The following is a 55,173-nucleotide window of genomic DNA, read 5'->3' as shown; positions in this document are numbered from 1 at the left end:
CGCCGGCCTCGGCGACCTGGGACAGCACTTCGGCACCGGGCGCCCCGAATGGTCCGGCGCGTCGGGCGTGACCCTGCTGACCGAGGCCGCGCGCGTCGTCCGTGCGGCGGGCTTCCGCATCGGCAACATCGCCGTGCAGGTCGTCGGGCCCCGCCCGAAGATCGGCAAGCGCAGGGAGGAGGCCCAGAAGCTCCTGACGGAGGCGGCGGGCGCCCCCGTCTCCGTCTCCGGCGCCACGACGGACGGCCTGGGCTTCCCGGGCCGGGACGAGGGCCTCATGGCAGTGGCGACGGCGCTCGTCGTGCACGAGGGGTGACCGGGCGCGGGGCCGTGCCGCCATGCGGCTCCGCCGCAGGGGCGCGACCGGCCCCCACCGGCCCGTACGTGACGAACGACATCGATCCAGCGAGGCGCACCGCGCACCTTCCCGCGCCTACTACCCTGGTGCCGTGACTATTCGCCTGTACGACACCAGCGCCCGGCAGATCCGTGACTTCACCCCGCTCCGGCCGGGTTGCGTCTCGATCTACCTGTGTGGTGCCACCGTGCAGGCGGCACCCCACATCGGGCACATCCGCTCGGGCCTGAACTTCGACATCATGCGCCGCTGGTTCGAGTACCGCGGCCTGGAGGTGACGTTCATCCGGAACGTCACCGACATCGACGACAAGATCATCGCCAAGTCCGCCGAGCAGAACCGCCCCTGGTGGTCCATCGGCTACGAGAACGAGCGCGCCTTCACCGACGGCTACCACGCCCTCGGCTGCCTGCCCCCGACCTACGAGCCGCGCGCCACCGGCCACATCACCGAGATGGTCGAGATGATGCGCGGCCTCATCGAGCGCGGGCACGCCTACGAGGCGGACGGCAACGTGTACTTCGCCGTCACCTCGTTCCCCGAGTACCTGAAGCTGTCCAACCAGGAGCTCGACAACCTGCTCCAGCCCTCCGGCGAGGGCGAGACCGGCAAGCGGGACCCGCGCGACTTCGCGATGTGGAAGGCGGCCAGGCCCGGTGAGCCGAGCTGGGAGACGCCGTGGGGCCGCGGGCGGCCGGGCTGGCACCTGGAGTGCTCGGCGATGGCGCACAAGTACCTCGGCAGCGCCTTCGACATCCACGGCGGCGGCCTCGACCTGATCTTCCCGCACCACGAGAACGAGATCGCCCAGGCCAAGGCCTACGGCGACGAGTTCGCCCGGTACTGGGTGCACAACGCCTGGGTCACCATGAGCGGCGAGAAGATGTCGAAGTCGCTCGGCAACAGCGTGCTGGTCAGCGAGATGGTCAAGCGCTGGCGGCCCATCGTGCTGCGCTACTACCTCGGCACCCCGCACTACCGGTCGATGATCGAGTACAGCGAGGAGGCCCTGCGCGAGGCCGAGGTCGCGTTCGCGCGGATCGAGGGCTTCGTGCAGCGTGCCGTGGAACTCGCCGGGGGGCCGGTCGAGCCCGCCGCCGAGGTGCCGCCCTCGTTCGCCGAGGCGATGGACGACGACCTGGGCGTCCCGCAGGCGCTCGCCGTCGTGCACACCACCGTCCGGCAGGGCAACAGCGCGCTGGCCGCCGACGACAAGGAGGCGGCCGTCGCCCGGCTCGCCGAGATCCGCGCCATGCTCGGCGTGCTCGGCCTCGACCCGCTGGACCCGCACTGGGCCGGCGGGAAAGACCGCGGCGAGGACCTCCACGGCGTGGTCGACACGCTGGTCCGTATGGTCCTCGACCAGCGGGAGGCCGCCCGCGCGCGCAAGGACTGGCCGACCGCGGACGCCATCCGCGATCAGCTGGGCCAGTCCGGGCTGGTCATCGAGGACAGCCCGCAGGGACCGCGCTGGACCCTCGGCCGGGGCTGAGGAGCCCGGCCCCGGACAGGCGCCGACCTCGGCGTCCGATGATCGACTGTGCCGCCCGGGCCTCCGGGCGGCACACTTCACAGACACACGGGCACACGTCACAGACGTACGCACAGCAGCAGCACCGCCCACGACTTTCACGGAGACGGATACCTCATGGCCGCGAACAACCGCCGCATGTCCGGCAAGAAGGGCGCGCAGGTCGGCAGTGGCGGCCAGCGACGCCGGGGCCTGGAAGGCAAGGGGCCGACGCCGCCCGCCGAGATGCGCAAGGGGCACGCCAAGCAGCGTGCCGCCCAGGCGAAGGCGCGCCGCGCCCAGGGCCGCACCCCGCAGCGGCGCGGCGGGGGCCGCTCGACCTCCGAGCTCGTCGTCGGCCGCAACCCGGTCGTCGAGGCGCTGCGCGAGGGCGTGCCCGCGTCCACGCTGTACGTCCAGCAGTTCATCGACAACGACGAGCGGGTGCGCGAGGCGCTCCAGCTCGCGGCCGAGCGCGGCGGCATCAACCTCATGGAGGCGCCGCGTCCCGAGCTCGACCGGATGACCAACGGCCTGAACCACCAGGGCCTGGTCCTGCAGGTCCCGCCGTACGAGTACGCGCACCCCGAGGACCTGGTCGCGGGCGCCCACGACGAGGGACAGGACCCGCTGATCGTGGCCCTCGACGGGGTCACGGACCCGCGCAACCTCGGCGCGGTCGTCCGGTCCGTCTCGGCGTTCGGCGGTCACGGCGTCGTCGTGCCCGAGCGGCGTGCCGCCGGGATGACCGCCGGTGCCTGGAAGACGTCCGCGGGCACGGCGGCCCGTACGCCCGTCGCCCGCGCCACCAATCTGACGCGCGCGCTGGAGGCGTACAAGAAGGCCGGCATCACGGTCGTCGGCCTGGCCGCGGACGGGGAGGCCGAGCTCGGCGACCTGGAGGCACTGAGCGGGCCGGTCGTCATCGTCGTCGGCAGCGAGGGCAAGGGGCTGTCCCGGCTGGTCGGCGAGACCTGTGACGTGCGGGTGCGGATCCCGATGCCGGGTGGCGCGGAGTCGCTCAACGCCGGTGTGGCGGCGGGCATCGTGCTGTACGAGGCGGCGCGGCTGCGGAGCTGATCGCCGGGCGGTGTGGCGGGCGGGGGCGAGCCTCGGGCTTGTACGCGCGTTCGGTCGCGTCACCCACATGGAGTATTTCGGGTGGTCTGTACGAGGCCCGTACGAGGTCCGTACGATCTTGACGCGGTCCGGACACATCCGGCCGGTCAAGGCAGTGTCCTAACGCCATGTCACTCGGTTAGATGAGTGTGGACACCAGAACACCCCGCACACCCACGGGGGACCGCTCGTCGGGACTCGACGACGCTCCCGCGCTGAGCATGGTGAAGGTGCCGAGCGATCCGGCGCAGGTCATCGTCAATCACGTCAGCTTCCGCGTGCAGCTGGGCGCCTCGGCGCGGCGCGCCCCCTCGCCGCGGATCGCACGGCACGTCAGTGCCGCCGCGGACACCGCCCGCATCCCCGTCGTCACCAGTGTGGGCACGGCGGGAGCGGCCGCCGCCCGCCGTCGGCCCGTGGTCTGGAGCGGCCGGTCCGCACCCGACGACACCGGCGCCCACCGACTGCTCCAGGCCGTGCGGCAGCACGAGGGCGTCCGCCACGCCGACGACCTGTTCACCGACACCGGAGCCACCCAGGCCCTGCCCCGCGTGGGCGCCGGGTACGACGACGGCCCGGCCACCCGGACGCTCGAGACCCCGCTGGTCGCCGCCCCCCGCCGCCCCGCCGACGGGCCCCTGCTGCCGCCGATGCGCACGGTCGGCAGCGCCTACGACGAACCCGGCTACGACCACGACTACGGCGACCCGGGCCACGACGACGAGCTCGTCCACGACGACGCGTTCGAGAGCACCGGCCGGCGCGGCAGGCGGCACGGCGACGACCCGGGCCGGCACGCGTACTACCCCGGCCGCCGGATGAACCTCGGCGTCGTCCTGCTCCCGCTGCGCGTGTTCCTCGGCGGCATCTCCGTCTACGCCGGGATGAGCAAACTCTGCGACCCCCTCTACTTCGAGGGCGGCGAGCGCGGCTCCATGGTCAAGTGGCTGCACACCCTGCACCCCTGGGAAGCCGCGGAGCCGCTGCGCCAGTTCGCCCTCGAACACCCCATCGGCTCCGGTCTCGCCATCGCCTTCGCCCAGGTCGTCGTCGGTGTCCTGACCGTCCTCGGCTGCTGGCAGCGGGTGGCCGCGGTCGTCGGGGCGGCGCTCTCGGCGGCGCTGCTGGTCACCGTCAGCTGGAAGAGCGTCCCCGCGTACGAGACGCCCGACATCATCTACCTCGCGGCCTGGTCGCCGCTGATCATCGCGGGCGCCCCCGTCTACTCCGTCGACGGGCGCCTCGCGAGCGGGGCCTGGCGCCGGCTCGGCCCCCGCGCGGACATCTGGGACCTGCGGCGCCACGTCCTGCGCCGCGGCGTCCTCATCACCTTCGTGGTGTGCGGGCTGAGCATGCTCGTCGGCTCGCTGCTCGGCGGCGCGGTCCGGGACGCCGACCGTGTGGTCGTCCCCGAGCCCGGCGAGGCCCCGCGCAACGAACTCCCGGGCTCGCCGCTGCCGGAGGAGTCGGGCGAGCACCGGAAGGAGGAGCGGGCCCCGTCCGCCTCCACCTCGCCCACGCAGGGCGCCACGTCGGGCTCGGCGAGCCCGACCGCCGGAACCACCCCCGGGGCGACCCAGGGCGCCGGTTCCGTCACCGGCGCGCCCAGCCAGACCCAGGGCAGCGCCGGCCAGGCCCCGCCCCAGCAGTCCTCCCCGGCGGGCCGGGCGCCCAGCACCACCTCCGGGCCGACCTCGGGCGGCGGTGCGTCCGGCGGCAGCGGCGGCACCCCGAGCGGCGGCAGCGGCGGCTCCTCCGGGGAGCCGGGCCTCGTGGGCGGCCTGCTGGGCTAGGGAACGCAACCCGTACGACCACGGGGTCCCGCACGGTTCGTCCGTGCGGGACCCCGTCGCCATGGAGCGGTGCTACGGCCGGGCGGCGGCCTTCATGCCCCGCCCGTCCGCCCGCGTTGGCGCAGCGCGATCCGGTTGCCGTCCGGATCGACGGCCTCGATGCGCACACCGAACGGATAGTCCTCCGGCTCGGGCTGATCGAAGGTCACCCCGCGGTCGCGCCACACGGCGAAGTCCTTCCGCAGGTCGTCCGACTGCAGGAAGACCGTGCCGAGCGCCGTGCCCGGCTCCTCCCCGGCCGGCTGCCCCGCGGCCGCGGCCTGCGGCCAGAGGATGAACTCCAGAGCGCTGCCCGGGACGCCCACCGTGAGAAAACGCCCCTCGGGGCCCGGATGGTCCACGCGCTTCTCCAGGCCGAGCTGGTCCGTGTAGAACCTCAGAGCCCGGTCCTGGTCGGTCACGTTGATCGTCACGTACATGACGTCGGTCAGCATGGTGCGGTCCGTCCTTCCTGTCACCTGTCCGACGCGGCGGTGCCGCCCCGTCATGTCACTGACGGACGGCACCCGGACGATGTGACGGGCGGACGGAGGGAGAACAGCGACATCAACGGCTCTGTGCCGCCAGCTCCTTCGCCGCCTCCGTGAGGTCCTTCGCGGTGTCGATCGCCCGCCAGTAGGAGCCCTGGGGGATCGGGAACCCGGCGAGGCGCCGTTCCCGCGCGAGGTGCGGGAACGTGGTGCGCTCGTGGTCGCCGCGCTCCGGGAGCAGGGCGGCGAAGTCGGGGGAGAAGACGTACACACCCGCGTTGATCTCGAACGTCGACGGCGGGGCCTCGATGAAGTCCGTGATGTGACCGAAGCCGTCGGTGCGCACCGCGCCCCACGGGATGCGCGGGCGGGCCAGGGCGAGGGTCGCGACGGCGTCCCGCTCGGTGTGGAAGTCGGCCATGTCGCGCAGCGAGAAACGGGTCCAGATGTCGCCGTTGGTGGCGTACCAGGGCCGGTCCGGGTGCGGGAGGTGCGCGGCGGCGTACTTCAGGCCGCCGCCGCGGCCCAGAGGTTCCGACTCGACGACGGTGGTGACGGAGACCGGGAGCTCGGTGGTCTCCAGCCACTTCTGCAGCACCTCGGCGAGGTGGCCGCAGGAGACGACGACGTCGGTGACGCCCTCCTCGGCGAGCCAGGTGAGCTGGTGGCCGATGATCGGGGTTCCCGTGCCGGGGATCTCGACCATCGGCTTGGGGCGGTCGTCGGTGTACGGGCGGAGCCGGGAGCCCTGGCCGCCTGCCAGGACGACGGCTTGTGTGGGGCGGGTGGCGGCGCGCGGGTCGGTCATGCCCGCACTTTACGCGGCGCCGGGCGGGCGGGTGTGGGCGGTTGTGGCTCGGCCGTGCTGTGTGGGCGCCCGGTGTTGGTGCTGGGCGGGGGGTGGTGCGCAGCCCGGCGTGGGCGGGGTGCCTCCCCCACTCTCGGCTCCGCTCGAGCGGGAGGTGCCCCCATGAGCGGGGGGACCCCCATCGCCCACCCGTGCCGCCCTGGGGGTACCTCCCAGGCCTTTGGGGCACGGGGGGAGGCACGATTGCCCGCAGCTGGGACGGCGGGACTGCCTCGCAGTGGGGGCGGTGTGACTGCCCCCAGCGGCTGTTAGCTGTTGGCTGTTACTACTCCTGCTGCGAAGGATGTGTCGCAGACCGGGCGGGCGTAGGACTGGGCCTTGGTGGGGCCGTAGACGCGTACCGCTGCGCGGCCGAGGGAGCGGGCGATGGAGGCGCAGTGCTTCGCCAGGGACGGGCGGTCGTTCACGGCCTGCTGGAGGTGGGTGAGCGCCGCGCCCGGGTTCTCCTTCTGGAGCTGGACCAGCAGCTTGTCGCGCAGCACGTCCTGCGGCGCGCGGGCGCCGGTCCGTGACGAGGCGCCGGAGGCGGAGGTGTCGGCGGCGGTGAGCACCGGGCTCGAGGGAGCTCCCGACCAGTTGACCCGCGCGACAGCGAGAGTCCCGGAGAGCACCAGGACGACGGGCAGAACGAGGGCGAGGGAGCGGCCGATCCGACGGGCGGGGCCCCGGCCGCGTCGCGTCTGAGGGGTAGTGGAGTGCTTCACGCGAGTGAGGGTAGCGCCCGGTAGCGGTGAGAAAACATTCCGTCACCGTTACGGGGGACAGTGAACCCTTGATTCCGGGCGGCGTGTTGACGTGTGCGCCCGAAATGCCCGGTGTGCCGGGGTATTTGTCGACAACGTGAGGGGCCCCGCAGTGCTCTGCGGGGCCCCTCACGTCAATACCGTCGCTGCGGACGGCCTGCCTCAGTCGGACAGGCGCGCACCGGTCGACGTCGAGAACACGTGGGTCTCGCCCGAACGCGGCACGACGTGCAGCTCGCTGCCCTTCTCCGGGACGTCACGGCCGCCGACGCGGACCACGATGTCCTTGACCTCGCCGCCGACCTGCGCGGTGCCGTACACGAACGCGTCGGAGCCCAGCTCCTCCACGACGTTGACGGTGACCGCGACGCCCTGGTCGGAGTCGGCGCCGGCGACGTCGAAGTGCTCGGGGCGGACGCCCACGGTGACGGTCTTGTCGCTGGTCGCGGAGAGCGCGTCACGCTGCACCGGCACCACCGAGTTGCCGAACTTCACGCCGCCGTCGGCGATCGGGACCTCGATCAGGTTCATGGCCGGGGAGCCGATGAAGCCGGCGACGAAGAGGTTCGCGGGCTTGTCGTACATGTTGCGCGGGGTGTCGACCTGCTGGAGCAGACCGTCCTTGAGGACCGCGACGCGGTCGCCCATGGTGAGGGCCTCGACCTGGTCGTGGGTGACGTAGACCGTGGTGATGCCCAGGCGGCGCTGGAGCGAGGCGATCTGCGTACGGGTGGACACACGGAGCTTGGCGTCCAGGTTGGACAGCGGCTCGTCCATGAGGAACACCTGCGGCTCACGCACGATGGCGCGGCCCATCGCGACACGCTGGCGCTGACCGCCGGAGAGCGCCTTCGGCTTGCGGTCCAGGTACTCGGTGAGGTCCAGGATCTTCGCGGCCTCTTCGACCTTCTGCCGGATCTCCGCCTTGTTGACGCCGGCGATCTTGAGCGCGAAGCCCATGTTGTCGGCGACCGTCATGTGCGGGTACAGCGCGTAGTTCTGGAACACCATGGCGATGTCCCGGTCCTTGGGCGGCAGGTGCGTGACGTCGCGGTCGCCGATGCGGATGGCGCCGCCGTTGACGTCCTCGAGCCCCGCGAGCATGCGGAGCGAGGTGGACTTGCCGCAGCCGGACGGGCCGACGAGGACGAGGAATTCGCCGTCCGCGATCTCGATGTCCAGGGCGTCGACGGCGGGCTTGGTCGAGCCGGGGTAGACCCGGGTCGCCTTGTCGAACGTGACAGTGGCCATGGTGAATGGTCCCCTTCTACCGGCAGGAACGTGCCGGACGATCCGAGTAGGAAGGTGTTGCCACGACGGGTGTTCCGTTGTGGTGTGGTCCACATGAGTGAACTGGCTCAGGACCGTACCTGGCGTTCACCTGGTCTGTCAGTAGTTCCAGGGCTGTGAATTTCGCGGAAACTTTCGATCAAGGAGGTGACTGTTCGGTTTCGTACGCGATCACCTCGCTCGCATAGCGGTCCGCCAGCACCGCCACCGCCGCCGCGACCGCCTGCCGCAGCCCCGCCGGGCCGAGCACCTCCGCCTCGACGCCGAGCCGCAGCAGATCGCCCGTCGCCACCGCCTCCGACTCCACGGCCAGTTCCACCTCCACCCAGCCCTCCCCGTCCGGCGGCCCCGCGTCCGCCAGCGCCCGCGCTCCCGCCGCCCCGAACTGCATCGGCAGCAGCTTCTGCCCGCGCGGTGACAGCCGCAGCCGGGCCGTGCCGTGCCGTATCGCCGCCTCCATCCGGCGGGAGGACTCGGTCCAGTAGGCGGCCAGGTCGAACCCGGCGGGCCGGGTGAACTCCTCGCCGGTCTCCGCCACCGCCTGGAACCGCGACACCCGGTAGGTGCGCACCGCGTCCTCCGCCAGCGCCACCAGGTACCAGATGCCCCCCTTCAGCACGAGTCCCAGAGGACACATCTCCCGGTGCACCTCGCCGCGCCAGCGCCGGTAGTGGGTCTCCAGCACCCGCTGCTCCCACACCGCCCGCGCGATCGGCTCCAGATGCGGTACGGGGTCGGCGTCCCGGAACCAGGCCGGCGCGTCCAGGTGGAAGCGCTCGCGCACCCGCCGCGCCTGCCCGGCCAGTCCGCCCGGCAGGGCCGCCTCGATCTTCAGCTGGGCGCTCGCCAGCACGGCGCCGAGCCCGAGATCCCTGGCCGGCCCCGGCAGCCCCGCCAGGACCAGCGAACCGGCCTCCGCGTCCGTCAGTCCGGTCAGCCGGGTTCGGTAGCCCTCCATCAGGCGGTAGCCGCCCTCGGGCCCGCGATCGGCCCGCACGGGCACCCCGGAGGCGCCGAGCGCGTCGATGTCCCGGTAGACGGTGCGGACCGACACCTCGAGCTCCGCCGCCAGTTCGGGTGCGGTCATCCGGCCGCGGTTCTGCAGCAGGAGGAGCAGGGAGAGTAGCCGGTCGGCACGCATGGGAGCCATTGTCCCGGCGTACCTGACAGAAGATGTCAGGTACGGGGGACAGAGTGGCGGGACGCGTCGGTTCACCGCGGAGGACGCGTCGGTTCAGCACGGAAGGGAACTCCCATGCCCGCCACGACCAAGATCACCGGACACTTCACCTTCGCCGACTGGAAGGAGAGCCCCGTCACCCCCGAGGGCGCCTTCCCCCGGCTCGCGCACGCCACGGTCACCAACGCCTTCTCGGGCGGTATCGAGGCCGAGTCCACCACCTGCGACTACACGGTCACCTACCTCACCGGGGCGGTCGGCACCTTCGCGGGCATGGAGCTCCTCACCGGCCGTGTCGACGGCCGCGCGGGCACCTTCGCCCTCGAGGAGCGCGGCCGCTTCACGAGCGACGGCACCGTCCACTGCACGTTCGAGGTCGTCGAGGGATCCGGCACCGAGGAGCTGACGGGACTGCGCGGCACGGGCGGATTCACCTACCGGCACGGGGAGACGAAGGTGCCGTACGCCTTCGAGTACGACGTGGAGTGAACGGCGGGGGTCCGGCTCCCACAAGTGCGTGGCTCGGCGAAACCGGCACTGTGTACAGTGGACCAGCCTTCGCGCGCGCCGCGCGGTGCCTCCTTAGCTCAGTTGGCCAGAGCAACGCACTTGTAATGCGTAGGTCGTCGGTTCGAATCCGACAGGGGGCTCCGAGAAACCCCAGGTCACATAGCTCTTGACCTGGGGTTTTCTGCTGCTCGGGGCAGGGCGCGTCACACGGCCGGGCGGCCGTGGACGGGCATGCGTGGGCATGGCCCTCCGAGGTGACCGACGGTCGTGCCCGCGCTTGCGGTCACTTCTTCACGTACAGCACCTGGTGGAGGAGAGGAATGTCCGCGCCCCCGCGATATTCCGCGCGGCACAGGTACTCGGTCCAGCGGCCTTCCGCAATTCCTTTTTCTCCCTGGGACTTGCAGTAGGCCAAGTCCGAGGTGCCCAGCCATGAGGCCTCGTAGACGAATCCCTCCGGCGGGTTCCATCCTGCGGGAAGCCGCTGGGCGGGACCGCAGTCGGCATAGGGAGCGGCACTGCCACGGCAGATCTTGAGGAGCGTCGAGGCGCCGGCGTATTCACGGTATACCGGGAGCGACCCGGCATCGCAAAGTGTCGCCAGTTTTGTCATCGGTCCGGGGAAAGAGCCCAGAAGCGGCTGGGTCACCAGCGAATAGCATTCCGAACCGGTGCTCCGGAGTTCCCCGTCGATCGCGCTCTTGCCGTCGAGCGGACGGATCAGACCGGAGGCGCTCGCGTCCCTGTGGGTGACGGACCACTCGGACGTCGCTCTGGCGTCACTTCCCGTGGCCGTGTCGGCCGCGGTGGCCGTCGCTGCCGCGGAAACGGTGAGCAGGGCACCGGCGGTGGTCGCCGCGGCGATCCATGTGCGCATGTGCATCGGTCAGTTCACCCCTTGCTTCACGGGCCAGGAAGTGAGGGAGACCGCTTCTCCACAGTCCTGGGTGTCCTCGGTTCCGCTGCATACCTTCAGGGAGCCGGTGGTCGTCGGCCAGTACGGATCCAACCGGATGTCGACAGGTGCCGACCCGGTGCCGCACTGAGTGACGCGTTTGGTGTAGGGGTGGGTGACGAAGTCGTACGTCCACCGCACCCAGATCGAGTGGCACGCGGATCCGGTGTTGCGCAGCTTTCCCGTGATGACGAGTGCCGAACCGATTCCGCTGCTGCTCTTCTCGGTCCATCGCGTACCGGATGCGGTGGAGGATTTGTGGCTCGCGGACCACTCGACGGCGGCGGTCGCCGATGTGTCGAGAGTGTCGGCGGTTGCCGTCGGCGCGGCACCCATGCACAGAGCTGCCGCAGTAAGGCCGGTCACGCCTAAGATTGCGCGTTTCATGGTTTTCAATTCGTTCCCCTCGAATTGATGGAATGACTCGAGGGGTGTACATGCGTGTGGTCGACACACCCCCCGGTACGCGATCAAAAGCCTCACATATGTGATCGTGCTCGCACAAGGGTCAGCGACCATTTACGACCACCGTGGCCAGTTATCGCCCTCGGTGGGGTCCGGCTATGCCGTACCGCCGCGCAGTCGGCGGGCGATCTCCAGGTCGTTGTCGTCCAAGGGCCGGCCTTCCTCCGTTTCCCACAGACAGTTCTGCAGCAGACGCCCGTAGGTCCACGCGCGCGCCCGCGCGCGGTCCAGGCCGAGGACGTCGGTCATGGCGTCGAAGCGCCAGCGGATGTCCTCGGCGTCGAAGTTGTTGGCCAGCGCGGGCCACAGGTCGAAGCCGGGGTCACCGGCCAGGGGCTTGGGGTCGATGGCCAGCCAGGGGGCGCGGTCTGCGGCGAGGACGTTCTCGTCGTGCAGGTCCCAGTGCAGGAGGCGGTCGCCGGGTTCGTCGGCGACCTCGCGCACGGCGGCCGCGCAGTCGGCGACGAGGCGGCGGGCCGCCGGGTCGGGGATCCGGTCCAGCGCCCGGGGGGTCCGCTCCAGCATGGACGCGGCCATGTCGCCCAGGCGGCGCATGCCCTCGGGGGCCGGGGTGGCGTGGAGATGGGCGAGGAGCCGGGCGATCACCAGGACACCCTCGTGCACATCGGGCCGGTGCGCGAGCATCCGGGAGGAGTCCAGGCGCTCCAGGAGCATGGTGCCGGTGGGCTCGTCGTGGTCGAGGAGCCGGACCGCTCCGTCGCCGTTCCACAGGCGCAGGGCGGTCGGCTCGCCCTCGCTCTCGTGGTCGCGGATCTGGAGCTTCAGCACCGCGGGTGTGCCGTCCGCGCGGTCGACCGGCAGGACCAGGGCGCTCACGCCGTGCATGGGCGCCCCGGTGACGCGCAGCTCCCAGCGGTCCAGGAACTGCGCCGTCAGGTCCGGCAGGGCGGCGATGAAGGCCCGGCCGGCCTCCTTGTTGAACTTTTCCTGGGCGGCGGCGAGTTCCGCGGGGATGTCGATCACTTCTCGCACGGTAGTGGTGCACGGGCGCCGGGTCCCGCGGTTTTCGAGGGCGCTACGGCTCCAGGACGACCTTTCCGGTCGTGCCCCTGTTCTCCAGGGCCCGGTGGGCGGCGGCGGCCTCGGAGAGCGGGAAGCGCTGGACGGCGGGGGTGAGCCTGCCCTCGGCGGCCTCGGCGAGGGCGCGCAGTTCGAGGGTGCGGACGGGGTTGGGGCCGCCGGCCCTGCGCATCATCTCGGGGCCGAGGACGTTGAGCGAGACGCCCTCGACGAGGTACGGGCGGTCGCTCTCGATCCCCTCGGCCGACCAGCCGAAGACGACGTGCCGGCCGTCCGGCGCGAGCAGACCGACCCGCGCGGGCGACATCGCCGCCCACACCGTCGTACACGACGGTGACCTTGCCGCGGTGGCCCTCGAGCCGCTCGGTCCAGTCCGGGGCGGTGTAGTCGACGGCGAGGTCGGCGCCGCCCGCCGCCACGCGTGCGGTCTTCGCGGGGCCGCCCGCCAGGCCGATGACGGTGGCGCCGGCGTTCCTGGCGTACTGCACGAGGAGCGTGCCGATGCCGCCGGCCGCCGCCGGGACGACGACCACGTCACCGGGGCCGGGTTCGGCGAACTGCACGATCCCCATCGCCGTACGGCCCGTGCCGATCATGGCGACGGCCTCGGCGAAGTCCAGCCGCTCGGGGATCTCGTGCAGCCGGTCGGTGCCGGTGACGGCCAGCTCGGCGTAGCCGCCGGGCGCGAAACCGAGGTGGGCGACCACGCGGCGGCCGAGCAGCTCCCGGGGGACGCCCTCGCCGAGCGCGTCGACGACCCCGGCGACCTCGCGGCCGGGGACGGTCGGGAGCGTGGCCGGTGCCGGGCCGGGGCCCTGCATGCCCCTGCGCAGGGCGGCGTCCAGGAGGTGCACACCGGCCGCCCGGACGGCGATGCGGACCTGGTCCGGGCCCGGGCGCGGGTCCTCGACCTCCTCATAGGCGAGGTTCTCGGCCGGGCCGAAGGCGTGCAGACGGATGGCGTGCATGTGGGCTCCCCCAAAGTCGGTGCCGCCGGTGCCGGTGCGCGGCGTCGGGTGCGGCGGCGCCGGAGTGTGCGCCGCCACGGCCCCCACGGTGCGACCTCAAGCATGCTTGAGGTCAAGCGCGTTCCTGCCGAGCGCGAGCGAGACGGCCGTCAGCGCGCTGTTGAAGGACACCTCAGAGAGCACGCCGGGCGCGGCGACCTGGTCACCGGCGAGGTAGACGCCGTCCCCGCGGTCGACGGCGGGCCGGTCGCGCCAGCTGGTGCCGGGCAGGTCGACGGCGCCGGTACGGCCGTTCGCCACCGCCTGCCGCCGCCAGGTGACCCGCTCCCGCCAGCCCTCGTAGGCCAGGTCCAGCAGCGCCTCCGCGCGGGCGGTGCCGTCCGCCTTGGACTCGTGCGGGGCGATGGGGATCTGGCCCTGGATCAGCTGCTCGCCGGCCGGGGCGAGGGTGCGGTCCTGGGCGGTGAAGCGCTCCAGCCAGCCCGGTGCGTCGAGGTCGGACACGGCGAACGCGTCGCCGCGCCGGGTGCGTACGGCGAGGTCGACCAGGACGGTACGGCCGCTCGGCCAGGTCAGCGAGGCGTCGCCGAGGAGACGGCGGGCGGCGTCCAGCGAGGTGGCGACGACCACGGGCGTGTCGGTGGGCACGGCGTCGACCCGGGACAGCGTCTCCATCCGCACACCCAGGTTCCACGCGCGGGCGGCCATCCGGTCGATCAGCCCGCCCCAGCCGCCGCGCGGGTAGTGGGCCTCCGGGGGCAGCTTGGTGGCGCGGCGCAGGCGCTCCTGCACGAACGCGGCGGACAGCGAGCCCGGGTCGTGGTGGAACAGGGCGACCGCCGCGTAGTGGGCGGCGGCCCGCGCGCCCTCCTCCCCGGCGATTCCGGTGGCCCAGGTGAGGAAGTCGGTGTCGACGGGGGCCTGCGTGCCGCCGCGGCGCAGCAGCTTCAGCATCGCGAAGGGCGGGGTGCGGCGCAGGACGCCCCGGTGGCGCAGGCGCAGCCGGGCCGCCTCCAGGGGCGGGAGCGGGGCGAGCGGTCCGATGAGGCCGCGCTGCCGCAGCCAGGCCCAGTGCGGGCCGCCGTTGTAGAGGGCGTGCGGTCCCTCGTTCGTCCGGTAGGGGCCCTCGGCGGTGCGGGCGCGGCCGCCCAGCGTGTGGTGGGCCTCGTGGACGGTGACCTTCGCGCCCGCCTCTGCCGCGGTGATGGCCGCGGTGAGTCCGGCGAAGCCGCCGCCGATGACGGTGATGCGGTGCATGTCTGGGGGTCTCCCTCGGTCGGTCGCTTCCGGCTGTGTGGATGAGACGCAGCGAGAACCCCGGAATGTGACATGCGTGGCGTTTTCCCAGGTCAGGCTGATTGTCAGTGGTGAGGTGCAGCATGGGGCCATGGCGAGGAGAGCGGCCGGTGGTCCGGGAGTGAAGGCGGCGCGGCGCCCGGAGCTGCGGCTGCCCGCGCTGGAGCGGTACGAGGGGGGTGGGCTGGAGCCGGACGGGGACTACGACGGGCTGGAGTTCGGGGCAGCGGATCTCGTGGGGCAGGACGGCTGCGGGGCGCGTTTCATGGACTGCGCGCTGACGGAGTGCGCGCTGGACGAGACGCGGCTGTCCCGTGCGCGGGTGCTGGACTCGGTCCTGGCCGGGGTCCGGGGCGTGGGCACCGACCTCGCGGAGGCGACCCTGCGCGACGTCGAGCTGACCGACGCACGGCTCGGGGGCACGCAGTTGCACGGGGCGTCGCTGGAGCGGGTGCTGGTCCGCGGCGGCAAGATCGACTTCTTGAATCTGCGCGGGGCCGGGCTGAAGGACGTGGTCTTCGAGGGCTGTGTGCTGGTCGAGCCGGACTTCGGCGGGGCGCGGCTGGAGCGCGTGGAGTTCGTGGACTGCGCGCTCAAGGGCGCGGACCTCTCGGGTGCCACGCTGAAGGACGTGGACCTGAGGGGCGCCGCGTCACTGGAGATCGCGAGGGGGGTGGACCGGCTGTCGGGGGCGGTGATCAGCACGGCCCAACTGCTCGATCTGGCGCCCGTGCTGGCGGGGGAGCTGGGGATCCGAGTGGAGGGGTGAGCGGGGGAGGGGACAAGGGGCCGGGTCGGGGGATGGGGCCCGGGCCCAGGGCTCACTCCCCGTACCACCCCCACGCGCCCGCTCCTTCGGACGGGTCGAAGGACTGGTGCAGTGCGATGAGGGCGTTGATGAGACGACCGTCGACGTCGGTCCCCGGCATGCGGTACTCCTCGGCCACCGCGCGGAAGACGAGGTGCGCCCGGTGCGAGCCGTCCCGCCAGATGACACGCCGGGGCGGGCGGATCCCGCCGTCGCCCTCGCCCAGCAGGGTGGTGACCAGCCATACGAGGCTGAAGGGAAGTCCCACGGGCCACCACAGCGCCCACCACAGCAGGCGGCCCTCGTACCCGCGGAGGGTCCGTCCGGCGACGGGTTCCACGGTCCAGCGTCTCCGGCCGGGGCGGAAGGCCCGCCGGCGCCGCAGGGTGATCCGCCCGAGCGGCGCACCGGCCGGGTCCCGGACCTCGTACACGGCAGGGCGCCCGCTCAGCCGGGAGCCCAGGGGCTGCGCGGTGACCACCCGGGCGAGCGGGGCGCCGTTCTCGGCGTGGAGGTGGAAGGCGCGGACGGAGTGGAGCCGGTCGGAGGCGGGGCCGTCGGCGTCACGGGAGAGCCGGACGGCCGGCCCGAGTGCGTCCGGCGCCCCCTCCCGGACGACGGCCGGCGGGTACACGGTGTGGTGCATCCGGTAGGTCGCAGGACCGTGCGCCACTGCTCGCCCCCTCCGTCCGTGGTGCCGCTTCCGGGAGCGATGCTCTCATCGTCGTGATCGACAGCCGTCAGGGGATCCTCGGGAAGCGGGCCTGGAGGGTCCAGACGGCCGGGTTCTCGGCGAGGTCGTCGTGGAGGTCGGTCAGGTCGGCGAGGAGGTCGTGGAGGAAGTCGCGGGCCTCACGGCGCAGTTCGGAGTGGGAGAAGGTCAGCGGGGGCTCGGAGGCGGGGAGCCACTCGGCCTCGATGTCCACCCAGCCGAAGCGGCGCTCGAACAGCAGCCGGTCGGTGGACTCGGTGAAGTCCAGCTCCGCGCGCTGGGGCCGCGAGGCGCGCGAGCCGGCCGGGTCCCGGTCGACGCGCTCCACGATGTCGCACAACGCCCACGCGAAGTCGAGCACCGGCACCCACCCCCAGGCGGTGGACAGCTCCCGGTCCGACTTGGTGTCCGCGAGGTAGACGTCGCCGCAGAACAGGTCGTGGCGCAGGGCGTGGACGTCCGCGCGGCGGTAGTCGGTCTGCGGGGGGTCGGGGAAGCGGTTGGAGAGGGCGTAGCCGATGTCGAGCACGTGGGTGATGGTGTCACGGCACAGCGCACCGGCCCCTCATAGGATCCCGACGTGCGACCTTTCCGCCCCCGCCGGGCCTCCCGCGCCGTCGCCGCCGTCCTGCTCGCGGTGCCGGCGGCCGCGTGCGCGAGCGGCTCCGGGCCCGGTGCAGGCGGGGCCGGCGGGGCCGGTGCGGGCGACCCGTACTTCCCCAAGTCCGGCAACGGCGGCTACGACGTCACCCACTACGCCCTCGACCTCACCTACGACCCGCGCGACCGCCGTCTCACCGGCACCGCGACGATCGACGCCCGCGCGACGCAGGACCTCGGCGCGCTGAACCTGGATCTCGAAGGGCTCGACGTCGAGGACGTCACCGTCGGCGGCACGGCCGCGCGGTGGAGCCGTGCGGGCCAGGAGCTGACCGTCCGGCCGCGCGACGCACTCGCCCGGGACGCGCGGTTCCGTGCCGTCGTCCGCTACTCCGGCGCCCCGAGGACCGTCACCGACCCGGACGGCTCCGAGGAGGGCTGGCTGCCCACCGTCGACGGCGCGCTGGCCCTGGGGCAGCCGACGGGCTCCATGGCCTGGTTCCCGGGCAACCACCACCCCTCCGACAAGGCGACGTACGACATCGCGGTCACGGTTCCGAAGGGGCTGCGGGCGGTGTCCAACGGGGAGCCCGCCGGTGAGGAGACCGAGGGGGGCCGCACGACCTACCGGTGGCGTGTCGGCGAGCCGATGGCGAGCTACCTCGCCACCGTCGCCATCGGCCGGTACGAGATCGACCGCACCAGGACCTCCGACGGGCTGCCCGTGTACACGGCCGTCGACCCCGGACAGGCGGAGGCGAGCCGCACGGTCCTGGCACGGATCCCCGAGGTCGTGGCGTGGGCGGAGCGGACCTTCGGGCCGTACCCCTTCTCCTCCACGGGCGCGGTCGTCGACCGCCCGGAGGACGCCGGATACGCCCTGGAGACGCAGAACCGGCCCGTCTTCCCCGGCGCCCCCGACATCCTGCTGCTGGTCCACGAGATCGCCCACCAGTGGTACGGCAACTCCGTGACCCCGCGGACGTGGCGGGACATGTGGCTCAACGAGGGCTTCGCGACGTACGCGCAGTGGCTGTGGCAGGAGGACCACGGCGGCGACACCGCGCAGGAGACCTTCGACCTGCTGTACGCCGGTTCCTACTTCCCGGACGCGGCGACCAACGAGGCGCTCTGGGCCTTCCCGCCCGCCGAGCCGCCGGACGCGGCGCGCATCTCCGCGACCCCTGTGTACTGGCGCGGCGCGATGGTCCTGCACAGGATCCGGCGGACGGTGGGCGACGACGCCTTCTCCGCCCTCCTGCGGGGCTGGGCGGAGGCACACCGTCACGGCACCGCGGACACCGGCGACTTCACGGCGTACGTGGAGAAGTCGGCGCCGGACAAGGAGTTCGGCCGGATCTGGGAGGACTGGCTGCACGGGGAGGGGCGGCCGGACAGGGCGTGAGGCTTCCCGTGGCTCAGGACGTGTCGCGTCATCCCCTCGGGGAGGTCTCGGTGCGCGCCGGAGCCCCCGGCCGGAAGCCGGGCCGGGGGCTCCGTCATGCGGGTGGGGTCCCTCAGACGTTCACGCCGAAGTCCTGGGCGATGCCCACGAGGCCCGAGGCGTAGCCCTGGCCGACCGCGCGGAACTTCCACTCCGCACCGTTGCGGTACAGCTCGCCGAAGACCATGGCGGTCTCGGTGGCCGCGTCCTCCGAGAGGTCGTAGCGGGCGATCTCGGCACCGCCGGCCTGGTTGACGATGCGGATGTAGGCGTTGCGCACCTGGCCGAAGTTCTGCGAACGGTTCTCGGCGTCGTAGATGGAGACCGGGAAGACGATCTTGTCGATGTCGGCCGGGAGCGCGGCCAGGTTGACGTTGATCGCCTCGTCGTCGCCGGCGCCCTCACCCGTGCGGTTGTCACCGGTGTGGACGATGGTGTTGTCCGGGGTCTGCTTGTTGTTGAAGAACACGAAGTGGGCGTCCGAGTAGACCTTGCCCTGCGTGTTGACCGCGATCGCCGAGGCGTCGAGGTCGAAGTCCGTGCCGGTGGTGGTGCGGACGTCCCAGCCGAGGCCCACGGTGACGGCGGTCAGGCCCGGAGCCTCCTTGGTGAGCGAGACGTTGCCACCCTTGGACAGGCTTACAGCCATTGTTGGGAGTCCCTTCCCTCGTTTACGTACGGCTAGAAGCTACAGCTACCACCTTGAACGCGGAGAGGGGTACGCGAGGTTCCAGCTCGCTTTACTTTCTTTACTTGGGTCCGGATATTCGGATGACGTGGCCCTGTCGTTCGCGGGAACCTGTACGGCATGTCCGGTCCCCATGTCATCCGTGGCTCCGTCTCCCTGCCCGAGGCCGAGCTCATGTGGCGTTTCTCGCGGTCGTCCGGGCCCGGTGGACAGCACGTCAACACCAGTGACTCCCAGGTCGAACTGCGGTTCGATCTCGCCCGCACCGAGGCGCTGCCCGAGGTGTGGAAGGAGCGGGCGCTCCAGCGGCTGGCCGGGCGGCTGAACGATGGCGTGATCACTGTTCGCGCTTCGGAGCACCGCTCTCAGTGGCGCAACCGTGAGGCGGCGGCGGTGCGCCTGGCGGCGCTGCTCGCGGAGGCGACCGCGCCGCCGCCGAAGCCGCGCCGGCCCACGCGTATTCCGCGCGGGATCAATGAGCGGCGGTTGCGGGAGAAGAAGCAGCGGTCCGAGACGAAGCGGGGGCGCTCCGCGCGGGGGTGGGGGTGACGTCCGGGGTGTCTCCCCGGTGCCCCCTGTGCGCGGGGTCGGGCCGGAGGTCCTGGGGCGCGTGTTGTCCTGTCCCTGCGGGTCCGTCGGGGCTGGTCGCGCAGTTCCCCGCGCCCCTGGGGGGTGGTCCGGCCGTGGGTTGGCAGGGGGCCCTGGGGGGGTGGTTCGGTCGTGCGGTTCGCAGGGGGCGGGTTCAGGTCAGGGGGAGTACGCCGACCGTCTCCTTCTCCACGGTCTCGCCGGTCCTGCGGAAGCCCAGGGTCAGGTAGAAGTTCTCGGGGCCCTTGTCGCCGGGGTGCCAGGTGACGTGGAGTTCCTTGGTGCCGCGGCGGCGGAGTTCCTCGGCGACCGCCTGCACGGCGAAGCGGCCGTAGCCCTTGCCCTGTTCCTCGGCCGCGATGTTCAGCCGCCACAGGCCGGAGCGGACGGAACTGCCGTCGTCGTGCCAGTCGATGTCCAGGAACGCCATCAGGAAGCCGACCGCGCGGTCGCCGTCCATGATCAGACGGGGCCAGGCGGAGCCGGCGTGGACGTACGCCTCGGCGAGGGACTTCACGACCGGGGCGACGGCGAATTGCTGATCGGGGCGGACCCGTATGGCGAGGGCGGCCTCGAGGTTCTTCGGGGTGATCTCTTCGAGGCGGGGGGCCGTGGTCGTTGTCACCCCGGCACCCTAGGCAGCGAAATCGCGTTCCGTAAAAGGGATTTCGGGAACGTCGGCGAAGCATTCAGCCCAACTGCCGGTAACGGCCCCGGAAATACGTCAGCGGACCGCCCTCCGCGCTCGGTACGCGGGCGGTCATGACGCGGCCGATCACCAGGGTGTGGTCCCCGGCCTGTACCCGCTGCTCGGTCCGGCACTCCAGCGTGGCCAGCGCCCCGCCCACCAGAGGTGCCCCGCTGTACTCGCCGCGCAGGTACGGGATGTCCGCGAACAGCAGACGGTCGCTGACCCGGCCCTTCATCGCGAAGCGGCCCGCGATGTGGCGCTGGCTCTCGGAGAGCACGGACACCGCCCACGTCGGCTGCTCGTCGAGCAGTTCGTCCATGCGGGAGCCGTTGCGCAGGCTGACCAGCACCAGTGGCGGGTCCAGGGAGACCGAGAGGAACGCGGTCGCGGTCATGCCGACGTCCTCGCCGGCCGGTGCCTGTGGGTCGTCGGGGTCCAGCGGCGGCTCCTGTGCGGTCACCAGGACCACGCCGGCGGCCAGACGGGACATGGCTGCGCGGAACTCGTCGTTGCTCACCCCCTCAGCATGCCGGGCGGGAGGCGGAACGGTGATCGTGGCCGGTGCGGCGGGAGTGTTCAGCACACTGGAACGCTAATCTCCGCTCCATGGGCACCGCATCGGGCCATGGCCCGAGCCGGGACCTAGGACCAACGCCCGACCGGCGCCCGGTCCGGGCGCGGGTCCCGCGCAACCGCCGTAAAAACCGTGTTCGGTAAAAGCACGGGGAAAGCGCGGAAAGACCACGCAATTGTTCACGTTTAGCTGTGACTTGAGTCACAAGGGGCAGTAATTGTTGACCCTGTGTACCGAGTGGGCAGCGCGCTGTGATTCAGTGGCGGGGAAGCTGGTAGGACGATACGCCGAAGAGAACCCTTGATTCACTCCGAGGTCTCGGGGGGAGGGCGAGGATGGAGACCGAGTCGGAACCCTACGTCCGTCTTGCGTCGCTGCGGCAACTCCACCGGGCCATGGCCGACATGAACACGGCACGCAGCCTGGCGGACACGTTGCAGACGGTCGCCGACGGCGTCGTGGGCGCCCTCGGGTACGAGCTGGCCTGCGTCAACCTCGTACGCCCCGACGGCGATCTCGTGGTCGCCGCCCTGGCCGGGAACTCCGCCGCCGAGGCCCTCATCACCGGCCGGACCGGCTCCCGTGAGTCCTGGGACCGCCGCCTGGGCATGGGCGAGCGCTGGGGCGACCTGATCTTCATACCGCACACCGAGGGCTGGGTCCTCGACGACGACGACGTCCCGCAGTGGTACACCGACGGGCCCGCGCCCCGCTTCGAGGACGAGTGGCACCCCTCCGACCGGCTCTTCGCGCCGATGTACGCCCCCGGCCCGCAGGGCGGCGGCACCTCCGGCGAGCTGGTCGGCGTGCTCTCCGTGGACCGCCCGCGCAACGGCCGGCGACCCGGCGCCTGGGGCCGCGAGGCCCTCCAGATGTACGCCTTCCAGGCCGCCATCGCGATCAGCAACGCGCGCCTACGAGCCAACATGCAGCGCGCCCTGGTCCGGCTCGAACGCGAGCAGCAGGCACTGCGGGCCAGTGAGGAGAGCTTCCGGCAGGCCTTCGAGTACGCCCCCTCCGGCATGGCCATCGCCGAGATGGGCGGCGACCAGCACGGCCGCATCCTGCGCACCAACGACGCCCTGTGCCGCCTCCTCGGCCGCCACGCCTCCGCGATGCGCCGCTACTCGTTCTCCGACCTGGTCCACCCCGAGGACATCGGCACCCTGCTGCGCACGTCGGCCGAGGGAGGCCGGGCCGAGCTGCGCCTCGGCCGCCGCGACGGCAGCTACGTCTGGGTCTCCCTGCGCAACTCCGTGGTCGCCGACGCCGCCGACGGCCCCCGCTTCCTGCTCACCCACGTCGAGGACATCGAGGAGCGCAAGCGCCGCGAGCTCCAGCTCGCCCACCGCGCCTCCCACGACTCGCTCACCGGACTCCCGAACTCCGCGGAGCTGCGGGCGCGGCTGTCCTCCCGGCTGTGCCGGCAGCAGCCGCAGCAGGCGCTGCCCGCCGACGTCGACTCGATGGACCCCTACGAGTCCTTCGACTCCCACGACGCCGCCTACGGTCCGCCCGTCTTCGACCGGGGCCACGACTTCGACTTCCCGCCGGGCAGCGAGGGCTACGAGGGCTTCGACCACCATGTGCACACGGTCGCGCCGGCCGCGGAGTTCGACGACGGCACCAAGGGGCTTGCGGTGCTCTTCTGCGACCTCGACGGCTTCAAGTCGATCAACGACCGGTTCGGGCACAACGCGGGCGACGCGGTGCTCATCGAGGTCGCCCGCCGGCTCAGCAACGGCGTGCGGGACGGCGACACCGTCGCCCGGCTCGGCGGCGACGAGTTCGTGATCCTCGCCGACGGGCTCGGCCGGGCCGACGCCCAGGACCTCGCCGTACGGCTGCGCAACGAGATCATCCAGCCCATCCGGGCCGAAGGAAGGGCCGTGCGGGTCGGGGCCAGCTTCGGCATCGGGTGGGCACATTGCGGGATGACTGCGGACGAAGTGCTGAAGTCCGCCGACGAACGCATGTACGTCGAGAAACGATCTCGTCCCAAACAGCACAGACGCGCGGGATGATGCGCAGGTCAGTGAGTTGATGCGGTCCGGGTCACCCGTTCGGGTCATGGGGAGCGGGTAGGCTCGCTGTCGCCACCCACGTACCGCACCCGATCCGCAGCTAGGAGCACCAAGGGATGACGCCCGGCAACAACGGCGCGAGCACGCCCGAGGACGACGACCCGTTCGGCTACCTCTACGCCGACGGCCAGGCCAACGGGGCCCAGCCGCCGTCCGGGGGCTACGGCTACCCGAACTCGGTCAACCGGGTGCGGCCGGTCGGGACCCGGCAGTACGGCCAGCAGGCGCCCGCTCCGCAGGCACCGCCGCAGCAGGGCGCCTACGGGCAGCCGAGCGCCCACTACGCCGCCCCGGAGACCCTTCCCGGCGGCGCACCCGCGGCGCACTCCCCGCAGCCGTCGCGCGGCGGCGGTGGCGGCCGGGGCCGCGGCCCGAACACCAAGGGTCTCCTCATCGGCGCGATCGCCGTGGTCGCGGCCGTCGTGATCGGCATCGGCGTCGCCATGATCGGCGGCGATGACGACGACAAGGGCGGCAACGAGGCGGGCGCGAGCCCGACCCAGAGCCAGGACGAGGGCAAGCCGAGCCCGTCGGCGAGCGAGGGCGGCAAGGACGAGGAAGAGGCCGAGCTGCCGACCATCGACGCGAAGGCGCTCCGCTTGGACGGGGGAGCGGCCCTCGCCTCGGACGTCGAGGGTGCGCAGTCCGACGGCGGCATCTATGTCGCGGGACTCAACAAGCCGGGTGCCACGGTCACCTGGACCGTCAACGGCATCCCGAAGGACGGCGCCTACACGGTCTTCGTCCGCTACAGCACGACCGACGATCCCCAGTCGATGACGCTCACGGTCAACGGCAAGCCGTTCGGCACCAAGCTGAACATGGACAACTTCGCCAAGGCCAAGGACGGCGACTTCTCCAAGGGCTGGACCCAGACTTACGCCTATCCCACGCTCAACAAGGGCACCAACACGATCTCGGTCTCCTGCGGCGACGGCGACAAGTGCAACGTCCTGCTCGACCAGCTGTGGCTCAAGGAGGGCCAGGTCCAGAGCTGACCTGGCCTACGCCGCCGTCGTTTCCCGCGTCACCGTGATGTCCGGCAGCAGGTTCTCGTAGGTCGCCCGGTCGAATTCGCCGGCGGTCGGGGAGAGGACCGTGGCCGCCGACAGGGCGGCCGCCCGGGACAGACGGGCCGGCCAGGGCTGGTGCTCGACGAGGGCCGAGAGGATGCCCGCGACCGCCGAGTCGCCCGCGCCCGTCGGGTTGCCGCGGAGGTGGGCCGGTGGGGCGGCGCGCCAGCGGGCGTCCGGGGTGGCCGCGAGGAGACCGTCCGGGCCCAGGGAGGCGACCACCGTGCCCGCGCCCCTGCGGCGGGCGTCCTGGGTGGCGCGCAACGGTTCGTGGGAGCCGGTGAGTTCGGCCAGTTCGTCGGCGTTGGGCTTGAGGATGTCGGGGCGCCCGGCGACCCCGCGGCGCAGCGCCGCGCCGCTGGTGTCGAGGAGGGCCGGGACCCCGGCCGCGCGTGCCGTGCGGATCAGGCCCGCGTACGCGCCCACCGGGACACCCGGGGGCAGGCTGCCGCACAGGGCCACCGCCGAGGCGGAGGCCAGCAGATCCTCGTACACCTCCTGGAACGCGGACCACTCGGCGTGGGTGATGTCGGGGCCCGGCTCGTTGAGCTGGGTGGTGGTGCCGGAGCGCTCGTCCACCACCGCGACGGTGCGCCGGGTGGTGCCGGAGACCGGGACCAGTGCGTCCGTCAGCTGCGGGACCTCGGTGAGCCGGTCACGCAGGATCCGTCCCGTCGTACCGCCCGAGAAGCCGGTGACCGTCACCTCGTGACCGAGGGCGGCGAGCACCCGGGCCACATTGACGCCCTTGCCGCCGGGGCGTTCCGTCACCCCGGAGACCCGGTGGGAGTCCCCCGTCCGCAGGGACGGTACGTGATAGGTGATGTCGAGAGCGGTGTTCAGCGTGACCGTGAGTATCACCGGGCCGACCTCCCCCTTTGTGCGTGCGCCTGCCGTGTGTCCCGGGAGCACGATCATGCCAAACGGACGGCGGTCGGCCCACCCCTCGGACCGGCCACCGTCCGTCGACCGGCGGACGGATCAGCCCAGTTGGGGATCGACCACCCATTCTCCCCGGCGCATCACGCCCACCAGGTCGAAGCCGGCGTCCAGAACCACCAGGTCGGCGTCCTTGCCGGGCTCCAGGGAGCCGATCCGGTCGGCCAGGCCGAGCAGCCGTGCCGGGTTGGCGGAAACCGCCGCGACGACGTCCTCGACGGGCAGCCCGTCGACCGTCACCGCCCGTTTGAAGGCGCGGTCCAGGGTGAGCGTGGAGCCGGCGATCGAACCGCCCTCCACCAGCCGGGCCACGCCGTCCGCGACCTCGACCTCCATCGGGCCCAGCATGTAGCGGCCGTCGCCGAAGCCGGCCGCGTCCATCGCGTCGGTGATGAAGGCGACCCGCTGGGCGCCCGCGTGGTGGAAGGCCAGCTGGAGCGCGGCCGGATGCAGATGGGTGCCGTCGTTGATCAGCTCGACGGTGACCCGCTCGTCCTCCAGCAGGGCGGCGATCGGACCCGGGGCGCGGTGGCCGAGCGCGGGCATCGCGTTGAAGAGGTGGGTCGCGACGGTCGCACCCGCGTCGATGGCGGCGACGGTCTGCTCGTAGGTGGCGTCGGTGTGTCCGACGGCCGCGAGCACCCCGTGCTCGACGAGCAGCCGTACGGAGTCCAGGCCGCCCGGCAGCTCCGTGGCCAGCGTCATCATGCGCGCCTGTCCGTGCGCGGCGTCGAGCAGTTTGCGGACCTCGGCCGGGTCGGGGTCGCGCAGCAGTTGCTCGTCGTGCGCGCCCTTGCGGCAGGGGGAGATGAACGGCCCCTCGAAGTGGATCCCGGCGATGTCGCCCTGCTGGGCCAGTTCCGCGAGCATCCCGGCGTGCCGGGCGAGGAAGTCCAGGTCACCGGTGACGGCGGAGGCGACCACCGTGGTGGTGCCGTGCACGCGGTGGGCGTGGACACCTTTGAGCACGTCCTCGGCGGTGCCGCCGGCGAAGGACGCCCCGCCGCCGCCGTGGTTGTGGATGTCGACGAAGCCGGGGACCAGCCAGTGGCCGGACAGGTCGGCCGTCTCGGCGTCGTCGGGTGCCGTGGCGGCGATCCGCGTGCCCTCGACGATCACGCGCCCGTCGTCCACGGTCCCGGTGGGCAGGACCACCCGGGCACCGGTGAGAACCTTGGTGGGGGCCATCAGGTGGTTACCTCCGAGGGGTACGAGGGGTCAGTGGTGTCGATCAGATCCCAGGCGAGGAGCCCCGCGCCCAGGCATCCGGCGGTGTCCCCGAGGGCCGCGGGCACCAGGGACGGCAGCCTCTGGAAGGTGACCCGCCGCCGGACGGCCTCCCGCAGGGGTGTGAACAAGGTTTCCCCCGCTTCGGCGAGCCCGCCACCGACGATCAGCGTGCGCGGGTCCAGCAGGGTGAGTGCGGTGACCAGCCCGTCGGCGAGCGCGTCCACCGCGTCCTGCCACACCTGACGGGCCCGCGCGTCCCCGGACTCGACGGCCTTGGCGCAGTCGGCCGCGTCCGCGCCCGGGTCGCCGCAGGCGGCCGCCCACGCCTCGCTCACGGCGGCGGCGGACGCGAACCGCTCCAGGCAGCCGCGCTGCCCGCACGGGCAGGGAGCGCCCCCGGGCCGTACGACGATGTGGCCGATCTCGCCCGCGAAGCCGTGCGCGCCCGCCTCGACCCGGCCGTCGATGCCGATGGCGCCCGCGATGCCGGTGCCCAGGGGCACGAACAGGAAACGGTCAGTGCCCCGGCCCGCACCGATGCGGCCCTCGGCGAGTCCGCCGGTGCGCACGTCGTGGCCGAGGGCGACGGGGACGCCGCCGAGGCGCTCGGTGAGCAGCGCGCGCAGCGGGACGTCGCGCCAGCCGAGGTTCGCCGCGTAGACGGCGACTCCTTCCGACTCGTCGACGATGCCGGGGACGGCGACACCGGCGGCGGACGCGGGGACGCCGTGCCGGCGGATGCCGTGGGCACGCAGTTCCGCCGCGAAGTCGAGGATCTCCGCGACGACCGCGTCCGGGCCGCGTTCCCGGCCGGTGGGCCGGCGGGCCTGGTGCAGCAGCTCGCCGTCCGCCCCGACCAGGGCGGCCTTCATCCCGGTGCCGCCCACGTCGAGGGCGATGACATGTTTCACGGGAAACAGTGTGGACCGGGGACCCGCAAGAGGTCTAGTCCACTCACGTGGTGTAGACCTATTCTGAATCATCGAAAAATTTCGAACGGCGCGGGGCGCCGGGGCAGGGGCGAGGCACGTGCAGCGGCGGGTCGGGACAAGGGCGATCGCGGTGGTGTCCGCGCTGGGACTGGCAGGAGTCCTCGGCGGATGCGGCGGCGGAGGCGGATCGTCCGACGTGACCTTGAGTCTCGTCGCCGCGGACTACGGCAACAGCGCGGCCAACAGCTCCAAGAAGTACTGGGCCGACCTGGTCGAGCGCTACGAGGACGACCACCCCGGAGTGAAGATCGACGTCAGCGTCCACTCCTGGAACGACGTCGACCGCAAGGTCAAGGAGATGGTCGACGCCGGCGACCCGCCGGACATGGCGCAGATCGGCGCGTACGCCGACTACGCGGCCCAGGGCAAGCTCTACAAGGCCGGTGACCTGCTCTCCATACCCGTCCAGGCGGACTTCCTCTCCCAGCTCTCCACCGCGGGCGAGGTCAACAGCGTGCAGTACGGCATGCCGTTCGCCGCGTCCACACGCGTGCTCTTCTACAACAAGGACCTGTTCGCCGAGGCCGGTATCACCCCGCCGAAGACATGGGACGAACTCGCCGCGAACGCCGAGGCGCTCAAGGCGCAGGGCGTGAAGTACCCGTACGCGCTGCCGCTCGGCCCGGAGGAGGCACAGGCCGAGACCATGCAGTGGCTGCTCAGCGGCGACGGCGGCTACACCGACCTGGCGGGCACGTACGGCATCGACTCCACGGAGAACGTCGAGACCTTCAGCTGGCTGCGGGACGAACTGGTCGGCAAGGGCCTCACCGGTCCCGTCGCGCCCGGCAAGCTCGACCGGGCCAAGGCGTTCGAGGCGTTCGCCGCCGGTGACGTCGGCATGCTCAACGGGCATCCCTCGCTGATGGAGACGGCCGGCAAGAAGGGCGTCAAGTACGGCATGGTGCCGACGCCCGGCGTCGACGGCGAGAGCTCCGCCACCCTCGGCGTCGCCGACTGGATGATGGCCTTCAACGAGAACGGCCACCGCGACGAGGTCGGCGACTTCCTCGACTTCGTCTACAGCGAGAAGAACGTGCTCGACTTCTCCCGCGAGTACAACCTGCTTCCGGTCACCGGCTCCGCGTCCCGCGTGATGGCGGCGTCCGGCCAGGACAAGGACCTCAAGCCGTTCCTCGACCAGCTGCCGACCTCGGAGCTCTACCCGGTCGGCAACACGTCCTGGGCGGCGGTCAACGCGGCGATCAAGAAGCAGATCGGCAAGGCGGTCGAGCCGGGCGGCAGCCCCGCCGGCGTCCTGGGCGCGCTCCAGGCGACGGCCACGCGCGCGGAGAGCGCGGAGTAGTCTGCGGGGCATGGACGGCACGGGGGACGAGGGAGGCGGGCTCGCCCGGCGTGAGCGGGACATTCTCGCGCTGGAGCGCCGGGGCTTCACGGGGCCCGGGGTGAAGGAGCGCGCGATCCGGGAAGTGCTGGGCCTGGCGCCCGTGCGCTATTACCAACTCCTGAACGCCCTTCTCGACGATCCCCGTGCGTTGGCCCACGACCCGGTGACGGTCAACCGCCTGCGCCGCATCCGGGAGCGCCGTCGCACGGAGCGTTGATCGCCCCCGCCGCCCCTTCCCGTCCCGACCCCGGGGGCTGCGCCCCCAGACCCCCTGTCGGCCCTTCGGGCCTCGTCCTCAAGCGCCGGACGGGCTGGTGGGTCAGCCCCTCCGGCGTTTGAGGAGCGGGGTCTGGGGCGGAGCCCCAGGTCGGGACGGGAAGGGGCGGCGGGGGCGAGAACAAATCGTCACGGCATCCGCTCCGCCAGGGACCGCAGCAGGCGTACGACGCCGGCCGGGCCGTCCGTCACCACGTCCGCGCGTTCCCGCAGCTCCGTGACCTCCTCGCTGCCGCTGCAGACCAGCAGCCCGGGCGTCCCCGCCGCGCGGAGCTTGTCGACCGCCGTGTACGCGGCGAGGTCGCCCAGATCGTCCCCGGCGTAGAGCACCGACTCCGCGCCGATCTCCCGCGCGTACTCCATGAGGGCGACACCCTTGTCCATGCCCGGCGGGCGCAGCTCCAGGACCATGCGGCCCGGCTCGACGACGAGGCCGTGCCGGGTGGCGAGGTCGGCCAGCGGCTCGCGCAGGGCCTCGAACGCGGCCTCCGGATCGTCGGCCCTGCGGGTGTGCACGGCCACCGCCCGGCCCTTCTCCTCGATCCAGGTGCCCTGCCACGCGCCGACCCGGTCGAGCAGCCCCGGAAGCTCCGCGCGGGCGGAGGCGACACCGGGATGCGGCGCGGGCGCGGTGACGGTGCCGGTGACGGCGTCCCAGCGCTCGGCGCCGTAGTGGCCGAGCACGACGAGGTGCTCCAGACCGGGAACGCCCGCGAAGCCCCCGTTGCGTACCGCGACCCCCGCCGGCCGGCCCGTGACGACCGCGACCGCGGCCACCTTCGGGGCGAGCGCGGCGAGCGCGGGTACCGCGTCGGGGTGCGCGCGGGCCTGCTCGGGATCGGCCACGATCGGTGCGAGCGTCCCGTCGAAGTCGAGCCCGATCAGTGCTTTCCCGGGGCGGGCGAGAAGCGCCTCCAGTCCCTCCCGGCCGGCCTGCGTGGCGGGCGTGGGCGTGGCATTCGGGTCCGTGGAATCCGTATGGCTGGCCATACGCCCAACCTATCCACGGCCACCGGGTCGCACGCCTGCCCGACCGGCCATCCCGGTCAGCGGGACGGCGTCCCGTCCCGCAGTGCCTCCAACTGGTCCAGGAACCAGCGGGCCGGGGGGAGCGCCGTCGCCGAGGCCGCCAGGCGTTTGGTGCGGTCGGTGCGGTCGGCCGGGCTCATCGTCAGGGCCTCGTGCAGGGCGCGGGAGGTTTCGACGACGTCGTAGGGGTTGACCGTGATCGCGTCCTCGCCCAGCTCCTCGTGGGCGCCCGCCTCCCGTGACAGCACCAGCGCGCAGCCCGCGTCGGAGACGACCGGTACCTCCTTGGCGACCAGGTTCATGCCGTCGCGGATGGGGTTGACCAGGGCCACGTCCGCCAGCCGGTACGCGGCCAGCGAGCGCGCGAAGTCGTCCTTGACGTGGAGGACGACGGGCCGCCAGCCGGGCGTGCCGTAGCGCTCGTTGATGTCCTCGGCGAGCCGCTGCACCTCGGCGGTGTAGTCGCGGTAGACGGCGAGGTCCTGCCGGGAGGGGTAGGCGAAGGCGACGTGCACCACGCGCTCGCGCCACTCGGGGCGGTCGTCCAGGAGCTGCCGGTACGCCAGCAGGCCCCGCACGATGTTCTTCGACAGCTCGGTGCGGTCGACCCGGACGATGGTCCGGCGCCCCTCGCCGATCTCCTCCCGCAGCGCGGCCATCCGCTCGTCGACGTCGGCCTCGTGGGAGCGGGCGCGCAGGAAGTCCGCGTCGGCGCCCAGCCCGTGCACGCCGATCCGGGTGTCGCCGAGCCCGCCCGCGAAGCGCTCGCAGCACGCGGTGAACGCGTCCGCCCAGCGCCGGGTGAGGAAGCCCAGCCGGTCGGCGCCGAGCATCCCGCGCAGCACCTGGCGGGCGATGTCGTCGGGCAGCATCGCGAAGTACTCCGGCGGCGCCCACGGGGTGTGCGAGAAGTGCCCGATGCGCAGGTCCGGGCGGAGTTCCCGGAGCATCCCGGGGACGAGCGTCAGGTGGTAGTCCTGGACCAGCACCGCCGCACCCTGCGCCGCCTCCTCGGCCAGCGCCTCGGCGAACGCGCGGTTGTAGGTCTCGTACGACGCCCACTGGCGGCGGAACTCCGCGTCGAAGACCGGCTCCAGGGGCGTCTGGTAGAGCATGTGGTGCACGAACCACAGCACCGAGTTGGCGATCCCGTTGTACGCGTCCGCGTGCACGTCCGCCGGGATGTCCAGCATCCGTACGCCGTCCTCGCCGGCCCCGCGCCGCACGGCCTCGCGGTCGCCGTCGGACAGCGCCGAGCACACCCACAGCGCACCCGCCTCCGGCCCGATCGCCGACAGCCCGGACACCAGTCCGCCGCCGCCCCGCCTGGCCCGCAGCGAGCCGTCCTCTCCCACCTCGTACGACACCGGTCCCCGGTTGGAGGCGACCAGCACGCGAGCAGCACCGAAGCTTGCAGCCATACGCCTCAACCTAGCCCGGCCCCCGGAACCTCAAACGTGCCCGCGCGTCACCTCGGTGGCGATTTGGTCACGTGGGTTGTGTGGGGGATGTGAACGAGCGGAGGATGCGTGGTGCACGTTTCAACATCTGGGGGGTGGGCGCCATGCCCATACGCATACGCATGCGCGGATTCGCCGGGACGACGGCGCTGATCGCGGCCTCCGCGCTGGCCCTGGCCGGCTGCGGCGGCGCAGACGCCGGCACACAGGGCGCGGACGACCGGCCCGCGGCGGTCACCGCCACGCCGAGCAGCGGCAGCCCCACGCCCGAGGCGTCCCCCACCACCGAGACGCCCACCCCTACGCCCACCCCGACCCCCGTCACGTTGTCGGACCACACCGGCGACCGCGTCGGGACGGCCATCCGCGCGGCCGAGAAGGCCGGCCTCGACCACACCGTCCGCCTGGAGGGCACCGGCAAGCGGGCCTCCTCCTGGGGCAGCGGCGAGAAGGTCTGCGAGCAGACCGACGGGTCCGACGGCGTGACGTTCACCGTCCCGCGCGACGGCCGCGACTGCGACGGCCGCCTGCTGCACACCCCGAAGCCCACCCCGACCCCCGAACCGGCGCCGACGCAGGAGGCGGGCGGAAGCGGGGGCACCGGGGGCGGCGGTACGGGCACCTGCGAGCTCACCAGCCCGGCCGGCAACTGCTACGCCGACGGCCAGTTCTGCGCCAAGAAGCACCGGGGACTGAGCACGCACGGCCGGGGCGGCGAGTACCTGACCTGCGCGCTGGACTCCGGCGGCATCTGGCGCTGGTCGGACGGCGTGGCCGGCTGATCCCGGGGCAGGGGCGGCCGGAGGGTCAGGCCACCCTGCGGGCCTGGTACTCCGCGATCTCGGCCATCGGCGGCCGCTCCTCCGTGTCGACGGAGTACGTCCGGGCTTCGAAGGTGGCGCCCGTGCGCTCGAACTGGGTCAGGGACGGCCGGATCATGTGACCGCGGGCCAGGCGCAGCTGCGCGGTGCGGTAGATCGCGGCGGCCATGCGGCCGAGGGCCTGGCCGTCCTGGTGCCGGTGCTTGCGCACCCCGACGTCGACCTGGGCCAGCGCGTCCAGGCCCACCAGGTGCAGGGCGTCGACCAGCATGCCGAGCTCGACGCCGTAGCCGACCGGGAACGGGAGCTGTTCGAGCAGGGTGCGGCGGGCCGCGTACTCGCCGCCCAGCGGCTGGACGAAGCCGGCCAGCCGGGGCCAGTGCATGTTCAGCAGCGGGCGGGCCACCAGCTCGGTGACCCGGCCGCCCTGACCGGCCGCGACCGTGCCGGAGGCGGGCCCGCCGGACACCGTGAGCGGACGGTCGTACATGGCCTTGACCAGCTGCACGCCGGGTTCGGTGAGGAGCGGGCCGACGATGCCGGAGACGAAGTCGGAGGAGAACTCCCTGAGGTCCGCGTCGACGAAGCACACGATGTCGCCCCGGGTGACCAGCAGCGACCGCCACAGCACCTCGCCCTTGCCGGGGACCGCCGGCACCCGGGGCAGGATCGCGTCCCGGTGCACCACCGTCGCGCCCGCGGCCGCCGCCTCCTCGGCCGTGCGGTCGGTCGAGCCCGAGTCGACCACCACGACCTCGTCGACCAGCGGGGCCCGGAGCACCAGGTCGCGCCGGATCCGCGAGACGATCTCGCCGACCGTCGCCTCCTCGTTCAGCGCGGGCAGCACCACGCTCACCGTCTGCCCCGTCGCGCGTTTCGCCGCCAGGAGCCGGTGGAGCGGTCGGTCGGCCACGGACCAGGAACGCTCGGTCAGCCAGCGCTCGACTTCTTCCAGCACGGTCCCCGGCTCCTCACTGGCCTGTGATCCATCTCGCGGTTCGGACGGACTGTCTCCACCATCCAGGCCTTCGGTTACAGTCTTGAACAACGCCGATGACCATCGCATGCCGGGGTCGTCGCGCGGACAACTGAACACCGCTCATCCAGAGGGGCAGAGGGAAACGGCCCGATGAAGCCCCGGCAACCCTCCAGTCGGTTCTTGTCACAGGGACGTGGCGAGGCTCCCGGCTAGGGAAGGTGCCAAATCCGTCTCACGGCGAGATGCGTCGTGAGGAAGATGAGGAGAAAGGGCCTCGCCTCACATGGCTGTGCAGACTGTTGCAAGCTCCACCGACTCCGCCGCCGCGAACTCCGTCGACCTGGGCTCCGCCGCCGCGCTGTCCTGCCGCGAATGCGGTCACCGCGTGCCCCTCGGCCCGGTCTTCGCCTGCGAGGAGTGTTTCGGCCCGCTGGAGATCGCCTACGACTTCTCGGCCCACGACACCGAGGAGCTCCGCAAGCGGATCGAAGCGGGACCCGCGAACATCTGGCGTTACGCGCCCCTGCTGCCCGTCCCGGCGGACGTCGCGACCAAGCCGAACCTGAACCCCGGCTGGACCAAGCTCGTCCAGGCCGGCAACCTCGCCCGCGAGCTGGGCGTCACCGGCGGCCTGTACATCAAGGACGACTCCGGCAACCCGACGCACTCCTTCAAGGACCGCGTCGTGGCCCAGGCCATCGAGGCCGCCCGCGCCTTCGGTTTCACCACGCTGTCCTGCTCCTCGACCGGCAACCTCGCCGGCGCGGTCGGTGCCGCCGCCGCCCGCGCGGGCTTCCGCTCCTGCGTGTTCATCCCGCACGACCTGGAGCAGGGCAAGGTCGTCATGGCCGCCGTCTACGGCGGGGAGCTCGTCGGCATCGAGGGCAACTACGACGACGTGAACCGCTTCTGCTCCGAGCTGATCGGCGACCCGGCCGGCGAGGGCTGGGGCTTCGTCAACGTCAACCTGCGGCCGTACTACGCGGAGGGCTCCAAGACCCTCGCCTACGAGATCTGCGAGCAGCTGGGATGGCGGCTGCCCGACCAGATCGTGGTCCCGATCGCCTCCGGCTCGCAGCTCACGAAGATCGACAAGGGGCTGCAGGAGCTGATCAAGCTCGGGCTCGTCGAGGACAAGCCGTACAAGATCTTCGGTGCGCAGGCGGAGGGGTGCTCGCCGGTCTCCACGGCGTACAAGGCCGGGCACGACGTCGTCCGTCCGCAGAAGCCGGACACGATCGCCAAGTCGCTGGCGATCGGGAACCCGGCGGACGGTCCGTACGTCCTGGACATCGCCCGTCGCACGGGCGGTGCGGTGGAGGACGTCACGGACGAGCAGATCGTCGAGGCGATCACGTTGCTCGCGCGGACGGAGGGGATCTTCGCGGAGACCGCGGGGGGTGTCACGGTCGGCGTGACGAAGAAGCTTCTCGAGAGCGGTGTGCTCGACCCGTCCCTGACCACGGTCGTGCTCAACACGGGTGATGGTCTGAAGACGCTGGACGCGGTGGCCGGCACAGGGCTGACGGCGACGATCCGTCCGAGCCTGGAGTCGTTCCGTGAAGCCGGTCTTGTCTGAGTTGTTCTTCCGCGGGGCTGTCGTGACGGATCGCGCAGTTCCCCGCGCCCCTGGGTACGTCACCTGACCGGAGGTTTCACAGTGAGCGTTACTGTTCGCATCCCTACCATCCTGCGCACCTACACCGGCGGCAAGGCCGAGGTGAACGCCGAGGGGACCACCCTCGCCGAGGTCATCTCGGACCTGGAGAAGAACCACACGGGCATCGCCGCCCGGGTCCTGGACGATCAGGGCAAGCTGCGTCGGTTCGTCAACGTGTACGTCAACGACGACGACGTGCGGTTCGAGCAGGGGCTCGACACGGCCACCCCGGACGGGGCCGGTGTGTCGATCATTCCGGCGGTGGCCGGCGGCTGATCATTACCTTCGGTAATGGCGGTGACCGAGCGTAGAGGACTTTGCCCCCTCCGTGAGAGATGCGGAGGGGGCAATTCCATGGGATTGAGCGCGGTAGGGTTGGGGAACGCGCTCCTGATCCACTGATCGAGCACCGTGAATTTCTGCCGCCCGCCCGACTGGATGTAGCCAAAGTGTGGGCCCTTCTCGCGGCATTTGTGACGTTTGCCCGGCCCGACTTGACCTGAATTCAGGCGAATTCTCGCCACATTCCGGACCGGTGTCGTCCAGATTTCTCGTCCGATTGACCTGTTGCAGACGGCAGTTGGACAGATACATTCAGCCGCGGTCGACGCGTTCCGGCGCACGCCCCCAACCGTTGGGGGGTGAGGTCTGACCCGGATCCGCGAAGTGTGGATCTGTGCAAGGGCCAGTAATAGGGGAGTTAGGCATGGCTCAGGGCACCGTCAAGTGGTTCAACGCGGAGAAGGGGTACGGCTTCATCGCGGTCGACGGTGGTGCGGATGTTTTCGTCCACTACAGCGCGATCCAGATGGACGGCTACCGCACCCTCGAAGAAGGCCAGCGGGTCGAGTTCGAGATCTCGCAGGGTCAGAAGGGCCCGCAGGCCGACATGGTTCGTCTCAGCGCCTGAACGCGCTACCTGCCGCAAGGATCTTCTGCCGACGAAGGGCCCGTACCTCTTGGGGTACGGGCCCTTCGCCGTGCCCGCCACCGCCGTACGGCGGTGTTCGCGCGCGGCTGAGCGCCCCCGTGTACACCCCATGGGCGCTTGCACTCGCATGGGTCGAGTGCTAATCATTGGCGTTAGCACTCTGAAGGTGAGAGTGACAACGAGGACCGGGTCGGTGAGGCCCGCGGGCCGTGTGGGGCAAGGAACCACGGGGCCGGCGAGCCGTCCGTCGCGGGCGCGGGCGCGGTCCGAAGGAATCACCCCCAGTCCTGGAGGGACCACTTCACATGGCCAAGATCATCGCGTTCGACGAGGAGGCGCGGCGCGGCCTCGAGCGCGGCATGAACCAGCTCGCGGACGCCGTCAAGGTGACGCTCGGCCCCAAGGGCCGCAACGTCGTCCTCGAGAAGAAGTGGGGCGCCCCCACGATCACCAACGATGGTGTGTCCATCGCCAAGGAGATCGAGCTCGAGGACCCGTACGAGAAGATCGGCGCCGAGCTGGTCAAGGAAGTCGCCAAGAAGACGGACGACGTCGCCGGTGACGGTACGACCACCGCGACCGTTCTCGCCCAGGCCCTGGTCAAGGAGGGCCTGCGCAACGTCGCCGCCGGTGCCAACCCGATGGCTCTGAAGCGCGGTATCGAGAAGGCCGTCGAGGCCGTCTCCGCCGCCCTGCTGGAGCAGGCGAAGGATGTCGAGACCAAGGAGCAGATCGCCTCCACGGCCTCCATCTCCGCCGCCGACACCCAGATCGGCGAGCTGATCGCCGAGGCCATGGACAAGGTCGGCAAGGAAGGCGTCATCACCGTCGAGGAGTCCCAGACCTTCGGTCTGGAGCTGGAGCTCACCGAGGGTATGCGCTTCGACAAGGGCTACATCTCGGCGTACTTCGCCACCGACATGGAGCGTATGGAGGCCGTCCTCGACGACCCGTACATCCTGATCGCGAACTCCAAGATCTCCAACGTCAAGGACCTGCTCCCGCTCCTGGAGAAGGTCATGCAGTCGGGCAAGCCGCTGCTGATCATCGCCGAGGACGTCGAGGGCGAGGCCCTGTCGACCCTGGTCGTCAACAAGATCCGCGGCACCTTCAAGTCCGTCGCCGTCAAGGCCCCGGGCTTCGGCGACCGCCGCAAGGCCATGCTCGGCGACATCGCCATCCTCACGGGCGGCGAGGTCATCTCCGAGGAGGTCGGCCTCAAGCTGGAGAACGCCACGCTCGACCTGCTGGGCAAGGCCCGCAAGGTCGTCATCACCAAGGACGAGACCACCATCGTCGACGGTGCCGGCTCGGCCGACCAGGTCCAGGGCCGCGTGAACCAGATCCGCGCCGAGATCGAGAACAGCGACTCGGACTACGACCGCGAGAAGCTGCAGGAGCGCCTGGCGAAGCTCGCCGGCGGTGTCGCGGTCATCAAGGCCGGTGCCGCCACCGAGGTGGAGCTCAAGGAGCGCAAGCACCGCATCGAGGACGCCGTGCGCAACGCCAAGGCGGCCGTCGAGGAGGGCATCGTCGCCGGTGGTGGCGTGGCCCTGCTGCAGGCCTCCCAGGTCTTCGAGAAGCTGGAGCTCGAGGGTGACGAGGCGACCGGCGCCCAGGCCGTGAAGCTCGCGCTGGAGGCCCCGCTGAAGCAGATCGCCGTGAACGCCGGCCTCGAGGGCGGCGTCGTGGTGGAGAAGGTGCGCAACCTGACCCCGGGTCACGGCCTGAACGCCGCGAGCGGCGAGTACGTCGACCTGGTCAAGGAAGGCATCATCGACCCGGCGAAGGTGACCCGTTCCGCCCTGCAGAACGCCGCCTCCATCGCCGCGCTGTTCCTCACCACCGAGGCCGTCATCGCCGACAAGCCGGAGAAGGCCGCGGCCCCGGCCGGCGGCGGCATGCCGGGCGGTGACATGGACTTCTGATCCTTCCGAGGATCGGATCCGTCCGTCGCGTGTCCGAGGGCGGCATCCCCTGTTCCGACAGGGGGTGCCGCCCTCGGCGCGTGCGGGGCCGGTTCGCCCGGACCGCTCGGGGGTGTGGCGGGGATCACGGGTGGGTGGTGCGGGGTGGATGGAATGCCGCTGGGTTCCCTCCGGTTGACGTCGAAGCGGATTCAATGCATGCGCACATACCATCCGGTATCGACTCGAGGAGCCCTTCACGTGACCGTCACCGCCTCGGACACCACCGCCCGGGCCGCCGGGATTCTCTCCCGGCCCGCCACCATCAACGGCCTGACCGTTCCCAACCGCATCGTCATGGCTCCGATGACCCGGATGTTCTCGCCGGGCGGTGTGCCCGGTGAGGACGTGGTGTCGTACTACTCCCGCCGTGCCGCCGCCGGTGTCGGGCTGATCGTCACCGAGGGGACGTACGTGGGGCACGAGTCCGCCGGGCAGAGCGATCGGGTGCCGCGGTTCCACGGCGAGGAGCAGCTGGCGGGCTGGGCGAAGGTCGCCGAGGCGGTGCACGCGGCGGGCGGCACGATCGTGCCGCAGCTGTGGCACATCGGCATGGTCCGTGAGCAGGGCCAGGCGCCGTACCCGCAGGCTCCGGCGGTCGGTCCGTCAGGGGTGCGCACGGACGGCACCGAGGGCGCCGGCAAGGCGATGACGCAGGCCGACATCGACGACGTCGTCGCCGCGTTCGCCCGGGCGGCCGCCGACGCCGAGCGCATCGGCTTCGACGGCGTGGAGCTGCACGGCGCCCACGGCTACCTCATCGACCAGTTCCTGTGGTCCGGCACCAACCGCCGTGCCGACGGCTACGGCGGCGACCCGGTGGCCCGTGCGCGGTTCGCCGCGGAGATCGTGGCGGCGGTGCGCGCCGCCGTGTCGCCCGGCTTCCCGGTCGTCTTCCGCTACTCGCAGTGGAAGCAGGACGCCTACGACGCCCGGCTCGCCGAAACGCCCCAGGAGCTGGAGGCGATCCTCGCCCCGCTCGCCGCGGCCGGTGTCGACGCCTTCCACGCGTCCACGCGCCGCTACTGGCTCCCCGAGTTCGAGGACTCCGACCTCAACCTCGCCGGCTGGACGAAGAAGCTGACCGGCAAGCCCGCCATCACGGTCGGCTCGGTCGGCCTGAACGGGGAGTTCCTCAAGGCCTTCCAGGGAGAGGGCGCCGAGCTCGCCGGCATCGACAACCTGCTCGACCGGATGGAGCGGGACGAGTTCGACTTCGTCGCCGTGGGGCGGGCGCTGCTCCAGGACCCGCACTGGGCGGCCAAGGTGCTCGCCGGCCGCTTCGACGAGCTGGCGCCGTACGAGCCGGCGTCCCTGCGGACGCTGAGCTGAGCCCTCCGGGCACCCCTCAGAGATTGCCCATCGGTTCGATGTCCACCCTGACCGGGGTGCCCCACACCCGGAGCACCTCGTAGTCGGTGAACTCGTGCACGATCCGGTACGCCATGGCGGGCCGGGACCCGCGCCGCTGCGCCGCGATGAACAGCTCGGCCTCGCGCCGGTCCCGGCGCGGGGTCCCGCACAGCTGCCACGCCTGGCCGTTCCACGCCTCCGGCAGCCAGCGCTGCTGCGGCTGCGGCCGGTCACCGCGCACCCCGTACCGGGACTCCGCGCGCTCGGCGGGCCGGGACGCCGGCGCGGGGCCGTTGAACTCGGCGCGGCGGGCGGCGCGGCGCCGGGTCTCGCAGAGCAGGCACAGATCCGGGGCGCTCTTGTCCACCGGGCCTGTGGGGTGCTCGGCGCAGCGCGTGCTGGGCGCGGCCGTGGTGACGCTCTCCTCCAGCAGGTCCAGGGCGCGCCGCAGGTCGTCCTTCACTTCGTGCAGCCGGGCGTCCGGCGTGTCGGCGGACAGCGCCTCGCCGTGCTCCCCGAGCACACGCAGGGCGCGGCCCAGCGCGGTGAGCTGCGCGTGGTTCATGGTTTGTCTCCGGGTCGGGTCCCCCCAGTGTCTCCGGGTCGGGTCCCCCCAGTATCCGCCGGTCGCCTAGGCCCCGGTGCCCGCCTTGGCCAGCGCGGTGCGCAGGTGGCCGTCGGACTCGGTGAGGAGGCGGGTGGCCGTGGGGCCGTCGACGTCGGCCAGGATGACCAGGATCGCGTGTTTGACCTCACCGTCCGTGGCGGCCAGGGCGCGCTCGACGACGTCGTCCGCCGCGCCCGTCGCCTGCGCGACGATACGGCGGGAGCGGGCCCGCAGCTTCTCGTTGGAGGCGCGGACGTCGACCATCAGGTTCCCGTACGTCTTGCCCAGCCGGATCATCGTGATCGTCGACAGCATGTTCAGGACGAGCTTCTGTGCCGTGCCGGCCTTGAGGCGGGTGGAGCCGGACAGGAACTCGGGGCCCACGACGACCTCGATGCCGTGCTCGGCCGCCGCCGCGAGCGCGCTGCCCCGGTTGCAGGCCAGGCCCACGGTGAGGGCGCCCCGGGCGCGGGCGTACGCCACGGCGCCGATCGCGTAGGGGGTGCGGCCGGAGGCGGAGATGCCGACCACCGTGTCGTCGGCGGTCAGCTCCAGCGCGGCCAGGTCGGCCTCTGCCAGCTCCGGGGAGTCCTCGGCCCCCTCGACGGAGGTGACCACGGCGTCGGGGCCGCCCGCGATCAGGCCGACGACCCGCTCGGGGGCGGTGTTGAAGGTCGGCGGGCACTCGGAGGCGTCCAGTACGCCCAGCCGCCCGGCGGTGCCCGCGCCCGCGTAGACCAGCCGGCCGCCGCGGGCCATCCGCTCGGCGACGGCGTCGATCGCGGCGGCGATCGCCGGCACCTGCTCGGCGACGGCACCGGCCACGGTGGCGTCCTCGCCGTTCATCAGCCGCGCGATGTCGAGCGTCGGCAGCCGGTCGACGTCCGCGAACTCCGGCCGGAACGCCTCGGTGGTCAGCGTCTCCAACTGGGCACGAAGGTCGGGGTGGTGTGGGGTGGAAGTCATGGGCGGTGTCTTTCGAGTCTGGGTTGGGCGGCTCACCTAGGGGCGCGGGGAACTGCGCGATCAACCACAGACCACCCGCAGTCGACAACAGCGCTCAACCCCTACGGCCCTTTGCGGAGCACCCGGTGCCGATGCGCCAACGCCTCGTAGGAAGCGGCCAGCGCCGGTGCCGCCGCCTCGTACGTCCGCTGCGCGACCCCCACGAACAGACAGTCCACCACCAGCAACTGCCCCGTCCGGGAGGACATCGCGGCGGGCCGCAGCTCGCTCTCGCGGGCCGTGGACGTGGTCAGGACGTGGTCGGCGTACTGCGTGACGGGGCTGTCCGGGCGGCCGGTGACCGCCACGGTCGTCGCCCCGCGCTCGAAGGCCACCCGGAGCGGTTCTATGACGTCCCCGGTCGATCCGGAGTGCGTGACGGCGATCGCCACGTCGCCCGAGCGGAGCTGCACGGCGTTGGTGACCGCGAGGTGCGGATCGCTGTGGGCGTGGGCCAACAGGCCTATGCGCAGCAGCTTCTGGGTGAGGTCCTGGGCGACGAGACCCGACGCGCCCACGCCGTACACGTCGGTGCGGCGGGCGCCGGCGAGGGCGGACACGGCGGCGGCGAGCTGCACGGTGTCGAGGCCGGCCGCGGTGTCGGCGAGGGTCTGCTGCTCGTCGTAGGCGAGCTTGGCGACGACGTCGGCTATGGGGTCGTCCACCGCGATGTCCGTGGTGATGGCGGGGGCGCGCCCGGACTGCTGCTGGGCGGCGAGACCGGCCAGCGCCAGGCGCAGATCGCGGTAGCCGGGGTAGCCGAGCAGGCGGGCGGTGCGGACGACGGTGGCCTCGCTGGTGCCGGTGAGTTCGGCGAGGCCGGTGACCGTGAGGGCCGCGCAGCCGGCCGGGTCGTCGGCGACGGCTTCGGCGACCCGCTGCATGGAGCGGGTCATCGACGGCGCCAGCGTGCGCACCTTCGCCGCGAGGGCGGCGGGCGCGGGCGGGGCGGGCGTGGTGGCGCCCGGACCACTCGCGAAAGTTTCCTTCAGGTCATTGGTCACGGAATGAAAGATATTTTCGCGGCGGCCTCGCGGTCAAGAGTGCGCACAATAGGGGCATGGATCCCCAGCCCCACGGCGAACCCGGCGCCCGCCCGGTCGGCCCTCTGGAACAAGCGTTGCACGCGGCGCGCGCTCTCGTGCTCGCCGATCTGGTCGCGCGCGAGGTCGCCGAGGCGGACGTGGTGTCCATGGTCGAGGATTCCGTGGCCCACCGGCGCTGGTGGGTCGAACAGTGGCCGGACGGCGCCGGGTTCCTCCCCGGCCTGGTCGCCCAGGACGTCCAGGACGCCCTGCTGGAACGGTACGGGCGCTGGCCCCTGTGTCCGGTGTGCGGCACCGGCGACCCGCACGCGCTGGAGGTGGAGCCGGAACTCGGCCCCGACCCGCACTGGGTCTGCCACAAGGCGGGCGTGAAGGTCGCCGCGGTGGGCGCGCTGGGCGGAGCGATGCCCTCGTGACCGTGTACATCGACCCGCCCACCTGGCCCGGTCACGGCCGGATGTGGTCCCACCTCGTCAGCGACCTCTCCTACGCCGAACTGCACGCCTTCGCCGACCGTCTGGGCGTGCCCCGCCGCGCCTTCGAACGCGACCACTACGACATCCCCGGGCACCGGTACACCGACGCGGTGCGCGCGGGGGCGGTCGAGGTGAGCAGCCGCGAGGTGGTGCGGTTGCTGCACGGGGCGGGGCTGCGCCGGCGCAAGGGGACGGCTCAGCCGCGCAGTTCGTAGGTGATCTGCCCCACGTCCTCGGAGACCCGGGTGAAGCCGGCCCGGGCGACGACGTTCTGCGAGGGCACGTTCTCGTGGTCGACGACGGCCGCCACGGTCCGTACGCCGTCCTGCTCCAGCGCCCAGCGTGACAGCGTGCGCAGCGCCTCGGTGGCGTAGCCGTGGCCGCGTGCGCCCGCCACGAGGTCGTAGCCGATCTCGACCCGGCCGTCCCCGTCCGGGACGCCGTGGAAGCCCATCGCGCCGACCGCGAGGTCGTCCTCGCGCCGGACCAGCGCGTACATGCCCCACTCCGGGTGGAACACGCCTTCCTCGTACTGCTTGACCATGATCCCGGCGCCCTCGCGGGTGCCGTCGGCCGCGGCCCCGCCGACCCACGCGAAGCCGCCGTCACCCGCCGGCGACAGGTCGGCGGCGGCCGCCGGGGTGACGCCCTCCAGGGTCAGCCGCTCCGAGCGGAGCACCGGGTTGTTGCTCCAGCGCCAGGCGGTGACCGGCTCCCGGCCCGGCAGTTCACCGCGCCCGGTCGCCCACAGGAGCGTCCGCCACGGCGTGGGACCCGGCTTGACCTGCGGGAAGATCCGGGTCAGCACGAAGGACGCCAGCTCGGCCGGCGGTTCGTAACCGATTCCCATCCCCTCGGCGATGTCGTGGGTGTGCAGCAGCACCTCGGCCACGCCCATCGCGGCGAAGCCCTCGCGGCCCGCGTGCCGGAAGGGGTACGGGTGGAAGGCGCGGACCGCGCGCGGGGTGGTGCGGACGGCGGCGGCGAGCAGGGTGCCGGTCGTGGTGATCACCTGGAGGGCGCCCTCGTTGTCGGCGCGGGCCAGCCCCTCCTCGCCGGCCTCGAGGGTGATGTCGAAGGGCACGTACGCGTTCTGCGCCCGCCCGGCCAGCTGTCCCGCGTACGCGATGAGGTCGCTCGCGATGTGGGCGGCCGTCTCACGGCAGTTCCACTCCAGCCGCCCCGCTCGCACCGCCTTCCAGTCCCGGTCGGTGACCGCCCCCAGCGCCGCCACGCAGTCCGCGACGGCTTCCTCCACCTGTTCCGCTCCCGAAGCATGCATGCGGGGCAGGCTAGGCGGGCGGTGCGGGTGCGGTCGACAGCATTTCCAGCTCGCCGCGCATGTTGTAGCGGGCGGTGGCCTCCCAGTGCTCCCGCCCGTACGGCGTGCGGAACAGGCGGGGCAGGGCGAGCAGTTGCCGCAGCACATCGGCACGGCCCGCGCGGAAGGCGTCGCTCGGGACGAAGTGGTACTCCTCGCGGACGGCGGCGGTGTAGGCGGCGTACGACGACGGCGGGGCCGCGAGGATCGCCAGGTCCGCGTCGCACAGCACCTGCCCGTTCCGGTCGTCGTCGGCCGGGTCGTGCGTGACGGTGAGCCGGACCAGCCGGGCCGTCTCGGCGGTCTTCCCCGCCGGCACGCCGGCCTCGGGGAGCGCCCGCTCGGCGAGCCGCGCGGACCGCTCCTCGTTCTCCGACCGCTCCGGCAGATACACGGCGTCGTGGAACCAGGCGGCGAGCCGTACGACGTCCGGGTCGTCGGCGAGCTCCGCCAGCTCGTCGATGTGGTCGAGGACGGCCGTGAGGTGGGTGAGCGTGTGGTAGTGCCGCTGCGGCTCCTGCCAGCGGCCGAGCAGGTCGTCGGCGTACGGCAGCGGATCGGGACCGCCGCCGGGACCACGGGCCCCTTCCAGGGCGCGGACGAAACGGGCACGCAGGGCTTCGGTGTCGGCCATGGGTTCATTGTCCCCGGGCGGTACCCGCCGCCTCGACCCCCGGAGCCCTCCGCGGCACTAGCGTGGACGGCATGACGACTCCTGCGGATGTGCGGAACGTACGAGACCCCGAGCTGCCCGGGCGGCTGCTGGCCGTCGAGCGGGACGCGCTGGTGCCCCTGCTGCGGGGGCGGGACGACGCGGACTTCGCGCTGCCGGTGGCGGCGTGTCCGGGGTGGACGGTGCGGGATCTGCTGGCGCACTGTGCGGCCGCGTTCACCCGGGTCCTGGAGCGGCGGTTCGAGGACGGGGTGTTCTCGCCCGAGAGCAACGAGCGGGACATCGCCGAGCGGGCCGGGTGGGCGAACGCCGAGGTCGTGGACGAGCTGTACCGCGGGATGACCGAGGCCGGGCCGTTGATCGCCGACGCGGGCGGAGCGCTGGACGGGCTGGCGCTGGGCGAGTGGGTGCACGCGGGGGACGTGCGCGTCGCGCTGGGCGAGCCGGGCGCGTACGCGGGCGCGGGGCTGCCGTACGCGCTCGCCCTGCTGGGCCAGGTGACCGGCCGGAAGGGCCACCTGCCGCTGCACGCCGACCTCGACGACGCCGACGAGCCGCTGCGGCTGGGCGACACCTCGGGGGAGCGTCCCCCGGCCCGCTACATCGGGGACGGGCCGACCCTCGTACGGCTGTACGCGGGGCGTCCGGTGGACGGTGCCGTGTACGAGCTGGCCGGGGCGGAGGCGGCGGAGCTGAACATCTTCGGGGGCTGAGCGGAGGGGCGGGGGAGACCCGGGCGGGGGGTCGGACGGTACTCTGGATTGGACTAGACCTGTAGTCGCCGTCTGATGCCGAGGAATGGGGTCCCATGAGCAAGCGTGCAGTCCTGGAGGTGATCGCCCTCGACGTCGAGGACGCGGTCGCCGCCCAGGCCGGAGGTGCGGACCGCCTCGAGCTGGTCACGGACATGGCGGCGGACGGACTGACGCCTTCGGCGGCGACCGTCGCGGGGATCCGCGCGGCCGTGGACATCCCGGTGCGGGTGATGCTGCGGCTGGCGGACGGATTCGCCGCGGGGGACGTCGGGCGGCTGGTCGCCGCGGCCCGCGAGATGCGGGAGGCCGGGGCGGAGGAGTTCGTGCTCGGGTTCCTCGACGCCGACGGGTGCGTGGATCTGGACGCGGTGGAGCGGGTCGCCCGTGAGCTGGAGGGGTGCCGGTGGACGTTCCACCGGGCCATCGACCGGGCCGCCGACCGGGACGCGCTGCGCAAGCAGCTCGCGGACCTGGCGGGGCTGGACACGTATCTGACGGCCGGGGCGGCCGAGGGGGTCGACGCGGGGCTGCCGACGCTGGTCGCGGAGGCGCGGCGGCGAGGGGAGCAGGGGTACCGGCAGCAGTTGCTGGTGGGGGGTGGTCTGCGGCTGGAGCACGTGCCCGAGCTGAGGCGTGCCGGCATCGACGCCTTCCACATCGGCGGGGCGGCACGCCCCGACGGGTGGGCCGGACCCTTGTCGGCCGCGGCCGTGGCGGAGTGGCGGCGGGTGCTGGGGGGCTGAGCCGGTGCCGGTGCCGGTGCCGGTGCCGGTGCCGGTGCAGGGCGGGGGTGTTGCGCAGCCCGGCGATTGCGGGGTGCCGCCTGCGCCCACCCTCCCCGCTGCGTTACGTCAGTTGGGGCGGTAGCGGGGCCGTGTGCGTCAGGATCAGGCCTGAGACGGCTCGGGTGAGGGTGACGTAGAGGCGGCGGAGGCCGGTGCGTTCGTCGGGTTCGGCGTTCACCACGGCGGCGGGTTCGTCGAGGAGGACGTAGTCGTACTCCAGGCCCTTCGCCAGGGAGGCCGGGACCAGGGTCAGGCGGGTGGTCCGGGTGGTCTCCTCGCCCGGGGCGACGTACGCGATGCCCGCCGACGTCAGCGCCTCGGTGAGTTCCGGGATGCGGGTGTCCGCCGCGATCAGGCCGACCGAGCCCTCGTTGCCCAGGAGTTCACGGCACGCGGCCACCACGTCGTCCGTCCCCCCGGACCGGCGGACCTCGAAGAAGCCCGGGTTCTCACGGATCGACGCCACCGGGGTCAGCCCCGGCGCGATGTGCGGGAGAAGCCGGGAGGCGTAGGTGATGACGTCCGTGGGGACGCGGAAACCGGCCGTCAGCTCCTCGATCACCGCATCCTGTTTGCCCAGGTGGCGCAGGGCCTCCTCCCAACTGCGCGTCGCCCAGGGCGTGGTGCCCTGGGCCAGGTCGCCGAGGACCGTCGCCGAACCGGTCGTGCAGCGCCGGCCCACCGCCCTGTACTGCATGGGCGACAGGTCCTGCGCCTCGTCGAGCACCACGTGCCCGAGCGAGTGCGTGCGCTGGATCAGGTCGGCCGCCTCGTCGATCAGCACCGCGTCCGCCGCCGACCACTTCGCCGACTTCACCGAACGGGCGGGCTTGGCCCACAGGATCGTCTTCTGCTCCCGCTCGTCGAGCAGACCCTCCGCGTGCTCGGCCAGGAAGTCGGCGTCGCCCAGCAGCCGCAGCACCAGCTTCGCCGGGTCGACGGCCGGCCAGACCGCCTTCACCGCCGCCTTCACCGCCGCGTTGCGGGCCACCGCGTCCTGGACCCGGTCGTCCGGTGCCTCGCCCGCCCGCTCCATCTGCACCAGCACCGCGTGCGCGATGCGCTGCGGGAGGGCGTCGCGGGCGGCGCCGTAGCGGATGTCGCGGTCCAGCAACTGCTGGACGATCTCCTCCAGTTCGTACGCCGGGACCCGCCAGCGGCGCGACCCGCGCACGACCACGACCGGCTCGGTGGGCATCGTGACGTGGGAGTGGAGGGCCCTGCGCAGCACCTGGGCCATCCGGGCGTCGCCCTTGACCACCGCCGCCGCCGCGTCGTCCGTCCCGCGCACCTCCACGTGCGCCACCAGGTCGTCCACCGTGGCCTGCGCGACCGTCAGCTCGCCCAGCGCGGGCAGCACCTGCTCGATGTAGTGCAGGAAGGACCGGTTCGGGCCGACGACCAGGGTGCCGGTGCGGGCCAGCCGCTCGCGGTGGGCGTAGAGGAGGTAGGCGACCCGGTGCAGGCCGACGGCCGTCTTCCCCGTGCCGGGTCCTCCCTGCACGCAGACGCTGCCGGACAGCCCCGACCGTACGATCTCGTCCTGCTCCGGCTGGATCGTCGCGACGATGTCCCGCATCGGACCCACGCGCGGACGCTCGATCTCCTGCTGGAGGAGCTTGCTGGTGGTCGCCGCCTCGGCGGGGTCGGACAGGTGCTCGTCCTCGTACGCGGTGAGGTCGCCGCCGGTGTAGCCGAAGCGGCGGCGCAGCCCGATGTCCATCGGGTCCTTCTTGGACGCCCGGTAGAACGGCTGCGACACCGGCGCACGCCAGTCGATCACCATCGGGTCGCCGTCCCCGTCGTGCACATGACGGCGGCCGACATAGAAGCGCTCGCCCTCCGCCCCCTCGGCCTGTTCCGCGCCGGGGGAGTGCAGGTAGTCGAGGCGGCCGAAGAACAGCGGGGTGTCGCTGAGGTCGGCCAGCGCCTTGATGCGCTCCTCGATCTGGCGCTGCAGGACGGCCGCGTTGACCCAGTTCGCGGTGACATCGCTGATGTCGAGGGCCTCGACGTCCTCGCGCATCGCGCGCAGCGCGGAACGCGACGCGGAGAGGTGGGCGCGCTCTCGGGCGAGCGGGTCGTCCGCGGGAACGCTCGCGGGTTCGCCTACGGGATCGTCTACCGGCGTGGACGCGGACAAGGGGGTGCCTCCGGGGACCTGCTGCGGGGTGGCTGCGGAATACCGGCCGGTTTCCGTCCGGGCGGCGGCGCTCCGTGAGGGAGGCGGGGAAGAGCGGAGAGTCTAGGACGCGGGGCCGGTGCGGTCCAAACGGTTTTACGCGTCCGCTTCCCGTACGGCGGGCACGTCGGCCGGACCCCGCACCGGTCCCGTGGTCAGCGAGGCCAGCAGGGCGAGCCGTTCGGCGGCCTCGCTCCCCGGTTCGGCGTGGTAGACCGCGAGCATCAGGCCGTCGGAGCCGTCGACGTCCAGTTTCGACATGGTGAGGTCCAGCCGGCCGACCTGGGGATGGTGCATCCCGATCGGCCCGTTGCCCATCGGCCGCACGTCGTGGCGCGCCCACACCTGCCGGAACTCCTCGCTGACCAGCGACAGTTCGCCCACGAGCTGGACGACCCGCGGGTCGTCGACGTCCGACCCGAGCCGTCGGCGGAACGCGGCGACGCACCGGGCCGCCGTGTGCGCCCAGTCCGTGTGCAGGGCCTGCTCGGCGGGGTCGAGGAAGAACGACCGGAGCCGGTTCTCCCCCACCCGGATGCTCGGGGCCAGCGCGGTGGCGAGCGCGTTGGCCGCGATGACGTCGAGGGACCTGTCCGTCACGAAGGCCGGCAGCCCGATCGTCTCGAGCAGCTGTGCCGTGGCCGGTGGGACCGGCCGCCGACGGAACCGGCGCCGGGTACGCGGGCGCGGTGCGGCGAGCTGGTGGAGGTAGCCCGTGGCGGTGTCGTCGAGCAGCAGCACCCGGGCGAGCGCGTCGAGGACCTGCGCCGACGGATTGCGGTCGCGGCCCTGCTCCAGCCGCAGGTAGTAGTCGGAGCTGATGCCGGCGAGCATGGCCACTTCCTCACGGCGCAGCCCCGGCACCCGGCGTATCCCGTGCGTCGGCAGCCCGATGTCCTCGGGCGTCACCAGCTCCCGGCGCGCACGGAGGTAGTCACCGAGCAGGTTCTCCTCAGGCATGTCCTCCATGCTAGGCGCGCGGTGGCGGCCGTCCCTGTCCCTGTCACTCCCAGGATCGGCAGGGACCTGGGCGGATCGGCGGGCGGCCGGGACGGTGGGGCCATGAACACTTCGACCACATCCCTCCCCGGCGGCACCTGGACGATGGGCGACCTGACCGTCACCCGATTCGGCTACGGGGCCATGCAGCTGACCGGCCCCGGTGTGATGGGGCCGCCGGCCGATCGCGACGGCGCACTCGAGGTGCTGCGCGAGGCCGTACGTCTCGGCATCACCCACATCGACACGGCCGACGCCTACGGGCCGCACGTCACCAACCGGCTGATCCGCGAAGCGCTGCACCCCTACCCCGGCTCGCTGCACATCGTGACCAAGGTGGGCGCGGTCCGCGACGCACAGGGCGGCTGGCCCCCGGCCCGCGAGCCGGACGAGCTGCGCCGGGCCGTCCACGACAACCTCGAGCACCTCGGCGTGGAGTCGCTGGACCTCGTCAACCTCCGGCTCGGCAACGCCCAAGGACCTCAGCCGGGGTCACTGGCCAAGGCCTACGAGACCCTCGCGGAACTGCAGCAGCAGGGCCTGATCCGGCACCTGGGCCTGAGCAACGCCACCGCCGACCAGGTCGCCGAGGCGGAAACCATCGCGCCGTTCGTCTGCGTGCAGAACCTCTACAACCTCGCCCACCGCGGGGACGACGACCTCGTCGACCGGCTCGCCGGACAGGGCATCGCCTACGTGCCCTTCTTCCCGCTGGGCGGCTTCACCCCGCTGCAGTCCTCGGCGCTCACCGCCGTGGCCGCACGGCTGGGCAGCACCCCGATGTCGGTCGCCCTGGCCTGGCTGCTGCACCGGTCGCCCAACATCCTGCTCATCCCCGGGACCTCGTCGGTGGCGCACCTGCGGGAGAACATCACCGGGGCCGGCCTGGCGCTGTCGGAGGAGGACCTCGCCGAGCTGGACGCGATCGGCCGCCGACCCGAGGGGTCCCGCCCCTAGGGGACGCCCCGGTCCCGCCTGAGGGGTACGGGTCGCCCTGGAGGTGTACGCGCGGGGCCGGCGGATCGGTCCCTTCGACCGATGCCCGCGCGGGGGGCGAAGAGCAACCATGGAGGCATGAGCGCAGCGACCATCCACCCCACCACGCCGCCGGTCCGCCCGGCCGGCGCGACCCCGGTCCAGGGCAGTCACCCGCACCGCCTCGGTGATGCCCTGCGCGCCGTCAAGGTCTTCCTCGGTGCCGCCTTCGACGTGATCCTCCTCGGCGAGTACGGCGAGGAGGCGGGGGTCCGCCGCACGTAGGCGGCGCCCTCCTTCGCCCGGCCCGGTCCGCGCGGCGGCCGTCGCGCCCGCGGGCGGCCTGCTATCCGCGGTCGGCCGGCTGCCCGCGGTCCGGGTGCGGCCCGGCGGTGTCGTCCGAGGCCGCTCCGGGCTTCGCGAAGAGGACCTCGCGGGCCTGCTCGGCGGCGCGGATCATGGTCTCGGCCACGAAGTCGAGGAAGCGGGCGGCGTTCTCCAGCCGCACCGCCGCCGGGGTGCCGGGCCCCATGACGCCGATGCCCTGCCGTGAGGTCTCGGCGACCTGGGCGGTGGACAGGGCGCTGGCCATCATCGACTGGTACCAGATGTCCTCGTCGAAGAAGTAGCGCTCACGGCGGCCCTCCATGCGTTCCCTCCGGACGAGGCCCTGCTCCTCCAGGAACGTGACCGCCTTGGAGACGGACGCCGGGCTGACCTCGAGGCGGTGGGCGAGCTCGGCGGCGGTGAGGCTCCCGCTGTCGGTGAGGGTCAGGCAGGCCATCACCCGGGCCATCATCTTCGGCGTACCCGACGCTATGAAGACGGTGGTCAGCGTCTCCTCGTACGCGCGCACGGCCTCCGCGTCGCGGCCGTAGTCCTCCGTGAGCGCCTTCGGTCCCCGGGGCACGGCCCGTCTGCGCCGGTGCGCCCGGTGCTCGGTGGCGCGGTGGGCCAGGTCCGCGCGGTAGCCGGCGGGGCCGCCGTTGCGCATCACCTCGCGTGTGACGGTCGAGGTGGGGCGGTCCAGGCCCCTGGCGATCTCCGCGTAGGCGAGTCCGTCGGCCAGCCCCGTCGCGATCTGCTGGCGTTCCTGCTGGGTGAGCCTGCCTCCTGGCAACGCGGTCTCCTTCGTGGTCCGTGACGTCACGAGCATAGCGTTCACTCGCCGACCATTGCAACGCGTGATCCTTTTTTGTTGCGTTACCTCTCCACCGGTTGCAACGATTCCAGTCGCTTGACCTGCACATGCGAGCAATGCATGCAACAATCTAGTTGCCACGTCTATGAACGCAACGTAGCGTTTCGAGCGTCAGAAACGACAACTCGAAGGAGCGCACGATGCAGTTCGACACCCCCGCCCCCGTCTCGGTCGTCCTCGATGTTCCCGCCGGCCGCATCCGGTTCATCGCCGCCGACCGCGCCGACACCGTGGTCGAGGTCCTGCCCGCCGACGCCACGAAGAGCCGTGACACCAAGGCGGCGGAACAGACCACGGTCGTCCACGGCGACGGTGTCCTGCGGATCCAGGGCCCTTCCGCGAAGAACCAGCTCATCGGACCGTCCGGCGCCGTCGAGATCACCGTCCAGCTGCCCGCCGGCTCCCACGTCGAGGCGAAGACCGCCGCCGCCGAGCTCCGGGGCGTCGGACGGCTCGGCGACGTCGACTTCGAGGGCGCGCAGGGTCCGGTCAAGCTCGACGAGACCGCGAACGCCCGCCTGGCCGTCCTCGCCGGTGACATCTCGGTCGGCCGCCTGGGCGGTTCCGCGGAGCTCAGCACCCAGAAGGGCGACATCCGCGTAACCGAGGCCCTGCGCGGCACGGTCACGCTGCGCACGGAGCACGGCGACATCGAGGTCGGCGCCGCACGCGGCGTCTCCGCCTCCCTCGACGCCGGGACCGGCTACGGCCGGGTCCGCAACACGCTCCGGAACGCCGACGGCGCCGACGCCGGCCTGGCCTTCCGCGCGACCACCGCCTACGGCGACATCACCGCCCGCAGCCTGTAACCACCCGCGACATCCGAAGGAGAACCCCCTCATGACCGGCTTGGCCATCGCGGCGAACGGACTGCGCAAGTCCTACGGCGACAAGCTCGTGCTCGACGGCGTCGACCTCAGCGTTCCGGAAGGCACGATCTTCTCCCTGCTCGGCCCGAACGGCGCCGGCAAGACCACCGCCGTGAAGATCCTCTCCACCCTCGTCACCCCGGACGCCGGCGCCCTGCGGGTCGGTGGGCACGACCTCGCCACCGACCCGCAGGCGGTGCGGGCCGAGATCGGTGTCACCGGTCAGTTCTCCGCCGTGGACGGGCTGATCACCGGCGAGGAGAACATGCTCCTGATGGCGGACCTGCACCACCTCTCCCGGCGCGAGGGGCGGCGGGTGGCCGCCGAGCTGCTGGAGCGGTTCGACCTGGCGGAGGCCGCGAGGAAGCCCGCCTCCACCTACTCCGGCGGCATGAAGCGTCGCCTCGACATCGCCATGACCCTGGTCGGCGACCCGCGGATCATCTTCCTCGACGAACCGACCACCGGACTCGACCCGCGCAGCCGCCACACCATGTGGCAGATCATCCGCGAGCTCGTCACCGGCGGCGTCACCGTCTTCCTCACCACGCAGTACCTGGAGGAGGCCGACGAACTCGCCGACCGCATCGCGGTGCTGAACGACGGCAGGATCGCGGCCGAGGGCACCGCCGAGCAACTCAAGCGGATCGTCCCCGGCGGACACGTACGCCTCCGCTTCACCGACCCGGCCGCCTACCGCACCGCCGCCACCGCACTGACCGAGGCGTCCCGGGACGACGACGCCCTCGCCCTCCAGCTCCCCAGCGACGGCACCCAGCGCGAACTGCGCTCCATTCTCGACCACCTGGACGCCGCCGGCATCGAAGCCGACGAGCTCACCGTCCACACCCCCGACCTCGACGACGTGTTCTTCGCCCTGACCGACCCCGCCGCCGTCCCCGCCCAGTCCAAGGAGGCCGTCCGATGAGCACCTTCGCCCTCGCCGTGCGCGACTCGTCCACCATGCTGCGCCGCAACCTCCTGCACGCCCGGCGCTATCCGTCCCTCACCCTGAACCTGCTGCTCACGCCGGTCATGCTGTTGCTGCTCTTCGTCTACATCTTCGGCGACGTGATGAGCGCGGGCATGGGCGGAGCCGACCGCTCCGCGTACATCGCCTACATCGTGCCGGGTGTGCTGCTGATGACCATCGGGAGCACCACGATCGGCACCGCGGTGTCCGTCTCCATGGACATGAGCGAGGGCATCATCGCCCGCTTCCGCACGATGGCCATCCACCGGGGCTCCGTGCTCATCGGGCACGTCGTCGGCAGCGTGCTGCAGTCGGTCGCGAGCGTGGTCCTCGTCGGCGCCGTCGGCGTGGCCATCGGCTTCCGCTCGACGGACGCCACGGCCGTGGAGTGGCTGGCGGCGTTCGGGCTGCTGGTGCTGTTCGCCCTGGCGCTCACCTGGATCGCGGTCGGCATGGGCCTGGTCAGCCCGAACGCCGAGGCGGCCAGTAACAACGCGATGCCGCTGATCCTCCTGCCGCTGCTGTCCAGTGCCTTCGTCCCGGTCGACGGGATGCCCGCCTGGTTCCGGCCGGTCGCCGAGTACCAGCCCTTCACGCCCGCCATCGAGACCCTGCGCGGGCTGCTCCTCGGCACCGGGATCGGCCACAACGGATGGCTGGCCGTGGCCTGGTGCCTGGGCCTGGCGGTGCTCGGCTACTTCTGGTCGGCCGCCAGGTTCGGCCAGGACCCGAAATAACCCCCGTGAGGGAACGAGCCGCGGCCCGCCCCGGGGCGGCGTACTCCGACACCGTGTCGGCGCACGCCGCCCCGTCGGCGTATGAGTACGCGGACGCGTTCAGCTGAGTACCCGAGCCGGTGCGCCGGCCATCGCCGGGCCGCTGTACTGGACGTATGAGCCTCCACCACGCCGCCCCCGCGCAGCCGGTCCGGCAGTACCGGGCCGAGCGGGACCCCCGCGCCTGGATCGCCCCCGCCGTCGCGACCGTGCTGGGGGCGCTGCTGGCACCCGTGGCGGTGTTCTTCGGCGGGCTGTCCGTCATGGCCACCGACAGCTGCGGCCCCGACAACTGCTCGCAGGCGCTGACCGACGCCCTGAACGCGATCTTCGGAACCCTGTACTACGGCGGCATCCTCGCCTCCGGCGCCTGGCTCGCCTCCTGGCTGCTGCCGTGGACCCGCCGCTGGTCGGTGCCGCGGGTCTGGCTGGCGGGCCTGTCGCTGCTGCCCTGGCTGATCGTCCTGGCGCTGGTGCTCGACCTGCCCGAGGGGTGACGTGCCCGCTCAGCTCTCCGCCAGGAGCTCGTCCGCGTCCATGATCCGGTAGGCGTAGCCCTGCTCCGCCAGGAACCGCTGACGGTGCGCCGCGAAGTCCTGGTCGATGGTGTCCCGGGCGACCACCGAGTAGAAGTGGGCCTGATGCCCGTCCGCCTTGGGCCGCAGCACCCGGCCGAGCCGCTGGGCCTCCTCCTGCCGGGAGCCGAAGGTGCCCGACACCTGGATGGCCACCGTCGCCTCCGGAAGGTCGATGGAGAAGTTCGCGACCTTGGACACCACCAGCACACTGATCTCGCCCTGCCGGAACGCCTCGAACAGCTTCTCCCGTTGCGCGTTCGACGTCTCGCCCTTGATCACCGGCGCGTCCAGATGCTCGCCCAGCTCGTCGAGCTGGTCGATGTACTGCCCGATGACGAGGATCTGCTGGCCGGCGAACCGCCGGACGATCGCCTCGGTCACCTTCTGCTTGGTCGCCGTCGTCGAGCAGAACCGGTACTTCTCCTCCTGCTCCGCGGTCGCGTACGCCAGCCGCTCGGAGTCGGTGAGATTGACCCGGACCTCCACGCAGTCGGCGGGCGCGATGTAGCCCTGCGCCTCGATCTCCTTCCACGGCGCGTCGAACCGCTTCGGACCGATCAGCGAGAACACGTCCGACTCGCGGCCGTCCTCGCGCACGAGCGTCGCGGTCAGCCCGAGCCGCCGCCGGGCCTGCAGGTCGGCGGTGAACTTGAAGACAGGCGCGGGCAGCAGGTGCACCTCGTCGTAGAGGATCAGGCCCCAGTCCCGGGAGTCGAACAGCTCCAGGTGGGGGTAGATGCCCTTCCGCTTCGTCGTCAGCACCTGGTAGGTGGCGATGGTGACGGGCCGGATCTCCTTCTTCGTCCCGCTGTACTCGCCGATCTCGTCCTCGGTCAGCGAGGTCCGCTTCACCAGCTCGTGCTTCCACTGGCGCGCCGAGACCGTGTTGGTGACCAGGATCAGCGTCGTCGACTTGGCCTGCGCCATCGACCCCGCGCCGACGAGCGTCTTGCCCGCGCCGCAGGGGAGGACGACCACGCCGGAACCGCCGTGCCAGAAGTTCTCCACGGCCTGCTTCTGGTACGGGCGCAGCGCCCACCCGTCCTCGACCAGCTCGATGGGGTGCGCCTCACCGTCCA

Annotated in this window: 57 protein-coding genes, 1 tRNA gene, 1 pseudogene and 1 riboswitch (2 of these 60 only partly in view); of the genes and pseudogenes, 29 read left to right on the top strand and 30 right to left on the bottom strand. The window is 72.2% G+C overall.

The features are described from left to right. The 4 genes from ispF to ACZ44S_RS09695 all read left to right on the top strand — a co-directional run. Positions 1-316 carry the 3' portion of a 2-C-methyl-D-erythritol 2,4-cyclodiphosphate synthase gene (gene ispF / locus ACZ44S_RS09710; protein WP_466926450.1) on the top strand. It extends 188 nt beyond the left edge of the window, so the window shows 316 of its 504 coding nt (coding positions 189-504); its start codon lies beyond the left edge, outside the window; it ends in the stop codon at positions 314-316. A 133-nt stretch (positions 317-449) separates the two neighbouring features. Then, entirely contained in the window at positions 450-1,850 is a 1,401-nt protein-coding gene (gene cysS / locus ACZ44S_RS09705; protein ID WP_466926448.1) for a cysteine--tRNA ligase, read from the top strand. A 156-nt stretch (positions 1,851-2,006) separates the two neighbouring features. Next, on the top strand, positions 2,007-2,948 hold the full coding sequence (rlmB, locus tag ACZ44S_RS09700; RefSeq protein ID WP_190166468.1) for a 23S rRNA (guanosine(2251)-2'-O)-methyltransferase RlmB: 942 nt from the start codon (positions 2,007-2,009) through the stop codon (positions 2,946-2,948). A 182-nt stretch (positions 2,949-3,130) separates the two neighbouring features. Beyond that, positions 3,131-4,780 carry a DoxX family membrane protein gene (locus ACZ44S_RS09695; protein ID WP_466926445.1) on the top strand — a complete coding sequence of 550 codons (1,650 nt, stop codon included), beginning with the start codon at positions 3,131-3,133 and terminating at the stop codon, positions 4,778-4,780. A gap of 92 nt (positions 4,781-4,872) precedes the next feature. On the opposite strand, the gene ACZ44S_RS09690 is transcribed toward ACZ44S_RS09695, so the two are convergent. From ACZ44S_RS09690 to ACZ44S_RS09670, 5 genes are all read right to left on the bottom strand, one after another. After that, positions 4,873-5,274 (bottom strand): VOC family protein, encoded by a 402-nt coding sequence (locus ACZ44S_RS09690; RefSeq protein ID WP_466926443.1) that lies wholly within the window; start codon positions 5,272-5,274, stop codon positions 4,873-4,875. Positions 5,275-5,386: 112 nt separating this feature from the next. Continuing rightward, on the bottom strand, positions 5,387-6,118 hold the full coding sequence (locus ACZ44S_RS09685; protein WP_466926440.1) for a nucleotidyltransferase family protein: 732 nt from the start codon (positions 6,116-6,118) through the stop codon (positions 5,387-5,389). A gap of 308 nt (positions 6,119-6,426) precedes the next feature. Next, a complete protein-coding gene (locus ACZ44S_RS09680) occupies positions 6,427-6,882 on the bottom strand; it encodes a hypothetical protein (protein ID WP_466926439.1) in 456 nt (151 codons plus the stop codon). A gap of 201 nt (positions 6,883-7,083) precedes the next feature. Continuing rightward, positions 7,084-8,172: an ABC transporter ATP-binding protein gene (locus ACZ44S_RS09675; RefSeq protein WP_466926436.1), complete on the bottom strand. Its 1,089-nt coding sequence runs from the start codon at positions 8,170-8,172 to the stop codon at positions 7,084-7,086. Between the two features lie 178 nt (positions 8,173-8,350). Beyond that, complete coding sequence (locus ACZ44S_RS09670; RefSeq protein WP_466926433.1) at positions 8,351-9,352, bottom strand: helix-turn-helix transcriptional regulator; 1,002 nt, start codon at positions 9,350-9,352, stop codon at positions 8,351-8,353. Positions 9,353-9,466: 114 nt separating this feature from the next. Here ACZ44S_RS09670 and ACZ44S_RS09665 point away from each other — a divergent pair, with 114 nt between their 5' ends. Together ACZ44S_RS09665 and ACZ44S_RS09660 are read left to right on the top strand one after the other, a co-directional pair. Further along, entirely contained in the window at positions 9,467-9,880 is a 414-nt protein-coding gene (locus ACZ44S_RS09665) for a DUF3224 domain-containing protein (RefSeq protein ID WP_466926431.1), read from the top strand. An 87-nt stretch (positions 9,881-9,967) separates the two neighbouring features. Further along, positions 9,968-10,041, top strand: a tRNA-Thr gene (locus ACZ44S_RS09660). Between the two features lie 143 nt (positions 10,042-10,184). Here the strand turns inward: ACZ44S_RS09660 and ACZ44S_RS09655 are convergent. The 5 genes and pseudogenes from ACZ44S_RS09655 to ACZ44S_RS09635 all read right to left on the bottom strand — a co-directional run bounded on the left by ACZ44S_RS09655 (position 10,185) and on the right by ACZ44S_RS09635 (position 14,587). Beyond that, positions 10,185-10,784, bottom strand: coding sequence for a hypothetical protein (locus ACZ44S_RS09655; protein WP_466926429.1), 600 nt, complete (start codon positions 10,782-10,784; stop codon positions 10,185-10,187). A 3-nt stretch (positions 10,785-10,787) separates the two neighbouring features. Continuing rightward, the gene (locus ACZ44S_RS09650) at positions 10,788-11,222 is read right to left on the bottom strand and encodes a hypothetical protein (protein ID WP_466926426.1); all 435 of its coding nucleotides are present in this window, start codon (positions 11,220-11,222) and stop codon (positions 10,788-10,790) included. Between the two features lie 195 nt (positions 11,223-11,417). Further along, positions 11,418-12,314, bottom strand: coding sequence for an aminoglycoside phosphotransferase family protein (locus ACZ44S_RS09645; protein WP_466926424.1), 897 nt, complete (start codon positions 12,312-12,314; stop codon positions 11,418-11,420). A gap of 43 nt (positions 12,315-12,357) precedes the next feature. Further along, positions 12,358-13,330: pseudogene (locus tag ACZ44S_RS09640) on the bottom strand (zinc-binding dehydrogenase). A gap of 96 nt (positions 13,331-13,426) precedes the next feature. After that, positions 13,427-14,587, bottom strand: coding sequence for an FAD-dependent oxidoreductase (locus ACZ44S_RS09635; RefSeq protein ID WP_466926421.1), 1,161 nt, complete (start codon positions 14,585-14,587; stop codon positions 13,427-13,429). Positions 14,588-14,717: 130 nt separating this feature from the next. Here ACZ44S_RS09635 and ACZ44S_RS09630 point away from each other — a divergent pair, with 130 nt between their 5' ends. Further along, on the top strand, positions 14,718-15,395 hold the full coding sequence (locus tag ACZ44S_RS09630; RefSeq protein WP_466926419.1) for a pentapeptide repeat-containing protein: 678 nt from the start codon (positions 14,718-14,720) through the stop codon (positions 15,393-15,395). A gap of 52 nt (positions 15,396-15,447) precedes the next feature. Here the strand turns inward: ACZ44S_RS09630 and ACZ44S_RS09625 are convergent, their stop codons facing one another. Further along, positions 15,448-16,107 carry a hypothetical protein gene (locus tag ACZ44S_RS09625; RefSeq protein WP_466926416.1) on the bottom strand — a complete coding sequence of 220 codons (660 nt, stop codon included), beginning with the start codon at positions 16,105-16,107 and terminating at the stop codon, positions 15,448-15,450. Between the two features lie 67 nt (positions 16,108-16,174). Continuing rightward, a complete protein-coding gene (locus ACZ44S_RS09620; protein ID WP_190166454.1) occupies positions 16,175-16,675 on the bottom strand; it encodes a hypothetical protein in 501 nt (166 codons plus the stop codon). A gap of 51 nt (positions 16,676-16,726) precedes the next feature. Here ACZ44S_RS09620 and ACZ44S_RS09615 point away from each other — a divergent pair, with 51 nt between their 5' ends. Beyond that, positions 16,727-18,151, top strand: a complete 1,425-nt coding sequence (locus tag ACZ44S_RS09615; RefSeq protein ID WP_466926414.1) for a M1 family metallopeptidase — start codon at positions 16,727-16,729, stop codon at positions 18,149-18,151. A gap of 112 nt (positions 18,152-18,263) precedes the next feature. Here ACZ44S_RS09615 and ACZ44S_RS09610 read toward each other — a convergent pair whose 3' ends face one another. Next, positions 18,264-18,839 carry a TerD family protein gene (locus tag ACZ44S_RS09610; RefSeq protein ID WP_030829245.1) on the bottom strand — a complete coding sequence of 192 codons (576 nt, stop codon included), beginning with the start codon at positions 18,837-18,839 and terminating at the stop codon, positions 18,264-18,266. 150 nt (positions 18,840-18,989) lie between these two features. Between ACZ44S_RS09610 and arfB the strand changes: the two genes are divergently transcribed. Further along, positions 18,990-19,427, top strand: a complete 438-nt coding sequence (arfB, locus tag ACZ44S_RS09605; RefSeq protein WP_466926693.1) for an alternative ribosome rescue aminoacyl-tRNA hydrolase ArfB — start codon at positions 18,990-18,992, stop codon at positions 19,425-19,427. Positions 19,428-19,620: 193 nt separating this feature from the next. On the opposite strand, the gene ACZ44S_RS09600 is transcribed toward arfB, so the two are convergent. After that, on the bottom strand, positions 19,621-20,091 hold the full coding sequence (locus ACZ44S_RS09600) for a GNAT family N-acetyltransferase (protein ID WP_466926412.1): 471 nt from the start codon (positions 20,089-20,091) through the stop codon (positions 19,621-19,623). A gap of 64 nt (positions 20,092-20,155) precedes the next feature. Beyond that, positions 20,156-20,740 (bottom strand): flavin reductase family protein, encoded by a 585-nt coding sequence (locus ACZ44S_RS09595; protein ID WP_466926410.1) that lies wholly within the window; start codon positions 20,738-20,740, stop codon positions 20,156-20,158. Between the two features lie 326 nt (positions 20,741-21,066). On the opposite strand from ACZ44S_RS09595, the gene cdgB reads away from it, so the two are divergent. Then, positions 21,067-22,755, top strand: coding sequence for a diguanylate cyclase CdgB (cdgB, locus tag ACZ44S_RS09590; RefSeq protein WP_466926408.1), 1,689 nt, complete (start codon positions 21,067-21,069; stop codon positions 22,753-22,755). A gap of 116 nt (positions 22,756-22,871) precedes the next feature. Next, positions 22,872-23,813: a carbohydrate-binding protein gene (locus ACZ44S_RS09585; RefSeq protein ID WP_466926405.1), complete on the top strand. Its 942-nt coding sequence runs from the start codon at positions 22,872-22,874 to the stop codon at positions 23,811-23,813. A 6-nt stretch (positions 23,814-23,819) separates the two neighbouring features. On the opposite strand, the gene ACZ44S_RS09580 is transcribed toward ACZ44S_RS09585, so the two are convergent. The 3 genes from ACZ44S_RS09580 to ACZ44S_RS09570 all read right to left on the bottom strand — a co-directional run bounded on the left by ACZ44S_RS09580 (position 23,820) and on the right by ACZ44S_RS09570 (position 26,968). Then, on the bottom strand, positions 23,820-24,749 hold the full coding sequence (locus ACZ44S_RS09580; protein WP_466926403.1) for a 1-phosphofructokinase family hexose kinase: 930 nt from the start codon (positions 24,747-24,749) through the stop codon (positions 23,820-23,822). 120 nt (positions 24,750-24,869) lie between these two features. Next, entirely contained in the window at positions 24,870-26,015 is a 1,146-nt protein-coding gene (gene nagA, locus ACZ44S_RS09575; protein WP_466926402.1) for an N-acetylglucosamine-6-phosphate deacetylase, read from the bottom strand. Continuing rightward, positions 26,015-26,968 carry an ROK family protein gene (locus tag ACZ44S_RS09570; RefSeq protein ID WP_466926399.1) on the bottom strand — a complete coding sequence of 318 codons (954 nt, stop codon included), beginning with the start codon at positions 26,966-26,968 and terminating at the stop codon, positions 26,015-26,017. The genes nagA and ACZ44S_RS09570 overlap by 1 nt, the downstream gene beginning before the upstream one ends. 118 nt (positions 26,969-27,086) lie before the next feature. Here ACZ44S_RS09570 and ACZ44S_RS09565 point away from each other — a divergent pair, with 118 nt between their 5' ends. Both ACZ44S_RS09565 and ACZ44S_RS09560 read left to right on the top strand, forming a co-directional pair. Next, the gene (locus tag ACZ44S_RS09565; protein WP_466926397.1) at positions 27,087-28,355 is read left to right on the top strand and encodes an extracellular solute-binding protein; all 1,269 of its coding nucleotides are present in this window, start codon (positions 27,087-27,089) and stop codon (positions 28,353-28,355) included. A 10-nt stretch (positions 28,356-28,365) separates the two neighbouring features. Then, complete coding sequence (locus ACZ44S_RS09560) at positions 28,366-28,614, top strand: DUF3263 domain-containing protein (RefSeq protein WP_466926395.1); 249 nt, start codon at positions 28,366-28,368, stop codon at positions 28,612-28,614. A 188-nt stretch (positions 28,615-28,802) separates the two neighbouring features. On the opposite strand, the gene otsB is transcribed toward ACZ44S_RS09560, so the two are convergent. Together otsB and ACZ44S_RS09550 are read right to left on the bottom strand one after the other, a co-directional pair. Continuing rightward, positions 28,803-29,663 (bottom strand): trehalose-phosphatase, encoded by an 861-nt coding sequence (gene otsB / locus ACZ44S_RS09555; RefSeq protein WP_466926392.1) that lies wholly within the window; start codon positions 29,661-29,663, stop codon positions 28,803-28,805. A gap of 56 nt (positions 29,664-29,719) precedes the next feature. Then, positions 29,720-31,123 (bottom strand): alpha,alpha-trehalose-phosphate synthase (UDP-forming), encoded by a 1,404-nt coding sequence (locus ACZ44S_RS09550; RefSeq protein WP_466926389.1) that lies wholly within the window; start codon positions 31,121-31,123, stop codon positions 29,720-29,722. A 143-nt stretch (positions 31,124-31,266) separates the two neighbouring features. Here ACZ44S_RS09550 and ACZ44S_RS09545 point away from each other — a divergent pair, with 143 nt between their 5' ends. Further along, positions 31,267-31,944: a hypothetical protein gene (locus tag ACZ44S_RS09545; RefSeq protein ID WP_466926387.1), complete on the top strand. Its 678-nt coding sequence runs from the start codon at positions 31,267-31,269 to the stop codon at positions 31,942-31,944. Positions 31,945-31,969: 25 nt separating this feature from the next. Here ACZ44S_RS09545 and ACZ44S_RS09540 read toward each other — a convergent pair whose 3' ends face one another. After that, on the bottom strand, positions 31,970-32,941 hold the full coding sequence (locus ACZ44S_RS09540) for a glucosyl-3-phosphoglycerate synthase (protein WP_466926385.1): 972 nt from the start codon (positions 32,939-32,941) through the stop codon (positions 31,970-31,972). A gap of 138 nt (positions 32,942-33,079) precedes the next feature. After that, a riboswitch (SAM riboswitch) is annotated at positions 33,080-33,227 on the top strand. Positions 33,228-33,245: 18 nt separating this feature from the next. On the opposite strand from ACZ44S_RS09540, the gene thrC reads away from it, so the two are divergent. From thrC to ACZ44S_RS09515, 5 genes are all read left to right on the top strand, one after another. Beyond that, the gene (gene thrC / locus ACZ44S_RS09535; protein ID WP_466926382.1) at positions 33,246-34,541 is read left to right on the top strand and encodes a threonine synthase; all 1,296 of its coding nucleotides are present in this window, start codon (positions 33,246-33,248) and stop codon (positions 34,539-34,541) included. A gap of 81 nt (positions 34,542-34,622) precedes the next feature. Beyond that, on the top strand, positions 34,623-34,898 hold the full coding sequence (locus tag ACZ44S_RS09530) for a MoaD/ThiS family protein (protein WP_466926380.1): 276 nt from the start codon (positions 34,623-34,625) through the stop codon (positions 34,896-34,898). 430 nt (positions 34,899-35,328) lie between these two features. After that, the gene (locus ACZ44S_RS09525; RefSeq protein WP_004929928.1) at positions 35,329-35,532 is read left to right on the top strand and encodes a cold-shock protein; all 204 of its coding nucleotides are present in this window, start codon (positions 35,329-35,331) and stop codon (positions 35,530-35,532) included. 326 nt (positions 35,533-35,858) lie between these two features. Then, complete coding sequence (gene groL, locus ACZ44S_RS09520; RefSeq protein ID WP_190166436.1) at positions 35,859-37,481, top strand: chaperonin GroEL; 1,623 nt, start codon at positions 35,859-35,861, stop codon at positions 37,479-37,481. A 240-nt stretch (positions 37,482-37,721) separates the two neighbouring features. Further along, the gene (locus tag ACZ44S_RS09515) at positions 37,722-38,852 is read left to right on the top strand and encodes an NADH:flavin oxidoreductase (RefSeq protein WP_466926378.1); all 1,131 of its coding nucleotides are present in this window, start codon (positions 37,722-37,724) and stop codon (positions 38,850-38,852) included. Positions 38,853-38,868: 16 nt separating this feature from the next. On the opposite strand, the gene ACZ44S_RS09510 is transcribed toward ACZ44S_RS09515, so the two are convergent. From ACZ44S_RS09510 to ACZ44S_RS09500, 3 genes are all read right to left on the bottom strand, one after another. After that, positions 38,869-39,438 carry a hypothetical protein gene (locus ACZ44S_RS09510; protein ID WP_466926376.1) on the bottom strand — a complete coding sequence of 190 codons (570 nt, stop codon included), beginning with the start codon at positions 39,436-39,438 and terminating at the stop codon, positions 38,869-38,871. Positions 39,439-39,504: 66 nt separating this feature from the next. After that, positions 39,505-40,446: an N-acetylmuramic acid 6-phosphate etherase gene (gene murQ / locus ACZ44S_RS09505; RefSeq protein ID WP_466926374.1), complete on the bottom strand. Its 942-nt coding sequence runs from the start codon at positions 40,444-40,446 to the stop codon at positions 39,505-39,507. A gap of 101 nt (positions 40,447-40,547) precedes the next feature. Further along, positions 40,548-41,489 (bottom strand): MurR/RpiR family transcriptional regulator, encoded by a 942-nt coding sequence (locus ACZ44S_RS09500; protein WP_466926372.1) that lies wholly within the window; start codon positions 41,487-41,489, stop codon positions 40,548-40,550. 56 nt (positions 41,490-41,545) lie between these two features. Between ACZ44S_RS09500 and ACZ44S_RS09495 the strand changes: the two genes are divergently transcribed. Continuing rightward, positions 41,546-41,947 carry a hypothetical protein gene (locus ACZ44S_RS09495; protein ID WP_466926369.1) on the top strand — a complete coding sequence of 134 codons (402 nt, stop codon included), beginning with the start codon at positions 41,546-41,548 and terminating at the stop codon, positions 41,945-41,947. Further along, on the top strand, positions 41,944-42,222 hold the full coding sequence (locus tag ACZ44S_RS09490) for a DUF4031 domain-containing protein (RefSeq protein WP_190166430.1): 279 nt from the start codon (positions 41,944-41,946) through the stop codon (positions 42,220-42,222). Before ACZ44S_RS09495 ends, ACZ44S_RS09490 begins: the two co-directional genes overlap by 4 nt. Here the strand turns inward: ACZ44S_RS09490 and ACZ44S_RS09485 are convergent. Together ACZ44S_RS09485 and ACZ44S_RS09480 are read right to left on the bottom strand one after the other, a co-directional pair. Further along, positions 42,204-43,265 (bottom strand): GNAT family N-acetyltransferase, encoded by a 1,062-nt coding sequence (locus ACZ44S_RS09485; protein ID WP_466926691.1) that lies wholly within the window; start codon positions 43,263-43,265, stop codon positions 42,204-42,206. The two genes, ACZ44S_RS09490 and ACZ44S_RS09485, sit on opposite strands and share 19 nt — an antisense overlap. A 34-nt stretch (positions 43,266-43,299) precedes the next feature. Beyond that, complete coding sequence (locus ACZ44S_RS09480; RefSeq protein ID WP_466926366.1) at positions 43,300-43,962, bottom strand: HD domain-containing protein; 663 nt, start codon at positions 43,960-43,962, stop codon at positions 43,300-43,302. Between the two features lie 71 nt (positions 43,963-44,033). Here ACZ44S_RS09480 and ACZ44S_RS09475 point away from each other — a divergent pair, with 71 nt between their 5' ends. Next, positions 44,034-44,714: a maleylpyruvate isomerase family mycothiol-dependent enzyme gene (locus ACZ44S_RS09475; RefSeq protein WP_466926364.1), complete on the top strand. Its 681-nt coding sequence runs from the start codon at positions 44,034-44,036 to the stop codon at positions 44,712-44,714. Positions 44,715-44,809: 95 nt separating this feature from the next. Then, positions 44,810-45,499, top strand: coding sequence for a copper homeostasis protein CutC (locus ACZ44S_RS09470; protein ID WP_466926363.1), 690 nt, complete (start codon positions 44,810-44,812; stop codon positions 45,497-45,499). Between the two features lie 103 nt (positions 45,500-45,602). Here ACZ44S_RS09470 and ACZ44S_RS09465 read toward each other — a convergent pair whose 3' ends face one another. Together ACZ44S_RS09465 and ACZ44S_RS09460 are read right to left on the bottom strand one after the other, a co-directional pair. Next, positions 45,603-47,684: a HelD family protein gene (locus ACZ44S_RS09465; protein WP_466926361.1), complete on the bottom strand. Its 2,082-nt coding sequence runs from the start codon at positions 47,682-47,684 to the stop codon at positions 45,603-45,605. Between the two features lie 135 nt (positions 47,685-47,819). Further along, on the bottom strand, positions 47,820-48,692 hold the full coding sequence (locus tag ACZ44S_RS09460; RefSeq protein ID WP_466926359.1) for a helix-turn-helix domain-containing protein: 873 nt from the start codon (positions 48,690-48,692) through the stop codon (positions 47,820-47,822). Positions 48,693-48,785: 93 nt separating this feature from the next. On the opposite strand from ACZ44S_RS09460, the gene ACZ44S_RS09455 reads away from it, so the two are divergent. Together ACZ44S_RS09455 and ACZ44S_RS09450 are read left to right on the top strand one after the other, a co-directional pair. Then, the gene (locus ACZ44S_RS09455; protein ID WP_466926357.1) at positions 48,786-49,679 is read left to right on the top strand and encodes an aldo/keto reductase family oxidoreductase; all 894 of its coding nucleotides are present in this window, start codon (positions 48,786-48,788) and stop codon (positions 49,677-49,679) included. Positions 49,680-49,796: 117 nt separating this feature from the next. Next, on the top strand, positions 49,797-49,982 hold the full coding sequence (locus ACZ44S_RS09450) for a hypothetical protein (RefSeq protein WP_466926355.1): 186 nt from the start codon (positions 49,797-49,799) through the stop codon (positions 49,980-49,982). A gap of 61 nt (positions 49,983-50,043) precedes the next feature. Here ACZ44S_RS09450 and ACZ44S_RS09445 read toward each other — a convergent pair whose 3' ends face one another. Continuing rightward, a complete protein-coding gene (locus ACZ44S_RS09445; protein WP_466926688.1) occupies positions 50,044-50,817 on the bottom strand; it encodes a helix-turn-helix domain-containing protein in 774 nt (257 codons plus the stop codon). Between the two features lie 221 nt (positions 50,818-51,038). Here ACZ44S_RS09445 and ACZ44S_RS09440 point away from each other — a divergent pair, with 221 nt between their 5' ends. The 4 genes from ACZ44S_RS09440 to ACZ44S_RS09425 all read left to right on the top strand — a co-directional run bounded on the left by ACZ44S_RS09440 (position 51,039) and on the right by ACZ44S_RS09425 (position 54,013). Beyond that, on the top strand, positions 51,039-51,707 hold the full coding sequence (locus ACZ44S_RS09440) for a DUF4097 family beta strand repeat-containing protein (protein WP_466926353.1): 669 nt from the start codon (positions 51,039-51,041) through the stop codon (positions 51,705-51,707). Between the two features lie 31 nt (positions 51,708-51,738). Beyond that, positions 51,739-52,695, top strand: a complete 957-nt coding sequence (locus ACZ44S_RS09435) for an ATP-binding cassette domain-containing protein (RefSeq protein WP_466926351.1) — start codon at positions 51,739-51,741, stop codon at positions 52,693-52,695. Beyond that, positions 52,692-53,477 (top strand): ABC transporter permease, encoded by a 786-nt coding sequence (locus tag ACZ44S_RS09430; protein WP_466926348.1) that lies wholly within the window; start codon positions 52,692-52,694, stop codon positions 53,475-53,477. The genes ACZ44S_RS09435 and ACZ44S_RS09430 overlap by 4 nt, the downstream gene beginning before the upstream one ends. 155 nt (positions 53,478-53,632) lie before the next feature. Next, the gene (locus ACZ44S_RS09425) at positions 53,633-54,013 is read left to right on the top strand and encodes a hypothetical protein (RefSeq protein WP_466926346.1); all 381 of its coding nucleotides are present in this window, start codon (positions 53,633-53,635) and stop codon (positions 54,011-54,013) included. Between the two features lie 9 nt (positions 54,014-54,022). Here the strand turns inward: ACZ44S_RS09425 and ACZ44S_RS09420 are convergent, their stop codons facing one another. Then, a protein-coding gene (locus ACZ44S_RS09420; protein WP_466926344.1) for a DNA repair helicase XPB crosses the window boundary here: on the bottom strand, positions 54,023-55,173 show its 3' portion. 493 nt of this gene lie beyond the right edge of the window; only the last 1,151 of its 1,644 coding nucleotides appear in the window; the start codon falls outside the window, past its right edge; it ends in the stop codon at positions 54,023-54,025.

It is taken from the genome of Streptomyces malachitofuscus (assembly GCF_055571035.1).
The sequence above is the reverse complement of the archived record's forward strand: the minus strand, read 5'-3'. Positions and strand labels throughout refer to the sequence as shown.

Coding starts and splice junctions, on each gene's coding strand:
- ACZ44S_RS09635 (WP_466926421.1), bottom strand. CDS start 14,587: ATGCACCGCATCACCGTCATCGGCGGCGGCTTCGCCGGACTCACCGCG.
- ACZ44S_RS09665 (WP_466926431.1), top strand. CDS start 9,467: ATGCCCGCCACGACCAAGATCACCGGACACTTCACCTTCGCCGACTGG.
- ACZ44S_RS09685 (WP_466926440.1), bottom strand. CDS start 6,118: ATGACCGACCCGCGCGCCGCCACCCGCCCCACACAAGCCGTCGTCCTG.
- ACZ44S_RS09670 (WP_466926433.1), bottom strand. CDS start 9,352: ATGCGTGCCGACCGGCTACTCTCCCTGCTCCTCCTGCTGCAGAACCGC.
- ACZ44S_RS09560 (WP_466926395.1), top strand. CDS start 28,366: ATGGACGGCACGGGGGACGAGGGAGGCGGGCTCGCCCGGCGTGAGCGG.
- ACZ44S_RS09585 (WP_466926405.1), top strand. CDS start 22,872: ATGACGCCCGGCAACAACGGCGCGAGCACGCCCGAGGACGACGACCCG.
- ACZ44S_RS09545 (WP_466926387.1), top strand. CDS start 31,267: ATGCCCATACGCATACGCATGCGCGGATTCGCCGGGACGACGGCGCTG.
- ACZ44S_RS09430 (WP_466926348.1), top strand. CDS start 52,692: ATGAGCACCTTCGCCCTCGCCGTGCGCGACTCGTCCACCATGCTGCGC.
- ACZ44S_RS09450 (WP_466926355.1), top strand. CDS start 49,797: ATGAGCGCAGCGACCATCCACCCCACCACGCCGCCGGTCCGCCCGGCC.
- otsB (WP_466926392.1), bottom strand. CDS start 29,663: ATGGCCAGCCATACGGATTCCACGGACCCGAATGCCACGCCCACGCCC.
- ACZ44S_RS09655 (WP_466926429.1), bottom strand. CDS start 10,784: ATGCACATGCGCACATGGATCGCCGCGGCGACCACCGCCGGTGCCCTG.
- cdgB (WP_466926408.1), top strand. CDS start 21,067: ATGGAGACCGAGTCGGAACCCTACGTCCGTCTTGCGTCGCTGCGGCAA.
- nagA (WP_466926402.1), bottom strand. CDS start 26,015: ATGGCCCCCACCAAGGTTCTCACCGGTGCCCGGGTGGTCCTGCCCACC.
- ACZ44S_RS09690 (WP_466926443.1), bottom strand. CDS start 5,274: ATGCTGACCGACGTCATGTACGTGACGATCAACGTGACCGACCAGGAC.
- ACZ44S_RS09695 (WP_466926445.1), top strand. CDS start 3,131: ATGAGTGTGGACACCAGAACACCCCGCACACCCACGGGGGACCGCTCG.
- ACZ44S_RS09425 (WP_466926346.1), top strand. CDS start 53,633: ATGAGCCTCCACCACGCCGCCCCCGCGCAGCCGGTCCGGCAGTACCGG.
- ACZ44S_RS09475 (WP_466926364.1), top strand. CDS start 44,034: ATGACGACTCCTGCGGATGTGCGGAACGTACGAGACCCCGAGCTGCCC.
- ACZ44S_RS09480 (WP_466926366.1), bottom strand. CDS start 43,962: ATGGCCGACACCGAAGCCCTGCGTGCCCGTTTCGTCCGCGCCCTGGAA.
- ACZ44S_RS09440 (WP_466926353.1), top strand. CDS start 51,039: ATGCAGTTCGACACCCCCGCCCCCGTCTCGGTCGTCCTCGATGTTCCC.
- ACZ44S_RS09455 (WP_466926357.1), top strand. CDS start 48,786: ATGAACACTTCGACCACATCCCTCCCCGGCGGCACCTGGACGATGGGC.
- ACZ44S_RS09630 (WP_466926419.1), top strand. CDS start 14,718: ATGGCGAGGAGAGCGGCCGGTGGTCCGGGAGTGAAGGCGGCGCGGCGC.
- rlmB (WP_190166468.1), top strand. CDS start 2,007: ATGGCCGCGAACAACCGCCGCATGTCCGGCAAGAAGGGCGCGCAGGTC.
- ACZ44S_RS09550 (WP_466926389.1), bottom strand. CDS start 31,123: ATGGCTGCAAGCTTCGGTGCTGCTCGCGTGCTGGTCGCCTCCAACCGG.
- ACZ44S_RS09435 (WP_466926351.1), top strand. CDS start 51,739: ATGACCGGCTTGGCCATCGCGGCGAACGGACTGCGCAAGTCCTACGGC.
- ACZ44S_RS09460 (WP_466926359.1), bottom strand. CDS start 48,692: ATGGAGGACATGCCTGAGGAGAACCTGCTCGGTGACTACCTCCGTGCG.
- ACZ44S_RS09610 (WP_030829245.1), bottom strand. CDS start 18,839: ATGGCTGTAAGCCTGTCCAAGGGTGGCAACGTCTCGCTCACCAAGGAG.
- murQ (WP_466926374.1), bottom strand. CDS start 40,446: ATGACTTCCACCCCACACCACCCCGACCTTCGTGCCCAGTTGGAGACG.
- ACZ44S_RS09495 (WP_466926369.1), top strand. CDS start 41,546: ATGGATCCCCAGCCCCACGGCGAACCCGGCGCCCGCCCGGTCGGCCCT.
- thrC (WP_466926382.1), top strand. CDS start 33,246: ATGGCTGTGCAGACTGTTGCAAGCTCCACCGACTCCGCCGCCGCGAAC.
- ACZ44S_RS09470 (WP_466926363.1), top strand. CDS start 44,810: ATGAGCAAGCGTGCAGTCCTGGAGGTGATCGCCCTCGACGTCGAGGAC.
- ACZ44S_RS09525 (WP_004929928.1), top strand. CDS start 35,329: ATGGCTCAGGGCACCGTCAAGTGGTTCAACGCGGAGAAGGGGTACGGC.
- ACZ44S_RS09510 (WP_466926376.1), bottom strand. CDS start 39,438: ATGAACCACGCGCAGCTCACCGCGCTGGGCCGCGCCCTGCGTGTGCTC.
- groL (WP_190166436.1), top strand. CDS start 35,859: ATGGCCAAGATCATCGCGTTCGACGAGGAGGCGCGGCGCGGCCTCGAG.
- ACZ44S_RS09675 (WP_466926436.1), bottom strand. CDS start 8,172: ATGGCCACTGTCACGTTCGACAAGGCGACCCGGGTCTACCCCGGCTCG.